This is a genomic window from Paenibacillus paeoniae (genome assembly GCF_003388735.1).
GTDB classification, from domain to species: Bacteria; Bacillota; Bacilli; order Paenibacillales; family Paenibacillaceae; genus Pristimantibacillus; species Pristimantibacillus paeoniae.
In genome coordinates, this window is sequence record NZ_QUBQ01000001.1 from 2650711 (window position 1) to 2695621 (window position 44911).

Genomic DNA, 44911 nt, shown 5'->3' on the forward strand with positions numbered 1-44911 from the left:
GATGATCCTTTCAAATGGAACGAAACGTCATACCTCGCATCCCACTGCAGATCAAAACTCGTCGAAGCAAGCTCTATCACTTGATCGTCTTTATGCTTGCAGATGCGTATGTGATCCTGCGAAAACAGAGCGGAATAGAATCGGCGATGACCCTTAGCTCTTGCTACCAGACCTGCCGACTCCTGATTCGTAAAAATCAGCTGGGAAGACACGCTATAGTTGTCCCATTCCAGACTGCCGATTGTCGCAACGCCATTGGCCGTACTATGCGAGATCGAGAACGTTTCCGCAAAGTCCGGGTTAAAATTATCGATAGAGCTCATAAACGATTTGATCCAGGTCGTGTTGGTCGTCCAGGGCGTCAGGCTGGGCGTTAAATCTATCGCTTTTTTCATAGCGAAATGTTTGGGCGCACCCTTCCAATCTATCGACTTCACGATGACGCTGCCATCCAGACGCATATCGCTGGTCAGCTCGATTCCGAAACGATAAATAGCATGACCGTTTGTATCCGGCAGCTCCCAGCTCAATGAATTCATCCCTTGCCGCAGCGTATACGCAGGACTGACATATTTCACAATCTGGTCCTCCTGCCCGTACACGTCGATGAACATGTTGCATAAAGGAGTCTGCTCCTCTGGAAGCTCTAGCTCCATATGGACGGTTTGTGTAGCATACAAACTCGGAGAGGCCAGCACCTCAAAGTAACTGGTGCCTTCCTTCCCTCTGGACTCCAGCTCGATAAACGTATCTACGCTTACTGCGGCAAAGTTACCTCTGGCTAATTGGTTGTATGCAATGACTAATCCATGATGGTTTTCCTCTACTGTGTTCAAGTTGTAGACTTGCATCTCAGCCGGCTCTTCGAGAGTATCCTTATAGGGCATAAATCCTTGCGTTGAGCCGGGATACTCGAAGGCATACCGTTGTGAAGGCAAAGCAGCTTCGACTAGTGAGCCCGACAGCACCTCCGCAGCTCTTACGATTTTCCGCGTTTCTATGACCGCGTCAGTGATGCAGCTTCCGCCATCGGCCGACACGACATACATACGGTCGCTTACGGCTTTTCTGAAGTCCGGCCCTTGGTCGATCCCTGCCAGTCCGAGGCGAACCCCATTCAGACAGCCGACATTTCCGGCATTGCAGTCCGTATCCCAACCGGCGGAGGAAGCGATCATGATCGACTTCTGGAAGTCATCTCCCGCCATGAGCAATGACATCATCACGACAAGATGGTTCGTGACCATCGGACAACTGCCGGGATATTTGTCATAGCCGTGATGCTCGGCAATCCAGTCGCGAACCGTGCGCCAATCGGCGGCTATCCGGCATTGTTCCCGCAGTTCATTCACGAACTGCGTTAGCAACGTATGGTTAACCTGAGCAAGTCCTTGATCGATTAGCACATCCAGACTTTTCTCCTCGAACGCGGCCGCTTCCATATAAGCAAGCAGGCATGCGGCATCTACCGCAATCCCGTCATGGCTGACACTTGCTGCTTTCCTGGCCAGTGCCATCGCCAGCTCAGGTTGATTTGGACAAGCCAGAGCCCACGCGTCAATAAAAATTTGCGCACCGATCTGCTCGGAAATACTTCGACCATTCAATTCGCTTGAACCGCTTCGAGGAGCGCGAATCCCCTGTTTCAATCTTAGATAGGCCGTATGCTCCGTTGAGCGAGACAATCCGCCCCACCATAGAACCGTTCTGTTCTCAATAATATAATTCAGCCAGGTATCGCCTATCTGGGCTGCCGATAGGTCTGCCTCATACTGATTGTCCTCCAAAGCGCGGAAGAATACGAAGGTTCCGGAGATATCGTCATCAGGAACGATCAGCGGAACACCGACCTTGCGGTTCACAAAGTAATTGACGTCCTGGAAGGAATCTCTTATTGCCTCGTATGTCCAGCCTTCGATTGGTCTGCCCAGGTACACTCCGATCATTTTGCCGAGAACACCGGCATAAATCTGATTCTTATAGGATGAAATGGATATTTTCATGCTTCACCTCACAGATTATCCTTTGACTGCACCGCTGACCAAGCCGTCAATAAAATATTTCTGAACGATCAGGAAGAAAATGATGAGCGGCGCGATCATGATGACCGAAGCGGCCATCATCAAGCCTTGATTTGTGTTGTACGTGTTGTTGAGCGACAGGAAACCTAATGTAGCCGTAAAGCTGTTCTGCCCCTGCAGAAACGTAGAAGTAACGAGAAACTCATTCCAGGCAGCGATACCAACAATAATGCTGACAGTTAACAGTCCCGGACGTACAAGCGGGATCATGATGCCCGTTATCAGCTGTCTAGTCGTAGCTCCGTCAATTCTGGCCGATTCCTCCAGCTCGCGGGGAATATTCATAAAAAAGGATTTCATAAGAAAGATCGCGAGCGGCAAGTTCACAGCGCCGAGGATAACCCCGACCGCGAACACATTGCCTAGCAGTCCCAGCTTCGCCATTACAAAATAGAGCGGGAACAAGAACAATTGGATAGGCACGGTCATAGCCACCATGAAATAAACCGTAACAAACTTCGTTCCCTTAATCCGATTGCCAGCGAGTACATAACCGGCAAGAGATGCGGCGAACAATACGATAAGAATTGTCGTGCCCGTCAGCAAAATGCTATTGATGAAACCTCTGCCAAAATTAGCGGCCTCCCAAGCCTCGGCATAATTGGAGAAATGCCAGGTTTCCGGCCATGACAACGGATTTCTCACAATTGATTTCTGATCTTTAAAGCTGTTCAGCAACACTAGAGACAAGGGAAGCAAGGCGCTCAATGCGAATAGGATCAGTACCGCATGCGATAGGATAGAGCCGCTTTTCTTTTTTCCTGACATACTGTTGTTCATATCATCACCGCCTAACCTTTCAAATCATTTTTGCTTAACCAAATATACAAGCAGGATGCAAGCAACCCCATAATACTCATAAACAGGGCAACGGATGCTGCCTTGCCTACCTGGAACGCCGAGAATGCAAATGTGTAGGCGTAGGTGCTGAGCATTTCCGTCGAGTGAGCCGGGCCGCCGCCTGTCAACAAATACACATAGTCAAAGGTCAAGAATGAGAAAATGATAATCATCACCAGCATGATGCTGAACGTTGGTTTGATGGACGGGAAATATACGAATTTGAACAACTGCCAGCTATTGCAGCCTTCCAACTGCGCCGCTTCGATTTGATCACCCGGCGTTTGTCTGAGTGCGGCCAAGTAAACGACCGTCAGGAACCCCCAATAGTGCCAGATGTCTACGGAAGCTACCGCGTACAGTGCTGTATGGACAGAGGATAGCGGTGAAGTTATAGACATGCCTAAGCTGTTTTTTAAATACCCCACTACCCCCGATACCGGATTAAAAATAATGTTGAGCCAGAGCATGGCATTGGTTGCCGGTGCTAATACGTAAGGGAATAGGAATATCAGCTGGTACGCGCTTCTGCTTCTCTTGCGTCTAAGCAGCAAGATCGCTGTCAACAGACCGATCACAACGGGAACGGTAATAAACATGATGGTCCACTGCGCGTTATTGAATAATGATTTCCAAAAAATTCGGTCCTCAAAGATTTCCTGAAAATTCTGCATCCCGATAAAGCTTGGCGATACGGCGACTCCATCCCAGTCCGTAAACGCTACAAGCAATGTCAGCAACCCTGGAATTAAGACGATTAACAGACTCAACAATAGAGACGGCGCTATTAATAAATAATTTGTAGCTTTTCTCATCTGCATCTCTTCTCCTCTATACGCCTGCTGTGGGTAGGGCAAGGAACGAAGCTAGTCCCTTGCCCTCGCGTTGCTACTGAGCAGGCATTGGAATTGGGGGCAGGAGTCCTTTTTCCACGTCCTTGTCAAATTCTGCTTGAGCCTTCTCCATCAGCTTCTGACTCGTTATTTGGTTCTGCCATACCGAATCGATATCCAGGAAGGCCTGCTGGGCTGCCGGCGGGAAGAATACGCCCGTGTAGTAACCGAAGTTGCCTTTATTCACACCGTCGATCATGTCATAGATGCTCTGAGCGTACAGCTTTGAAAGCGTAGACATTTTATCCGTCTCCAGCTTCAAGTCTTTGAGAGGAACGCCCCAGTATCCAGGCCAGCGAGCTGTCATTTCATTCATAAATTCATTAGTCATCATCATATCCAGTACTTGGGCAGCACCGTCCTTATGCTTGGATGATGCATTAATCGATAGCGTCGCCGTCACGCCAAGCGTATAATCCGGCGCATCCGATGATCCGCCAACCGTAGGGAATGGAATGAAACCCAGATTATCCACGATATCATCCGTGAACGATTGCGATGCAAATTGGAATACTAGCGACGGGCCGAAGAAGAACGGCGCCCTTTCGTCGGCAAGCAATTGAATGGATTCGTTAAAGGTCAGATTCGTATAATCATCGCCCGCCAAATAACCTTTTTTATACCATTCTGCTGACTTTTCGAGTGCAGCCACGATTTCTGGATCCGTCCATTTTCTCTTCCCTGTCAGTGCTTCATATACGGTGTTTTTGCCGGCAAAGTGGGTCAGGAAAATGGATGTATAATTCTCATTCACTGGCTTCCAGCCTTTGTTGCCCGTTACAGAAGCATATAATCCTTTGGCCATGGCGGCATCCATGATCTTCTCCAGATCCTCAACCGTCTTCGGAACCTCCCAGTTGTTGTCCTTCAGCACTTTTTTGTTATAGAAAATGCCTTCCGTATTCAAGGAGTTGCCAAGGCTATATAACTTGCCGTCGACCGTACCGGATTGATAGACGGATTCAATAATACGATCCTTCCAGCCGTATTTCTCCGCATAGGTGTCAAGCGGCTCAAGCTTGTTCGCCTTCGCAAAGGGAATTACGAATGACGGGCCGGAGCCATAGACGATATCAGGACCTTGACCGGCAGAGAGCGCTACCGAAATATCCTTATCGACAGAGTTTCTAAATTCAACAACCAGCTCATATTGATCCTGAGATTGATTAAATTTGTCAACGAGCACTTGCTTCATCGTCGTCTGATGCTCTGGAGGTGCTCCCCAAAACCATAATGTAATTTGCTCTTTGCCGTCTTTTCCTTTGCCATCCCCATTTGACGAGCAGGCTACAAGCATGACCACCATCATCACTGTAACCATTGTTCCAATCGCCATACGCAAGCTCTTCTTCATTCCAATCCCTCCCAGGATTAATTATGGTCAGCTTGAATCTTTACAAAATATTCGCGGTTGCGCGGTCCATCAAATTCCAAGAAATAAATGCCTTGCGAATGACCGATTAACAGCTCTCCATTCTCGATGATTAACGTCATGGTCACGCCGATCAATGATGATTTCACATGTCCGGCGGCATCCTGCGGTGTATCATGCTGATGCTTGAAATCAATTCTGGTCGGGATAAGGCGGCCTATCTCATCTTGCAGATCTTCCAACCCCCGCGGGTCCCAGAAGGATGTAATGGTGAGACCAGCGGTGGTGTGAGGACTAAATATCGTACACGTCCCGCTCCTTACGCCGCTTTCGCGGACGAACTGCACAATCTCATCATTCAGCTTGACGACATCATTCGCTGCTGTCCGTAATTTAAAGTTTTTTAACATCGTTATTCTCCCCATCAATCTATAATAATTTCACTATTTTTTACTGCATTTCCATTGTGAGCGAAAGACCAGTTGTCTTTGGTGCCCCTACCGTCTTCCTCGCCAATGATGGCAGCGATATAGCCGCTTAGCAGCGCAACAGGTACAAATTGAGTGAGCGGCATAGATATCGGGTAGCTGGTCTTCGGCGTATGAACAACGGTGCATGGCTCCGGGAAGCTTGAAGCGTCCATATCGGAGATAACCAAGGTCGGCCGACCCAAATCCCTCGCAGCGTAACCAATCGCTTCTTTTGCTCTTGAAAATGTCGGATTCGTGGAGTTGGCAAACATAATCGTGCCGATCTTGGCGTAATTCCGCATGAAAAAGTTCAAATGCAGCCATTCCTCGGTATTGATATGCATGGCATATTTCCCTGCTGCCTCCATTATTTTTGCGTGACCGTACCAAGCGGCGGCATAATCGAAGCCCGCTCCCGTGAAATCAAACGCTTCCATTTCCGACCACTGTAGAGATAAGGTTTGAATAGCTTCATCGATGGACGGCAGCATGTCCTCCAGACCATTCGCTTGGGAAAGCAGATCAGCACGGTAGCTCATCGCTTCATCCATCGTATACTTCCCACGTACTTCACCAAATCGAATTGCAAGCAACAACAGTGCTAATACGGAAACGAGATAGCTTCTAACACCAGGTGACGGTTCAAATGACGGAATATCCACCTCCAGAATTCTTTGACTGGATCGGCCGAGGTAGGATTCGCGGTTCGCAGTGACTCCTACCGTGAAAGCACCATACTTATTCGCTCTCTCGACCGATTCGCCCACCCTTGCCACCCCGCCGGAATGGCTGACCGCAATGACTAACGGATTGTTCGGAGAGAAGCCAAGCTGCCCCTTATCGCATAGTCTCGCCAGCTCAATGGAAGTGACAACCTCAGTTGGTATACCTGTCAGTAACTCGAAGATATGTTTGGTTGCCAATCCAGCAGAATAAGAGTCGCCGCAGCCCGTCAAAATAATGCGTTGTACCGAAAAAATTTCCGGCGTGGACAGAAGCTTGCGTGTCTTGGGCTCCAAATCCTCATATTGTTGCTTGATGAGACCCGGTAAACTGAATACCTGTCTTCTCATCGCATTATCGTAATTCCCCAACGCTCAGTCCCCCTTGATGTATGAAATCGTCTAACTTGTATTGAGGTTAACACAAGCATACAAGATTTCGCAATAGGGTCCATAAAAAAATATAAAGCGTTATCATTCCTTTTAAATTAGATGTTTGCTGCTACTGTTGTTTTCTGAAATATATTGTTTTACAATTCAAAAACAATCATGTATTGTATATACATAGATACAAGTCAGGACATGGATGGGGAAGATAACTTATGAAAGATAAGGTTTCGAAAATCAATATCGATAAGGATTCACCGATTCCGATATATTATCAAGTAGCCTCGAGCATGCGGGAGCGAATTGCCAACCATGAATGGAAAGTGAATGAGAAGATCCCGTCGGAAGCGCAATTGACGGAAGTATACGGCATCAGCCGCGTTACACTGAGGAAATCATTGGATGTGCTTCACTCGGAGGGAATCATTAAGAAGGAACAGGGCAAAGGCGTGTTTGTTCAGAAAAACCCTCAGCCCGTACTGCATGACTTTAGTTTGCCGACAACGCTGAGCAGCCGAATGCAGGAAAGCGGTGTAAACGTGACTCCGCTTGTCATTTCAACGCATATTTCCAAGCCGATCGCGTATATCAATCAAATGTTGGAGCTCGATGAGGATGAGCCGCTTGCCTATCTAAAAAGAATTTTCATTTACAATAATATGCCCATTGGTTTGAACCGCTCCTGGCTGTCCAGCAAGAAGGTGCCGGGCATAACGGAAAATCGGCTAATCGATAACCGCTTAAGTCTGACTCTGGCCAATGTGTACAATTTCAAACCGGTCAGCATCAAAAATTCTATTCAATCCATCATTCCGGATGCGGTGGACATGAAAACGTTGAACATTAACTATTTGTCACCGGCTACGCTAGTTAAGAGCACCTCCTATTTGGCGGACAAATCTCCTTTGGAGTACTCGGCAACCATCTGGCTCGGTGATCGTGTGAAGTTTAATTTGGATATTGCGAATGAAGAATAACGAAAAGGTGGAAGCTGCTATAAGCCTCCACCTTTATTATTGGGGTTTTGTTAAATTCTAATGTTTATTCTATCGTGTCTCGATAGCGTACTGAAGGAGAATACGCTATTTAATTATGGTTCCTTCGTTGATTAACCTTTTTTTATCCTTCAAAGAGAAATCTCCAGGCTCCCAAGTCTCTAAATGTCCGCTTCCTCCAATAATATCTTCATTAATTTGATAAATGAAAGCGTGTATTTTCTTTCCTGTTTTTTGTTTTTCTTTCAGCAAGTAGGTTGTAATATACATTTCTTTATACGGCTTCAAATCAATACCTACGTTTGTTGCAGGCAGAAAGTTTTTTGTATCTTGACATAGCTATTGAATACAACGTTAGGTTCAATCTTCCAACTTGTATCTTGAGGGAGTAGTATCCATAGGCTCTGTGTATCAATATTTCTTTTACAATCTCAAAAAGCCTTGGTTGATTAACCAAGACTTTGAACATTTTTGAGGCAGCCTGTTTACTCTATTCGTTAATCTTGAAAGTCAGCATTCACCGATACTTCTTTCCACTTTTCGAAGTTGTTAAGTGTCTTTGTATATTTGTTCACCGATAAATGGTAAGCATCCGATCCAAGCAGCAAGCGAAGCGGCGGCTCTTCCATCTCGATCACGCTAATGATGGCTTCAGCGGCTTTTTTCGGATCGCCAGGCTCATTGCCGTGGTTTTCACCACTTATGAATGGAGCGATGAGCTCCTGATATTCCTTGATTGCCGAAGTTGTTTTCCCAGCTGAACGTCCCGACCAATCTGTACGGAAATTGCTTGGCTCAATAATCGTTACATGAATATTGAATGGCTCAACCTCTTTGGACAGACTTTCGGATATACCTTCAACCGCGTATTTCGTACCGTTATAATAGCCCACTCCAGGGAACGAAACCAGACCGCCGATGGACGAGATATTGATTATATGCCCAGAGCGTTGGCTTCTCATATATGGCAAAACAGCATTAGTCATGTGCATAAGACCCCAGAAGTTGATTTCGAACATTTTTCGAACTTCTTCTTCAACAGCTTCTTCAATGGAGCTAAAATAACCAATTCCAGCGTTGTTGACCAATACATCAATCCGACCAAACTTCTCTATAGTAGCCTTAACCGTGCTTTCAATTTGCTCAGGCTTCGTCACATCAAGCTCCATGGCGAGAACATTATCTGTATTTCCGCTCACAAGATCTGCAATGGCACTCATATTCCTTGCTGTCACCACAACGTTGTAGCCTGCTTCTATAGTCGCTTTGGCCAACTCTCGGCCGAATCCAGTGGAGCATCCCGTAATGATCCAAACTTTATTTTTATTCATATCGATATCTCCTTTAGTTTAAAGTTTATGTTGCAAGTCAAACTCTAAACGTTAGAGTATAGTCTAAGTCAATTATCCTTATCCTGGGGGGTTGGCTCATCGAATACGGATTTGACTTAGAGCGTACTCTAATCTGTACAATAAGGAGAACTCTCATCTAAAAGGTGGTTTATACATTGGGATACACCATTAGTCAAATTGCCGAAATAACCGGATTGACCGCACATACATTGCGCTACTATGACAAGCAGGGCTTATTGCCCTTTGTTGATCGTGATAAGGTAGGCAACCGAGCCTTTAAAGAGAGTGACCTGCAATGGCTTGCTATAATCACTTGCTTGAAAAAGAGCGGCATGCCGGTTAAAAAGATTAGACAATACATGGATTGGTGCATGGAGGGAGACGTTACCTTGAAGGAGCGTCTTGAAGCATTCGAAGCCCATAAGAAGTTTGTTACAGATAAAATCGCGGAGCTTGAGGAGTATATGCATAAGATTGACTATAAAATATGGTATTATAAAACGGCCATTGATTTAGGGACAGAATCCGTCATTTCACAAACAAACTGTGTGTGGACATTTGATAAGAAAGATAAGACATAGAAACAATCATGGCGATGAACATCCGACTTCTTAACATCCTTCCTTGAGGCAGCCTCCGTTTATTTTAACGACCCAGATGGCAGCAGGTTGGAACTAAAGCAACAACAGCTAAAATGAAAATTTAGAATTCATGCCTAAATAAAAACACGCCGAAGTTCGGCGTGTTTTCAATCTCTATTAATGCGCCATCATTTCATGAGCAATGGTGTGGCCGTCCAGGCTTGACGGGTAATAGGTAGGCCAATTGGTCACTTCCTTCAACAATGCATCTCGGTCATCTCCCCAGTACAGATGGAAGTGAGCGGATTTCACCTGTGAAATGCGGTGGTCACTGAATTGTATGTAGCGAGGCAATCCATCAATGTCATCAACTGATTTAAAAATAAAACGTACTCCACGGTTGCCCGCTTCATAGGTCAGAATTTCGTATCCGTCGGCTTGGTACTTGCCTGAGTGTTCCATGCCATTCTTAAAAAACGTTACGGTGTCGCCATTGATTACAATACGTTCCGTATCGGTTTTATAGCCTGCATCGTAGTATTCCTTATACTCTGCTGCCGTCATTTTCCCAGTATCCTTTGCTTTATGCGCGAACACCTCATCCAGCGTTTCGTCCAGCAAATACGAATAAACGGACTGCCAATCTCCTTCCCAATCGGCTAGCGTACGATCCTGAACTTGGCTGTCTTCGAAATATCCTTTGTAAACGGCAACTTCTTCTTCATCGTGGTCATGGCTGTGGTCATGGTCATGATCGTGTTCATGACTATGGTTGTCGCTGCTCTCTTGAATTTCGATTTCTGACACTGCTTGCTTAGAAGCATTTTTGCCAGTTGAGTCTGAACTCTGGCATCCTGCAAGGAATACCCCCAGTACTACTACAAAAATTCCTGTTCTAATTATCTCTTTCATTACATCTTCCCTCCAATTAATAGTAATGTTTACTATTAAGCATTATACGGAGGTAAAGTGGTTTCGTCAATAATAATCGTAATTATTACTAATAATAGTTTCGCAATAAGCTCTCATCGCTATTCATGTATTTCATAAATGGTCAAGCGAACTCAAGTTAGGGACTTTTGAAAGAATAGCTACAATTGACCTTTTTCATCATTGGGTAGGGAAAGCGGTTTTGGCCGTGTATATCCAGCCATCATGGTGGATTGTAACACTTGTTTGTTGTGCATCCGCTTCGATATCTTTTTAACAAGAAAACTACTATTTTCCAGAAATCTATAGCTGTAATTAAAACCAACAAAAAAACACGCCGAATACGACGTGTTTTTATTGAGAAATAATCAATGAACTCTCATTCTTCGTGATAATAATACGGCCCCGAACGCCAAGACAATAGCAACTCCGGCAAACCAAGGAACTGAAGTCAGCGAGATCTGTTCGACCACCAGACCGCCTATACCGGCACCAGCCGCCATCGCCAATTGAAGCACCATACTATTCAAGCTCAACATAATCCCTGTTGATTCGGGAGCAATAGTAATGACATTCAGCTGTTGGGGAGGTCCCAATGACCATACGGCGATCGACCACAAGATCAGTATGGCGATCATTAGCACAGAAGTATGGACACCAAGCGCAATTAGAACCAAAGCAATGGCATTCAGTCCAAGCCCTATTAGAAGTACACGATGAAGCCCCCATTTGTCTGTCGCATAGCCGCCGGAACGAGACCCGATCAAGCTGGCAATGCCGATCACAAATAGCGTTGTATTGAGGGTTCCTTCACTCATACCTACTACTGCCAACAGGAATGGCGTAATGTACGAATAAAAGATGGAATAACCAATGATCCAGAAAAACGTTACGGATAATGCGACTATCGCTTTTGGCTGCTTCAGCAGAGCGAGCTGATTTCGCAGCGAAACTACCGCTTCTCCCTTTGTGCGTGGAATAATCAACGCAATCAGAAAAATTGCTGCAATACCAAGCAGAGCAATAACTCCAAATACAGCCTTCCACTCGTAAGCGCCAGCCATTATCCTTCCTAACGGCACTCCAAAGATTAAAGATGCTGTGAAGCCCATCAGCACGGCTGCCAACGCGCTTCCCTCTTTGCCCGGCTGGGCTACCTTCGTCGCGATAGTCATCGATACGACTACAACAACACCGGCACTAATCCCCATTAAAATCCGGGAGGCATTCAGCAGTGCAATTCCTGGAAGGATATAAGCAAGCGCATTGCTTAGGACAAAAAATCCGATGGCAAAGAGAAGCAGCTTCTTGCGCTCCATACGCGCGGTCATTACCATTATAAGTGGCGTGCCAAAGGCATAGGCCAGCGAAAATACCGTAATCAACTGTCCAGCCGTGACGAGCGAGACACCAGTAGACCATGCTATTTTATCCAAAATACCTGCAATAACATACTCCGAAGTACCAACAAGAAAACTGAGAATAGCCAAGATGTAAATTTTGAGCGTACTGGACATGTATCTTTTCCCTTCCGACATATGACTTAATTAAATCCGCCGTTAACACGAATCGTCTGTCCAGTTATCCAACGCGCTTTATCGCTAACAAGCAGATCGATCGCATTTGCAATATCCTCTGGCTCCCCAAGTCGTCCGAAGGCATTCATTCGGCTGAACGAATCAATTAATTCCTGAGATTTTCCTTTTAAAAACAACTCGGTCGATACTTGACCTGGGGCTATGCAGTTGATAATGATATCTCTAGGACCAAATTCCTTTGCCAGTTGGCGAGTCAACTGCTCGACTGCACCTTTGGTTGCAGCATAGACGCTATACGTTGGAAGCATCGCGCCGGACACAGAGGTCGAGAAGTTAATAATTGTGCCGTTGTTCTCCATATGCTTCATCGCTTGCTGGCAAGCGAAATAAGTTCCTTTGACATTAATGGCGAAGTGCCGATCGAACATCTCTTCCGTTACATCCGCAATAGCTGTGCATTCCATAACGCCAGCATTGTTGACCAGAATATCTACACGACTATATCGCTCGATTGCTTCTGTGAACAATACCTCAACTTCACTTACCTTGCTCACGTCAGCGCGAATAGCTGCGGCTTGTCCACCGAATTGCTCAATCGTCTTTACGACCTCATTCGCTTTCTCCTTATTCAAGGAATAATTAACGACTGCCTTTGCGCCGGATTGTGCCAATTGAATGGCTGCTTGACGTCCAATGCCTCGGGACGCACCTGTAATAATCGCAACTTTTCCAATCAAATTCATCTATCGCCCTCTCCTTTGTCTCTGTTCGCAAGGATTGATTAACAGCCGCAACCGGCTTGCATTATAGTGAGAGTGAGCATTGTGCCGTTAGACCGATCCTGTCTGATGCTTGCCTAATTCTCTTCTTACTCCATATAATAAAAGCAACATACATCCTTCCCGGATAGGAGCACCAAGCATGAATCACAGACATGAATCAGGGAGCATACCGGAATCCTCGCAGCAATTAGCACACTTGATTCGAAGCCATGCTCCAGCGAACGGCACGCATCAGACGGCGATACCTTCTTTGTCGCTATTGCATGCCACACAATTGTCCGGACCGCTTGAATCTGTATATAAACCGTCCATTTGCGTTGTGGCGCAAGGAGCCAAAACAGCTACGTTAGCTGACGAAACGTATCAATATGACCCGATGACGTACCTTGTCATATCTGTTGAATTACCGGTAATCGGCAGAATTCTTAAGGCTTCACCAGAGCAGCCGCATTTAAGCCTAAGACTGAGCTTTGATCCCGACGTCATATTGGACATCATCAAAAAAAGTAATCATCCTTCTTCAGCCTCCTCAAAAGTAAGTCGAGGCATAGCCGTAAGTCATATGTCTCCTTCTTTACTTGAGGCCATTACGCGATTGATGAGGTTATTAGACGTGCCTGAGGATATACCTATCCTGGCTCCGCTCATTATTCGAGAAATTCTATACCGTGTACTTCAAAGTGAACAAGGCGCGCAAATCCACCAATTCGCCATTATCGGCAGCCAAGCACACAATATCGCTCAAGCGATTCAACAGATTAATCAGCAATTCGAGCGTCCTCTTGTGGTCGAACAGCTTGCGAAATCCGTAAATATGAGCACATCGGCGTTTCATAAACATTTTAAGAGCGTCACGAAGATGAGTCCGTTGCAATATCAGAAAGCCGTCCGTTTACAAGAAGCTCGGCACTTAATGTTGACGGAAACCGTTCAAGCCTCTGATGCTGCCTTTCGGGTAGGTTACGAGAGCCCCTCCCAGTTCAGCCGGGAATATGCCCGTATGTACGGACGACCGCCGATGCTGGATGTTCAACAGCTCCGAAGTTCTAATTCGGGCTTGGAGCTGTTGGACTGATATTCAAGCGCAACAGCTGAAATAAATTAGGCCCAGCACGAACGAGCACCAAAAAGAACTGCATCAACAAAGTTAGACATCATCTACCTTTGTTGATGCAGTTCTTTTTTTTGAAACCGACAATTAGATCATTCCATATTTCGCCACAACTTATTGGATTTCTCCCATAAAAGCCCTGAATTTTTCTGCGATTTCTTTTGCTTCGGTACGGTACAAATAATGTCCCGCTTCAAATGTAAATATTTTACCATACACAGATTTTTTTATTTGCGCTTCATGCTCTGGAACCCATCTATCCGTCGCTGGATGATGCGCTTGTATAAAGAAAACAACGGGAAGATTTTTGGGGAATGTTAAGGCTTCAGCTGCTTTAAAATTAGAATACATATGCTCAATTTCATTGAGTTGACTTGGATTATACATGTTTTTGAGGCCAAGCATTCTCATTTGTTCTTTTGTTTCATCCTCATAGGGTAGTTCGGCATACGGGTCATCACCTAGCTTCACATACAACCTCGCGAACCCTAATTTTTTAAGCAGGCTTAGAGCATCTAATGTTGAAGACTCAACCTTCTGTTCGCTTATCGTTGGAACACTGCTATCAAGCCCAGCAAATGCGCTCACTTCATTTTCATATTTGTTCACATAATCTAATCCGTAAAGACCTGAAATGGAGTGAACCATTAGAATATAACGGTCAATTTGAAGACTCTGCAATGCTTCGTGAATTTCACTCACAATGTTTTCAGTCGTTCTTTCTTTGTCAGTTGTATCACTTAATCCATAACCAAAAGGCTCAATGACGACCACTTTGTAGAACGGCGATAGTTCTTCGATTAACGGCTTAAAATCAAGTGCTGGTGCCGCGGTTCCAAAGCCAGGCAAGAGTACGATTGTTTCTTCCCCTGTTCCTTGAATCACAGCATTCATCCTTTTCCCGTCCACAGGCACCAATTGACCATAGGATTGTATTTTTCCCTGCTCCGATTTGGTGGCAACCTTATCCACGATAAAAACAATCGCTAAAAAGACCACTACTAATATTGCTAATACAGCTATCGCTTTCAATAAAAGGATAAGCATTTTTTTCATTAATGGAGTTGGCTTCTTATCCGTCGTTGGATCCTTCCGCTTTATTACCTCACTTAGTTTCATTCATATCTACTCCTGACATCGCCTATTTATTAGCTGTAAGCTTTTAAGGAAATCATACACGACGGATATGTACTCTTTATAACGTCAATATGAATGGGATATGAACGGGCACTATGGCAAGGTAAGAGAAGCGAAAAAAAGACTCACCACGAAAGAAATCGTGGTGAGTCTTTGCTTCCCTGCTCATTCTTTTTGTCGATGCTCTGCTCGGAGACAACCAAATCCTATTCCTTAGCAAGCATCCAATCTTTCACCCGAAGAATCAAGACTACAGCTTCTGCTCGTGTAGTTGTTTCGTCCGGTGCAAACTGATTGCCTGCGCGTCCCTTTATCAAGCCTTGTTCCTCAGCTGCCGCGATCATAGGCTTTGCCCAAGTCGGAATCGCTGAATCATCCCCGTATGTTGTTGCTTTTGCAGGTTCTGCCTGCTTTAAATGCAAAGCACGACTTATAATTGCAACCATTTCGACCCTGGTCAAATGGCGTTGCGGGTGAAACATTCCGTCCGGATAGCCTTGGATAATGCCTTGCTCCAGCATTTGCCCGATCGCTTCACTGGCCCAGACCGGCCACTTCTCGCTTTCGAGCGGCTGCTGCCCTGCTTTGCCGCTTAATTTAAGCACTTTGCTGAGCATGACCACAAACTCTGCTCGAGTCACTTGTTTCTGGGGCTGGAAGGAATGGTCAGGATAACCGGACACGATTCCTTCCTTCACTGCTCTCGTAATTGCCCCTTGAGCCCAGTGTCCTGAAATATCAGTTAATTGTAACGATTGTTCAGCCTCTTCCTCGGGCTGCTCTCCCTGCTCTTCAGGAGGCTTGCTTCCCGGATCTGTCTCCGGATCTGTCTCCGTATCTGTTTCCGGTTCTGTTACTGGCCCTGATCCTGTTCCTGGATTTGGACGTCGTACAAACTCTACTTCTACTGCATTCCCCAATTGTTGTTCGTCCAGCATAGCCTTGACAGTGGCTAAGCCTGGAATCGTAGAAGACAATTCCGCGGTGTAAACCCCATGATTCACTTCTGTTACCGTTCCGATTTGCCCCAGGCTGGTCGTAAAGGTTACAGCACCTCCACTCTGGGTCAATGCATTGCCCAACTGATCATAAACCTGTAATTGAACAACGGCCTTTTGCTTGCCGTCAGCTGTTAATCGTTCCGGTGTTGCATTCAACGTTGAACGGGCCGCATCGGGCGATCCTGAGAAGAAGAAGACCTCGGTTTCGAAGCCAGACAACCGCTCGCCATCCAGCTCTACATTCGCAACGGCGCTTCCCGCCTCAGGCGAATACAACGGCGCTTCATACTTTCCAGGCTCAACCTTAATGACTGGGCCCACCGTTCCTCTTGTCGTGCTGAACGTTATACTGGACGCATCTACGTCAATGGTATTGCCCCATGCATCAACAAGCACCAATTCCAAGATGGTGCCGCTCGTCTCGTTCGCTGCAACCCGTTCAGGCACTGCTCGCAATACCGACATCTCGGCATCGGGTACACCCGGAATAATCTGCATCGTTAGTTTGGAGCCAGCCGCCACTCCATTGACGATTGCCGAAATTTCTACTGTTCCCGCCTGCTCTGGCCGGAAAGCAGCTGTGAAGACACCTCCGTCATCATACACTGGATCGCTTAACGTACCGCTGACCGCTGCGAATCTAACGTCGTCAGTACCGACTGGCAATGCTTTACCCTTGTTGTCGGCAAGCTGAAACGACACCTCCACCGTCTCGCCTGCTGCGGCAGAGCGAGGTGAATTCGCTGTCCAATTCGATAGGTTTCGAGCGCTTAGAGTAATGCGTGTGAAGCGCTGAATAGACTCCTGAGCTCCTTCAGGCCTGTTCCCGCCCAGAACCATATCTCTATTCTTGCCTACGCTCCATATCGAGCCGTCTGTACGCAATATACTCGTATGATAGCTTCCTCCAACTGCGGCAATGACATCATTCAGCGGAGTATTGTCTGCATCCATGACCTGTCCGGCCAGCCCGATTGATGTTTCCTCTGTACTGTAGCCCAATTGATGATCAACATTAGATCCCCAGCTCCATAAGGAACCGTCGCTCTTTATGGCTACTACGTGACTCCAGCCAGCATGGACACTGGATACATTGTCAATCGGCTCGCCGTTCCGGTCCATGACCACAACCGCTCTAGTGGAGAATTGATTATTTCCCGTACCCAACTGCCTGGTAGAATTATCGCCCCATGCTCGCAGTGTACCATCCGTTTTCAATGCAATAGAAGTATATCCATTGGCAGAAATTTGCTTAATTTCACTTAAGTGATCTTGTCCATTCGTATCTCTGACGGATACAGGATAGCTTCTGGAGCTCTGCGTTCCATCTCCCAATTGGCCGTTAGTGTTCATGCCCCAGCCTATCACACTTCCTGCATCAGTCAGAGCAACCGAATGATATTGCCCAGCCGCCACAGCCTGAATGCCCTGCAATTCAACGCCTGGCACCGCCATCACTTTTACCGGCCGATTAATCGTGAATTGACCGCTTCCATTGCCAACTTCCCCATACATATTCAGTCCCCAGCCCCACACTTGTCCCTCTTCATCGAGAACTAAGGAATGGGAATCGCCAGCGGAAATTTGCGTAATTTTTTTCTGATCAAATCCATCGATTGCCACGGCAAGATTAGCTCTGCCGCTGCGCCCAAGCTGTCCCATATTGTTTGTTCCCCAGGAATAGACAATGCCATCGTTACTTAAAGCAAGTCCATGCTGCGATCCTAATGAAATGGCTACAATCCCTTCCAGCGGCTGTCCCCTATCATTCTCGACGATCGAAGCATAATTCCGATTGCCCGTTGAACCGACGCCCAGTTGGCCCGCCGTATTCCTTCCCCAGGATCTGACTGTTCCATCACTCATTAAAACCAGCATTGCACTGCCGCCTGCAGCTATCGCTTGCACCTCTAGCGGGGGCTGCAAGGCATTTCCGTGAGCTGCGGCTAAAGGCACAAGTTGCGGAACCGAGCTGCTCCACACGAGGAACAATAACAATAGACAGCTAACATATTTTTTCACAAGATTTCCTCCGTTTTCTTACTCATCCGTCCAACAAAGCTTGTATCCAAATCCGCGGACGGTTTGTATGTATCTGGGTGATGAAGGATTACTTTCAATTTTTTTGCGCAAATAACGAATATGAACACTGACTGTATTCTCTTCGCTTGTCCCATCCAAACCCCAAATGCGGTCATACAATAGACTCGCGCTGAACACCTGATTTGGATGCTCTGCCAAGAACAGCAACAACTGGCGTTCTTTAGCCGAAAGGACGATCTCCTTCCCTCCCACCATCACACTGCAACTCTGCAAATCAATCTGCAAATCACCGCTATTCAATTTGTACGGTTGATACGTCTTCTTCCAGTAAGCGTAGCCGCGAAGCTGCGCCCGGATCCGGGCCATGACCACTTCCACATCAAAGGGCTTCACAATGTAATCATTTGCTCCGCCTTCAAGACCAGCTACAATATCTTCACCGCCCTTGCGGGCTGTCACCAGTATGATCGGAATATTGGATCGTTCACGAATTTCCGCACATAATTCCATGCCGTCACCATCTGGAAGATTCACATCAAGCAACGCCAAATCAGGCGTCTCTACTTGCAGTAAAGCCCGTGCTTCCTTTGCTCCTCCTGCTGTCGATGTGCGATATCCGCCACCTTCCACACACAGACGGAGCAATTCTCGGATATCCCCCTCATCCTCTACGATCAAAATATGCCCAGTGGTCATAAACTGTATCTCCTTTCTGCCAGCCTGTATTCTAGCAAAGGACACGAGGTTATCGTAATAAACCAAGTTTAAGAGTAGTTTAAAAGTACATTTATTTTGCATTTCACTCCATTAATTATCTTTTATTTCATCGTTAGCCCAACATAGCGGGAATCGGAGTTGAAATGTACTCCCTGCTGCAGAAGAATGCTCAAGCCAGATTTCCCCCTGCTGGGCTGCCATAATTTCACGACAAATAGACAGCCCCAGTCCAATGCCTGAGATTGCGTTCGCCTTAGCCGTCTTTCCCCGGTAGTACCGTTCAAAGACATGCGGCTGATCCTCCTCCGCAATGCCGGAACCCTGATCACTTACTCGAACCAATAACGACGGCGACCTCTTGCTGTCCGTGTTCTCCAGCGATAATTTGACCTGGACCACGCTGCCAGCCTTGCTGAATTTACGCGCATTAGAGAGTACATTGACAAGTACCTGCTCCACACGAAGCGGGTCAGCATAGATAGCAGGTATGCGTTCAGTAGTTGCATCAACCGGCAACAAAGACCATTTGAGCTCAATCCCGCTCTCCAACATCACCATTTCAAACTTGCTCAAAACTTGGCTGATTAACTCGTTAATAGGAAGCATTTCGGGCTCAAACAGCATATGTTTATTTTCAAGTCGAGCCATTTCCATCATATCTTCGACGGTTCTTTCCATAGTCAATGTTTTGTCCAGGATCACTTGAAGATACCGGGGGTCTCCTGCTTGAATCGTTCCATTCATCATGAGCTGAACATACCCTTTGATAGACGTAATCGGGGTATTCAATTCATGGCTCACTTCGGAATACATATTGCCGCGAATGTCATCCAGCCGCTCCAGCTTGTCATTTGCCTTACTAAGTTCACGGTTTGCTTCCTGTAGTACACGGTTGGTTGAATGGAGTTGAAGCATTCGCAGCAACCTCATTGCCATAATGATGCTCAGACAGCCGATCGCTACAGCAGATCCGGCAAACGTCCAGCTCATATGGACCAGCTTTTCCATTGCATTCATTATCGTCTCTACCCGGGGCACGCCTCCCGGTTGACCGCCAATCACTCGATCCATTACCAGTCCGATAACAAATGCGACATTGCCGACTGCAAACAACCGAATTTCCGTATCCCGTCGCCGTCTGAGTGCGCGGAAAAGCACGAATAGGATGATAATCAAAATAGCCGTAGAAATATAACCGTAAAACAGCTTGTACAAAATAAGCTGAGCGCGTTCGCCTAGCATGAATGAGGCTGCAGCAGCCACTGCAGCGTAGAGACCCACCCCATATCCCAGCTTGCGGACCCATGCCTCCTTGGAAGTTGCAACTATGTCATAGGTAATTAGAATGCCGACGGCATGCCCTACATACCAATTAAAATGGATAGCCGTTCCCCATGCCATCAACGATTGCTCCGGCACTACGTATTGCCAGCCTCCCCACAGAATCGCCAGATCAATAGCTAAACTTATGAAGAAAACAGAAAAGTAAATAAACAGCGGTTGTGAGCGCTGGAGCCCAAAACCGATAAGTGAAATCAGGCTCAGTATCATTAGTATCGCGGCTCCTACCCACGCTGGCACTTCTCTTTGCAGTTGCTTCAGTGTCAAGGAAGCCGCGGGCCCGGACCATACTTCAAACCCTTTCTCCACATCTTGATGCGGTGACAATCGGACCAGCAGCGTTGAATCGTTGTCGTCGGACGCATAGGAAACGATTCGCCACGTAACAAACCCGGCAGGCAATAACGGTTCGGACACCAAAACAGGCTTGTCCCCTACGAACAAAGCGAGTTCAAAATCATCTACCATATAGTAATAAATAAGCAGCTCACCTGATGAGCTTGCTCCAGGCGGCAATTCACCCTTCAGCCACAAATCTTGTCCGAAACCCGCACCCTCATCGCGATAATCCTCAGTTGCTAAAGAGTGCCACCGAACCGGAATCTGCTCTTCTGGCAAATTCCCATAATAATAGGCGTCCCATACGATTTTTGCAGGCGCTGCAGGCTGGGCAGGGGAGGCCTCTCCAGTTGGAATATACGGTAGGAGCAATCCAGCCGCTATTAATGCAATAAACGTTACCCATCTTAACCATGCTTTCGTGAGATTCATGCGGCCCACTCGCTCCTTTTTACTTTTGCAGCCTGATTTCCTACAGTCTATCGTTGTTCAAGGAATTCGTATAGATGTGCTTAATGAACGGAGTCATCCAAGGTCTTATATGTTGTCGTTAAGTATTACACCACTTATTTCCTTAAATACAAGAAGAGTATAGATAATATCCGTAACCACACCTACCGATATCAATCGGATAGATTTGATTATCCTTGTAAACCATATTACCGGTATGTAAGTCAGCATGAATGGGCCCTATTTCTGCATCAATTCCCCATACAAAATGCCATCGCAACTTGATACTGTAAAAATAGTTAATAAAAAAACGCCTCTGAGATTGTCTCAGAAACGTGATTACTTGCAGAACATATTTATGTCATCTAAAGCTGAATAAGCATGTCCTCTAACAAACTTACTCTCATCATTCAATGCATCATTTATAAATGGAATAATTAGTTCCTTATTAACGGTTCTGTGTATTCTCGCAATATGACCAAAACATAGAATGGCTATTCCTCTTATATTTTCGTTATTATGCTGACTATATTGGACCATCAGGTCTTGTAAAAACTCTACATCATCCGCATTTATCGCTATCGAAAGCAAGCCTCTTACTATTGTATCGGGATTTTCAGAATGAATTAGGTTTATGATTTCTTGATTTTTCTCTAAGTTGTTGCAGTAGCGTTCTACTCTTTCGTGAAGATTATCATCTAGTCTCTTTTCAAAGGAGTTAATTTCCTGCCATATTTGTTGAGCAGATTCACTCTTTGCGGTTCTAAGTTTTTGAAATGCATGAATTAAACTTTTCTTTATTTGAATTTCTTTATCCGTTTGTTTTAGGATTCTTCGTCTGTCTCTATACATGATATAGTGCTTTTTGAAGTTTTCACGAGCCTCTGTAAGTGAATAGTCACTATTGGGACCGCCCCAAACTTTATCTGCGTGGGGATCATCTTGTCCATCATCTTCCCAGTTACATAAACAACAAATTTCCCAACCTCTTCTTTCCTCTAATGTGGGATAACCACAACAGGGACAATTATGCCGATTCATTTGACACTTACCTTCCTTTTTCAGTCATTAACTATTATTTAGGCTTACCACAGCCAGCACACAACTTTGCGTTTAGCGTTCTTAATGGCTTGCCACAATATTGGCAAGGGTCGCCAAATAAAGCTATTCGATGGTGCATAATTGCATTATGATGAAAGCCTGAAACACCAGTTATTTTTTCGTATTCGTTTACGACTGGCTTGAATCTCTCATCCATAGATATCTGTTCTAATGTTAGTCCATGCTCTTGTCTAAACTCTTTTGTCGCTTTCATAGAATCACCATATAACGTCTGAATCCTAGCATATTCTTCTTCATTTAACATAGGCACTTCACTTTTACAACGCCAACACCACATCATTTTCATAGTTTGTTACTAAATATTCTCATAATATTTATCTGCAAAAGTGTTAGTTTCTAAAGGCTTAGTAGGTCGATCCTTACAATAAATACAAGATGTATCTACACACGGAGCAGTCAGCCACTGGTTACAGGAGGGACAAAACTCGTTATCATATTTATCGTAATAGATAATTATACCCCCACAGATTTTTCACAATGACTAGTTGGGACAACCGCCCCACCGATTCGAAAATAATCATTAATTATGACTTGTCTCTCTTCATCATCAACTCTAATTTTCACTAAATCACCTTTTAATTAAATCGTGTATTGTATCTAATTTCTATATTATCAGAACGATATTTATGAATCTATTATTCGCTTATAAGATATTTTATTGAAATGAGAAAGAAAGATAAAAAGTGGAAGAATCTCTATAAAAAACTAAGATAGTATAAGAGATAGTCCAAGTGAGGTGCAATAGGAGAAACATCGATAATTAGAGGTTTTCATTCTTTGGCAAGAAGGTACTGCATAAAGCCCACCTATGGATTTAATGGGGATAGTTTTTGGTATAGCAAGGAAATGAATTGGGTTATCTACGCGGAGAATGGCTTATCAACAAGATAAAAGTTACATGGTCAAACTGGGAAGGTAGGCTATGGCTTGACTGGAGAGAACGATTAGAAAGAGGATTATAATTTTCATCAATAGACCCCCTCCAAATAAAGAGGGGGCTGACAACGACGCATCTTTATTAATCTTTCCTGACAAATAGTGAGCAACACATAGCACTTACATGACTAGTGTTCAGAAGCATAATCTTATCCTCTATATGACAGCAAGATAAAGCGCCTTCGAATAATCATACCGACGAAACAGAGAATTCCACTCCACGATTTCTCATTGCCGATGGAGAAACCCCGTACTTCTTCTTCCAAACTTTCGAGAAATGCGAGACGTTTTCGAAGCCTGTGGCGTAACAGATTTCCGTTATGGATATTGCGGAATGGGTTAATAGTTCCTTTGCCTTCTCCAACCGACGGTTACGGATCCATTGAATTGCAGGCTCATTATAGATTTTCCGAAATTCCCTTTTGAAGGTCGATAAGCTTCTTCCGGACAAATAGGCCAGATCCTGGAGCGAAACGGGATTCAGCAGGTTCTCCTCTACCACCTCTACAATGCTTGTGGGACGCTGCTGTCTCAGCTGCAGAATTTGGTTCAATAATCCTTGGTCTGCATCTAGTAGATCAAATAGAAGTTCCAACATTTTCAATTTAATAAGCTCGTCTTTAATGCCTTCGGGCTCTTTAAAATAGGGCTTAAGTGAAGCAACATAGCTTAACAGGCGCTCACTCACCGAATGAACTGCCACTGTAGCAGACGACACAAAATCGGATGAAGAAAGACTGGAAATCTTCATAAACTCATGAAGCAGTTCATCCTTCAAAAAGAACATCATGTAATCCAATATATGCTTCGAATCCTCTTCCCCATACTTTTCATAATCAACAACGATGCCTTTATGCAAAAGCACCATTTCGTTTTTTCTTACCTCATATTTCTGCTCACCGTATCTGACACGGTAGACTCCTTCTATAACAACTAGTAGAACGTGATCCTGCAGATACATCCTCCCAGTCTTGATATCCGAATAGCCGCATGCCCCCATGACTGACAATCCCTTCATCTCAAGCATGCCAACACTGGCTAGACCTTGAGGCATTTTTACGGCCTTTCTAATCTCTGAGCCCATTGGTCTCACTCCTTATCCCTATAAAAGATAACATGAAGTCATCATGGCAATCCAATAGAGATATATGAACCAAATTGACAAATAAAATGAGCTGCACAACAAAGCTTAGATAGTTGGGTTCGGTTATTATGAGTATAAATTTGATACAACGTATATGCCGAAGCAACAAGTTCAAACAAAATGTAGAAAAGGCGAGGATAACATGGAAAACGTCAAGAAACTAACCCTTGAAGAAATTGCGGATCGTTATGCGATACGTGATCTCATTGATGCATATGCATTTTGTGCAGATACGAGAGATGCTGAAGGTCAAATGGCATTATTTGCAGAAGATGCTCTCTTCCGAGTGTTTATGGATGAACGTCTGACAGAACCAACCCAAGTTGTTAATAGCAGAAATGAATTAGCGCCAATTTTTGAAAACTTAAATACGTATACCTCCACCATGCATGTTAATGGCCAAAGTAAAATAACCTTATCTGGCGATACCGCAATTGGAACAACCTATTGTTTTGCTCATCATTTAACGATCGATGGCGAGGACAAAAAGTTAATGGTAGCCGCTATAAGATATTACGACGAGTTCATAAGAACGAATAATGAGTGGTTTTTCAAAAAAAGAGATCTTAAGGTTGCATGGGTTGAAACTAAACCACAACATAGCTAAACACGCCAGTTTCTCCATTTTGCCCTGAGGTTCAGTTAATTATCATAACTACCCCTGTATGAAGCAAAAGAGGATGGAAAGATTACGCAACGGTAATCTTCCATCCCCCTTATCTTGATCCGATATCGCAAATCATTATTCCAACCGATGTGCTGAGATTGAGCTGACTTCAATCTCGGCTTTACACCTTAGTCATTTAAACACATTGAGTTAAAGTTTCAATCCAACAATCGCAAGGTAGAGTCAACGATGCTATACAGCTTTTCCAGGTCATCCGTCGTCTTGACCGTAACGCGAAGTCCGCTCCAGGCATTATGAAGATAATGTGCAAGTACCGCGCTGTCCATTTGGGAACTAATTTCTCCCGTAGATTGACCGCGTTTAACAAGCGCCTCCAGTAATTTTTCGTTCTTTTCAAACTGGTTCCGAACCAACTGTCCAATATTCTCTTCATGAATGGCAATCTCGATGGCCGTATTAATAAGCAGGCAGCCCTTTGGTTCATCTTCCTCCCGAATAATCGCCAGTTCAAACAATCTGCGAATGATTGGCTTGACGGGAGTACTTGAATCAGTCATATCAGGAACTCGCGTTTTCAACCTCTCCAGGTAGCGTTCCAATGCTTTAAGAAACAAAGTCTGCTTGTTGCCATAAGTGTCGTATAGACTTCGGCGGTGTATACCCATCGACTCGATCAGATCTTGCATGGAAGTTTTCTCGTACCCCTGGCTCCAAAACAACATCATCGCTTTTGTCAATACGGTTTCGACGTCAAATTCTTTGCTTCTTGCCATTAAGACGGACCTAAATTCCGACCCAAGTTGAGTTCAAAGTCGCCAGGTCGACCAAGTCCGCGTGCAAAGAGATCAGGCAGCTTGGCCAGCGTAGATGGTGAGGAAGCTCTAGCTACGAATACTTTGGAGGAAGCTAGCAGATCAGACAGTTGCGGCAATCCGGTATTATTCACCAGCGCCTTCGCCTCAGTCAGCGCCTCCTTGTCAAAAGAAGCAATCCGGAGGGCCAAATTGCGAACAAAGCCGTCCAGCTCTGCGTCAGGGAGTGCGCGGTTAATCCAGCCGTAACGCTCAGCTGTCTCGGCATCAAAATCATCGCTGCCCAAAATAATTTCGAGAGCACGGCCTCGGCCTACCAGCAACGGCAACCGTTCGTTTCCTCCGCCACCAGGGATAACGCCGGCCCCCACTTCAGGTTGCCCTAGCACAGCCTTCTCCAGGCTTGCAAATCGCATATCGCAACTCAGTGCGAACTCGCTGCCAACCCCACGAGCCCGACCACGAATGAGTGCAATGCTGGCAACTGGCAACTTCTCAAGACGTGTCGTGAAATCAATCAATGCAGGCACAACGCTGTAACCAGGGTGTCTAAGTTTCTCAGCAGCTCGTGCCATGTCGTAATGGGCCATGAAATAATTTGGATCAGCGCTGTCGAAGACCACGACTTTAAGCTCGGGGTCAGACTCCATTTGATCCATTAGCAGCAGCAGTTCGTATACAGTATCAGGGTCAACCAAGTTCATCGGCGAATTGTTAAACATAACATGCCAATAACCCTTAGCCGGGTGTACTACTGAAAATTGTTTTAACTCGCTCATATTGAAAACTCCTTTAATGTCATTTTATTTTATTTAGAACGATCATTCTCATATTCTCAAAAAAAGAGTGCCACGCCCTTGAATATATTGTACCGATCATTCTCAAAAGAGTCAATCTCCTTCCTTTAAGAATTTATGGGTAGACCATTCCGAATCTTTATATATGTTGACTAAACCGACTCGATGAGGACTTTTAGAGGTTACTTAGGAGGCTGTGTTCTCATATTCTTTATTATCCAAATAACGGAAACAAGCCAAAATAAAGTTTTAATATTCGAATTCGACTGCTCAAGAATTTCAAAAATAAGAGATTCCATGACGGTCACAAACAACCAAAACAAATACTTGGTCATTACTTATCCTAAAATTAAACTAGAATGTGTTGACCATTTTTTCATAAACATGGTACCCTTTTATTATAGAATTACAATTTCCGGAAGGTGAGGACACTATGAGAAAAGACATTGAGCAAGCTCTTGAAAAATTTAAAGTAAACACATTCGGTAATAAGAAAATTATCGAGAAAGTCGAGGCATTATTAAGAGCTGACGAACAGGTATTGTATATCTCGCCGACAAATGTAGTGGTCACGGCTGTAAACACGAATAAGAAAAATAAGCTTCCTGGTGTATTTGTATTGACTGATAATCGCATACTATTTCATTACAAAATTGCATTCGATGAATCAACTGATACATCCGATCTTAGTAAAATTGACTCAATCAATTGCTTTGGTAATGGTTTAACCGGAGGACATGTAGAGGTACATACTCGAACTAAAACGTACGATATCCTCGTTTCGTATAAGAAAGCATTGATGAATGAAATAAAAAATACTTTTGAAGAAGCCATAAACAACTATACTCAAAATAAAGTATCTGGAAATAAAGAATCTGATACTGATATTTTGCAACAAATAGAAAAGCTGGCTGAACTTCGAAATAAAGATATACTAACGGAAGAAGAGTTTCAAGAAAAGAAGCAAGTCCTTATGGCCAGACTATAATAAAGAAATTTGTTAACTGCTCATAAATAGAATAGACATTGGAAAAAACCTAGGTAATCTGATTTAATTCTGGGACTGATCCCATAACGTGAGACAAATCAAAACACCTTCAAAGAACATAGATCCATATCGTAAGATATGGGGATAAACTTGGAGGTGTTTTTGCGTTGGCAACTAGAGTGAGCTATCCCGTGGAAACGAAGATAAAGGCCATTGAAATGAGATTAGCAGTCGTGCCCGTAAAAGAGGTCATGTAGCGTCTCGGATATTACGTACTTGCCGTTTGGCGGGAAAATGTTGTACCTTTCAAGTATTCTCGATTTGTTCAACGGATAGATTGTAGCGTGAAGTATATCGGACAAGCAGGACACGACTTTTGTACTCGACACTTCACCAATTGCATGCTCTGTCAGGAACGATGCTCCACAGTGATCAGGGCAGTGTCTACACGTCACAAGCGTACCAAGAAGCTGTCAAAGGAAAAGGCATTACCATGAGCATGTCCCACAAGGGTATGCCCGCTGATAACGCCCCCATCGATTCGTTTCATTCCACACTAAAGTCTGAAACGTTCTACCTCGAAGGTTTAACCCCTACAAGGACGGCAATCGTTGGACAGACCATTCCAGACTACTTCGCTTACTATAACTCAATACGGTTTCAAACGAAACTAAATAACCAGTCGCCTGTTGAATACAGACGACTGGTCGCATAAATGGAAAGGTGTTTGATCCCTGTCTCACAAACGGGGGCAGTCCCATGCAGGACTGATGAGACAACCCCTTCTTTTTTATAAGCCTCACATTTATTTGATTAAAATAAGACCTGATGCCCCTAACTCTTGATTTTACCGATTAAATAAAATCTCTTCTACTTTATTGTTTACTTGTTGCCAAGCACTTTCAGAAACGGACACAGCCTCTACTCTTGTCGTCATGACGTTAGGATCGAATTTGTTAGATCCTTTCCCTCCCATAAAGCCGAACTGCTTCATAGCTGCGACTGAAGCCTTTGCCCATACCGGTATGTCCCTGTCATCTGCAAAATCAGTCGAGACATTCCCTTGCAGCGAAAGACCCAGCGCTCTTGCAACCATCACAGCCATCTCTGCACGCGTAATCTGTGCATCCGGACGGAATGTTCCGTCCTCATAACCTGTAATATAACCTGCCTGCAGTGCTTGCGCTATTGCGTCCTTCGCCCACGTACCGATCTTCGTAGCATCGGCAAAAGCAAGAACACTCGCTTCGCCAGTTGCTTCTTGCGACTTTAACGCCTTCATCAGCATGACCGTAAACTCCGCGCGAGTCACGGTATGATTCGGTTTAAACGTCCCATCCGGATAACCCGTGACAATGCCATTTCTCAATGCTTGGAAGATAGCTGACTCTGACCAGTGTCCTGCAATGTCGATCAATTTAATCGTCGGATAGGTAGGCACATTTGTCGATTGGCTTACTGCAAATACTGCAAACTTCGTAAAACGATTGACCGTAACCAAAATATGGTTCCCGCTGATCTGACTGCCAGTTGTTTCAAGCCAGCTTTTCTTCGTTTCATCATAATAGAAGATTGCAGCCCTTTGATTGCTCTTCAAACTAGCAGGGTCAAAGGTAAATGTAATTGTGGCCGCCTTTTGGAGATCACCAGGGATATTTTTCAAAACTTCATAGATCGCGGTAACGAGAACTTCATTATTCGCGAGAAGCTTCACCGTGTCCGTTACTTTCTCAATTGTTATGATCAATTCTTTATCGGCAGCATCTGCTGGGACAGTTACGATAATCGCATTGTCCAAACTAACTTCGCCCGTGTAGCCTGTCGGAATCGTTAATCTCCCATCCGTCGAACTCACTTTGGCATCAGTCGGTACTGTTACGCCTCCACCACCGCTAGGCGGTGCACTATTCACTGTAACGGTATATGTGACCTTCGACGTTCCATCCTCCGCAGTTACGATAACTTTAACGCCTGTTACCAGAGTTGTTGCTGCAGTTACTCCATTTGATTCGTAAACTTCGAACGTTGCTTTCGCCGCTGGCGTGATTGCTGCCTTAAATACGGCTAAAGTTGTGCCATTCGGAATGTTTTTAATGGTTTCATTTACTGTTCCACCTATACTAACAGTCCCTATTGTTGAAGTTAACGTTGCTGCACTGCTCAAGATTGTCTTCACACTCACTGTGACCGTCCAGTTCTGCGTGCTTCCGTCAGCTGCTTTCACTATATAGGTCACTGGATTCGTGAAATCATTTACGGTCGTACCGCTCACCTGATTGACCGAACCAACCGCTGCCGATGCTCCCGTCGATAGCGCGAACGTTGACACCAGTCCGTTCAGATTCGTGCCATGCGCCACTTCAATCGCAATCGTGTGTGTTGTCGCATTAATCGTCGCTGCTACCGTTTGCTCTGCTAGGCTAAATGCTGTGATCGCTTTCGCACTTCTCGCTGCGACACTCACCGTAACCGTCCAGTTCTGCGTGCTTCCGTCAGCTGCTTTCACTATATAGGTCACTGGATTCGTGAAATCATTTACAGTCGTACCGCTCACCTGATTCACCGATCCAACCGCAGCCGATGCCCCTGGCGATAAAGCGAAACACATGCTTTCTAGATAACCTAATAACTGCAATATTAGCAAGGAAATAAAAAATAGATCCCAAAACAGGTACGTATACATCGGAATTACCTGTTCAAGCATTGCTCGTACATTTCAGCTAGATGACAAGCATCGGCAAAATCGGTTTTTTCCTTTCGCAATTACTTTCCTCTTGCTCGCTTCGACAGTAACGAATTGATTATTTTAGTGGACCTTAGCGGGACCGAACCTTGACCGTACCGTTGCCAGCGAAGCGCTCTCCCAGTTGAGCTAAGGCCCCGTACTAATTCTAACTTCAGGTATCCATTTTTTCTTGGAGTGTAACCAACCCGCTCTTTCATGGTTAGTTATACAGCCCCAACGATTATCTCAAGTCCTCTTTGATCTTATATCTGACAGCAATAAATGAAAATAGAAGGATGAAGACAATCGCGACGCCAGCTACGTGAATAAGATCATTTATATGATGGAAATCTCTTGGGCTGACGATCGTATTGACTAATAAGAACGAAGACAAATTAACTTGACCAACTAGGGACTCCAAAGCACTTATAACCATTCCCAAAACATTCAATGATAAAACAAATCCAACGACAATGCTGGCTATCAAGCTTTTACTAATGATGGAGATGCATAAAATTACAATTGAAAATGCCCAATGAAGTAAAAATTGTCCGATCAATAACTTCGCTAAATAACCCCCATCTCCAAGAGCTGCATGGTCAAAGAAAATCGATCTTCCGATCATATCAGCAATGAACATGACGATGAACATAAATAGCGTGAATAGACCTGTAATCAAAATTTTTGATAGTACGGAGTACATTCGCGCATTCTTCATAGCTATATAATTTTTATAGAAACCAGAACTATATTCGCTCATATAAAAGTAAACGCTGAATACCGCAATATAAACCAGCATCCACGATGGGGTTTGAGCCATTATGACTTGGATGAATTGACTTTCATTCATCGTGCTGATCAGCATCCCCCCATTTTCTCCGGGCTGCTCGTATGTTTTTAACATATAAATGCCGAATATTTGAAAAGCAAAAAAGATCAGCAGTAATATATAAATCATTTTATTTGTTTTAAAGCGGTGAAAGTCCATTTTGAATATATTAATCATGGCTATCACCTTCGCTTCCTGTCCGTGCCAAAAAATAATATTGTTCTAAGCTTTGCTTATGCTTGGTAATGGAGTGAACGGTTACTCCGTTTTCCACTAAGCTCTTAATGATATGTTGGTTTTCAATATGGGAATCATATATATAGACAACATGCTCACTGATGACTTTGTAATGATTAATATTCAAATGTTGTTCTAGGATGGGAACAGCCGAGCTTGCTTTTTCCACTTCTATCTCAATACGGTCTTCGCATTGAAGCAGCAATTGCTCCCTGGAATGGTGTTCAATCACCTCTCCTTGATGAAGGATGGCATATTGGGTCGCTACTTTCGACAACTCTTCTAAAATGTGGCTTGAAATAATAATGGTCATCCCTGCTTTATTCAATTCCAAAATCATTCGTCTGATCTCGGAGATTCCTTGCGGGTCCAACCCGTTAATCGGTTCATCCAATATTAAAACATCCGGGCTTCCAATTAATGCAGCAGCAATCCCTAGCCTTTGCTTCATGCCCATTGAATAATTTTTCACCTTGGACTTGTTTGATGCATCCAATCCGACAAGCTTCAGCAGCTTGTTAATATGTTCTTCCCTACTAGTCAGTCCGTAGGAGATAGCTATTAAATCCAGGTTTTCATACGCATTATAATGAGGAAATAACCCTGCATGTTCAATGAGTATGCCTATTCGTTCAAAATAAGGATGACTATCCTTCACTGTACGATTAAATAATTTTATTTCCCCTGATGTCGGGTACATCAAACCTCCAATCATCTTTAGCAAGGTAGATTTCCCCGCTCCATTCTGGCCAATCAAGCCAAAAATTTCACCCCTGCATATTTTGAAATTCGCCTTATGCACGGCTGTTTTTGATTTGAATTGTTTGGTTAATTGACTGACTTCAATAATGGCTTCAGACATATTCACACCCCCTTGCAATAAAATAACAAAAAGAAGCTAACATATCGTCAATAAATGATTAAGAATGTTCAAAGAGAAATTATTTTTTCAATCTGAAACCAATTCCCCAAACCGTGTCGATATAAGTTTGCTCGTCATGCTGTTTTATTTTATTGCGAATATTGCTAATGTGAACTGTAATGGTTTTATCTTCACCTATGTATATATCTTCCCATGCAAGCTCATATAGGTCTTGCTTTGAAAACACCCGCTGCGGATTTTTTACCAGCAACTCAAGGATCTTGTATTCCTGTCTTGTAAGCTTCAAATCTGTATGATTGACTTTCACACTCATCGTTTCGCTATTTAAAACTAAATTTTTATGACGATAAGGAGTGACGGATTCTGTTCGAGATGTTCGATTTAAATGTACATGGATTCGGGCAAGCAATTCCTCCACTTCGAACGGTTTCGTGACATAATCAACGGCTCCGAGCTTAAACAAGTTTAACTTATGGTCCAATTTGTCCTTGGCCGAAAGTATGATAACTGGCGTGTCGACGCTTAAGTTTACTCTTAATTGATGCATGAAATCTTCTCCCGATAAACCGGGCAGCATGAGATCCAAAATAATAAGCTGATATTCCTGGCGGGTAACGTTCATAATTCCCTCACTGCCGGAATACGCTTGCGTACAAATGAAATTTTCTCTCTGGAGCACATCAAAAATAATATTGTTGATATGCTCATCATCCTCGACTATTAAAATGTTGGGCTGGTTCGTGTCATTGTTCACGTCGATTCTCCTTTGCGCTTTTCTCAAAAGCCAGGCTAATGCAAAATTGGTCCCCCTTCAGCTCAGCTTGCACGTAACCATTCATTTTCTCCATCAGCGATTTTACGATAAAGAGTCCCAGTCCAGAGGATTGATTAGTACGCGACGGATCTTCTTTGTAAAAGCGAGTGAAAATTTTATCAAAATTGAGCAATTGATTCCGCTTCAGCATATTGGAAAAATGAAACAACACCTCGTTCTGTTTCTCTTCATAACGAATGCTTAGGGCGCCCTCACCGTGCATAAAGTAATTTTTTACAATATTTTCGCATACCCTCTCCAGTGCACTTTCATTTCCTTCTATAAAAAGCGGTGCTTCCGCCATGCAAATGTTTGGTTCATAACCAATTCGCGAAAAATCGTCAAAAAACGTAAACAGACGTTTATTTAATACTTCAATCACATCAACCGGTTCGAGCTCCAAATGATAGTCTGGGTTTTTCAACTTCGTGTATAGGAACAGTTCGTCCATAAGAGTAATAATCCCTTTCATTCTGCTTTGAGCCTTCAAAACATACTCTGTTTTTTCATCGGAATTCTGGGATCGTTCTGCCAATTGAAGATAACCGTCAAGTGAGGTCAGCGGGGTTCGTATGTCGTGGGACAAGCTCATCATTGTCGCGTTGATTTCTTCTTTTTTCTCAATAAAATGTTGGTTCAGCTTTCGTTGATTACGAAGCATTGCGTTGCATAAATCGATTAACCGATAAATTTCCTTTGGTTTAATTTGCGTTTGAATCATTTTGAATGAATGATGCTCCGATATAAAAGATAATTGATTACCGATATCTTTAATTTGGTTCCTGTAATACAGGAGGTAAATCGATTGAATGATTAAAGCAACCGTTATGACAATTAGAACAATATACAACATAGGATCACTGCCCTTCTGACCTTGTCGCGAATCAAAAAATAAGTCCTCATCAGGTTCGTCGAAGCTAACTCGATGAGGACTTTAGTGGTGAATAAACGCCGTTTTTGCACACTCGCAAAGTGACGTTAACCTTCAGAGCTTAAAGCAATTACTTTGATTGCTGTGCAGGTTCTTCATTTATATTCGCTTCAATTACAGCATCAGCATTCTTCTCAAAGGTATGAAGAAGTTCACGTACTTCATCCGTTGACTTCGTGCTCATCAATTGATTCCGCAGTTCACTTGCCCCTCGAAATCCTTTGACATATATCTTGAAAAATCGTAAAAGCGTTTTAAATGGACGCAGCGTTAGTTCTGTTGCATATTTATCATGAAGATCAAGATGCAATCGTAACAGATCAAGCAATTCGTCACTGCTATGTTCCCTCGGCTCTTGCTCAAAGGCAAACGGATTATGGAAAATACCTCTCCCAATCATGATTCCGTCAATACCATATTGTTCTGCAAGCTTTAAGCCTGTTTGTCGGTCAGGGATATCTCCATTGATTGTCAAAAGGGTATCTGGCGCAATATCATCACGAAGTTGCTTAATTTCCGGAATCAGTTCCCAATGCGCATCTACCAGGCTCATTTCTTTTCTTGTACGGAGATGGATAGACAGATTGGCAATATTTTGTTTCAAAATATGGGTTAGCCACCCCCGCCATTCCTCTACATCGTTGTAGCCAAGCCTTGTTTTCACACTGACAGGCAATCCTCCCGCCTTTGCCGCTTGAATAATATCTGCTGCAAGATCTGGATGCAGGATGAGGCCGCTTCCCTTGCCTTTCGTGGCCACATTATGCACGGGGCAACCCATATTGAGATCCACACCTTTGAAACCAAGCTTAGCCATACCAATGCTCATTTCCTCAAAATATTGGGGCTTATCTCCCCAAATATGTGCAACCATTGGTTGTTCATCTTCAGTGAACATTAAGCGTCCCCGTATACCATAAGTCCCTTCAGGATGACAATAGCTCTCCGTGTTCGTAAACTCTGTAAAAAACACATCGGGCCTGCCGGCCTTACTTACTACATGTCGAAAAACAACATCCGTCACATCTTCCATCGGTGCTAGTATGAAAAATGGTCGCGGTAAATCACGCCAAAAATTATTTAACACTACCTGCTCAAATCCTCTCACTATAGATACAGCATTTATATAATTTGTTCCGTAGGACATAGTATAACATCTCATCTACTTTTTACGAACCATCCAAACCAGACTTTAGAAAGATATCGTATGTGTCCTTAGTTCGATTCGCGCATCCGTATGGCGGAAGAGGTTCATTTAAATCCTTTGGTAAGTCAAGTTGATCCATGGTCTATTGAATGTATAAAGAAACCGTTCCTTCGCAAATGGTAGCTCGCACTTCCATTTTACCAAGAAACGATTTCTTTTTGCTTGACAATATGGTGAAAGGGGCGACCCTCCGTCATGATGACTTTTGGGCCAGCCCCTTGCATAAACTTTACATTTATTTGATTGAAATAAGACCTGATGCCCCTAACTCTTGATTTTACCGATCAAATAAAATCTCTTCTACTTGATTGTTTACTTGTTGTTAAGCACTTTCAGAAGAACGGACACAGCCTCTGCTCTTGTCGTCATGGCGCTAGGATCGAAATGATTAGATCCTTTTCCTCCCATATAGCCGAACTTCTTCATAGCTGCGACAGAAGCCTTTGCCCATACCGGTATACCTTTGTCATCTGCAAAATCAGTCGAGACATTCGCTTGCAGCGAAAGACCCAGCGCTCTTGCGACAATCACAGCCATCTCTGCACGCGTAATCGGTGCATCCGGACGGAATGTTCCGTCCTCATAACCTGTAATATAACCTGCCTGCAGCGCTTGCGCTATTGCGTTCTTCGCCCACGTGCCGATCTTCGCCGCATCGGTGAAAGCACGGACACCCGCTTCCCCAGTTGCTTCCGACTTTAACGCCTTCATCAGCATGACCGTAAACTCCGCGCGAGTCACCGTATGATTCGGTTTAAACGTCCCCTCCGGATAACCCGTGACAATGCCATTTCTCAATGCTTGCAAGATAGCTGATTCTGCCCAGTGGCCTTCAATATCACTCAATTTAACCGTTGAATCGGTAGGCACATCTGTCGATTGGCTTACAGCAAGTACTGCAAACTTCGTAAAATGGCTGACCTTAGCCGTAATATGGTTCCCGCTAATCTGACCGCCGGTTATTTCAACCCAAGCCTTCTTCGTTTCATCATAAGAGAAGATTGCCGCCCTTTGATTGCTCTTCAAACCAGCTGGATCAAAGGTAAACGTAACTGTGGCCGGTTTATGAAGATCTCCTGGGATATTTTTCAGAACTTCATAGATCGCGGTAACGAGAACTTCATTATTCGCGAGAAGCTTCACCGTATCCGTTACCTTCTCAATTGTAATGATGAGTTCTTTATCAGCAGCATTTGCAGGGACGGTGACGATAAGCGCATTGTCCAAACTAACCTCGCCTGTGTAGCCTGTCGGAATCGTTATTTTTCCATCCGACGAAGTCACCTTGGCATCAGTCGGTACTGTTGGACCGCCGCCGCTAGGTGGTGCATTATTCACGGTCACGGTATATGTCACCTTCGACGTTCCATCCTCTGCAGTTACGATAACTTTAGCGCCTGTCACCAGAGTTGTTGCTACAGTTGCTCCATTTGATTCGTATACTTCAAACGTAGCTTTCGCCGCTGGCGTAATTGCTGCTTTAAATACGGCTAACGTTGTGCCATTCGGAACATTCTTAATGGTTTCATCTACCGTTCCGCCTAAACTAACCGTTCCTATTGTCGAAGTTAACGTTGCTGTACTACTCAAGACTATCTTCACACTCACTGTGATTATCCAGTTTTGCGTGCTTCCGTCTGCCGCTTTCACGACATAAGTCACTGGATTCATGAAATTATTAGCAGTCGTACCGCTCACCTGGTTCACCGAACCAACCGCTGCCGATGCACCCGAAGATAGCGTGAACGTTGCCGCTAGGCCATTCAAATTCGTACCATGCGCCACTTCAATCGCAATCGTGTGCGCGGCAGCGTTGATCGTAGCGGCTGCCGTTTGCTCTGCTAGGCTAAATGCTGTGATCGCCTTCGCACTGCTTGCTGCGACAGTCACCGTAACTGTCCAGTTTTGCGTGCTTCCGTCTGCCGCTTTCACTACATAGGTCACTGGATTCGTGAAATTATTCGCTGTCGTTCCACTCACCTGGTTCACCGAACCAACCGCTGCCGATGCACCCGAAGATAGCGCGAACGTTGCCACTAGGCCGTTCACATTCGTTCCATTCTCCACTTCAATCGCAACAGTGTGCGCGGCAGCGTTAATCGTTGCCGCTCCCGTTTGCTCCGCCAAACTGAATGCTGTGATCGCCTTCGCACTGCTCGCCGCGATGCTCACCGTGACTGTCCAGTTCTGCGTGCTGCCATCAGCTGCTTTCACGACATAGGTCACTGGATTCGTGAAATTATTCGCGGTCGTCCCACTCACCTGATTCACCGAACCAACAGCTGCCGATGCACCCGAAGATAGCGCGAACGTTGCCGCTAGGCCGTTCACATTCGTTCCGTTCGCCACTTCAATCGCAACAGTGTGTGCGGCAGCGTTGATCGTAGCTGCTACCGTTTGCTCCGCCAAGCTAAACGCTGTGATCGCCTTCGCACTGCTTGCTGCGACAGTTACCGTGACTGTCCAGTTTTGCGTGCTTCCGTCTGCCGCTTTGACGACATAGGTCACTGGATTCGTGAAATTATTAGCAGTCGTACCGCTCACTTGGTTCACCGAACCAACCGCTGCCGATGCACCCGAAGATAGCGTGAACGTTGCCGCTAGGCCATTCAAATTCGTACCATGCGCCACTTCAATCGCAACCGTGTGCGCGGCCGCATTAATTGTTGCCGTTCCCGTTTGCTCCGCCAAGCTGAACGCTGTCATATCCTTTTCACTGCTCGGCGGCGCAACGGTCACTGTAACGACCCAATTTTGCGCAGTTCCATTCTCCGCTCTCACTACATAAGTAACGGGATTGGTGAAATTGTTAGACGTTATGCCGCTTCTTTGAGATACGCCATTAACCCTGGCTGTGGATGATAAGGTTAACGTGTAAGTAGCGACCAAATTAGTCACATTCGTACCGTTCCTCACTTCAATATCTACCGTGCGGGCAGTCGCATTGATCGTTGCCGGCTTGGTTTGTGAAGCAAAGCTGAACGCCGTAATGTCTTTTGCATTGCTTGCTTCAATGTAGACAGAGACGATCCACTCCTGAGAACTGCCATCTGCCGCTGTTACAATGTATGTGACAGGAGTTCTCATATCGTTGACAGTAGTACCGCTCACTTGAACGATGCTGCCTATTTTCGCTGTCGCTCCCGGAGACAAGGAGAACGTTGCCTTCAAATTAGACAAGCTGGACAAGCTGGTTCCGTAGGCGATTTCAACATCTACGGTTTGGTCAGCCGTATTAATAACTGCCGCTTTCGTTTGTGTAACTCCAATTACTGCAAATGCCGTAATATCTTTCTCGCTGCTCTTCTTCACGATGACGGTCCAATTTTGCGTGCTGCCATCCGCCGCCTTCACTACATAGGTGACCGCATTGGTAAAATCATTGGCCGTCGCCCCGCTTACCTGAACAACCGATCCAACCGAAACCGTGGCTTCAGCAGATAACGTGAATTCAGCTTTCAAACTAGTCACATCTGTGTCACCCGCCACCTCAACCACTACTGTATGGGCAGCCTTATTAATCGTTGCTGCTCCGGTTTGTTCAGCGAAGCTGAAGGATGTTATATCCTTTTCATTGCTAGCGATGACGGTCACGATATAGGTAACCTTCGTCACGCCATCCGCCGCAGTTACAATGACCTTCTTGCCAGAAGTCAAGGTCGTCGCCACTGTCGTTCCATCTTCATCGTAAATTTCAAACGCAGCATTCGTTGCTGGCGTGATTTGTTCCTTAAACACAGCTAATGTAGTTCCATATGGAATGTTTGTTATCGTTTCGTTCGCGGTTCCGCCCTGGCTGACGATTCCGATACCGGAAGTCAATGTGGCCGCAGAGCTTTGTGCATCCCATTGTGCATATAAGGTTGTTTCCGGCATGATTTGGAAAGAGCCGCTGTAGCTATTCCCGTGCCCGTTCGGCTGTGTGTTCCAGCCGCTGAACGTATATCCCGTCCTTTTCAGGTCAATTGATCCCGCATAAACACTGGCTGTTTCACCCGGAAAATACGCCTTGGCGTCGCTAGGAACAGTCCCGCCAGTGTTCCCGTTCCCGTCATACTGAAGTTGAAACAGAAAATCCTTCAAATACGGATAGCCGTTATTACGTAGCGGATCTACCTCCCATAGGTCTACAAAATCCCACCCGCCAACAGGTCCTTTCATACTTGCGTCCAGGTAGAAACTGCCGACATTATTCCCCATGTTACTGCCGCTCAAATCCCCAAAATAAGCAATTCCGCTCACATTCCCGCTGGCGTAACTGTTGCTATAAGATCCTGTACTATTGGCGTAATCATACCCTATCAATCCGCCCACAAAAGATGATCCGCTTACATTCCCTGTGGCGAAGCTGTCACTGATGGACCCGGCTACTTCAAGGTTACTGACTAAGCCTCCTACATGCTGTTCTCCGTATACATCCCCAGTGGAATAGCTCTTGCTGATCGCTCCATAATTGTAGCCTGTTAAGCCGCCCGTATAGTACGTTCCGTTCACCCGTCCTGTGGCAAAGCTGCTGTTAATTGTTCCAATATTGCTGCCAACTAAGCCGCCTATGCTTTCTCCATCCAACAGTTCCCCGGTGGCGTAGCTGTAACTAATCGTTCCATCACTCTCACCCACCAAGCCCCCTACTGCATAATCGCCTTCCACATCTCCCGTCGCATAGCTATATGTGATTGTTCCCGTACTACTGCCTGTAAGGCCGCCTGTTCCATACGCGCCCTTTACATCCACAACAGCGAAGCTGCGGTCAATAATGGCATTTGCATTGAAAACTGTGACACCGTTATGACCAACCAAGCCGCCTGTATGATCGGTTCCTTTCACTTGACCCGTTACATAGCTGTTTGTGATCTTACCTCTATTAGCGCCAACCAGACCGCCAACCGATTTCAGACCGGTCACATTCACGTTTTCCAGCTTCATATTATGAATAACACTCTCTGCGCTGGTATTACCGAACAATCCCAGGTTATTACTTTGCATGTCGATAGTCAGCCCGGAAATCACAAATCCGTTGCCGTCAAAATTCCCCCGAAAAGGCGCATTCGATTTATCCCCGATCGGCGTCCAGTTATCCTTATAGCTGCTGGTATTCAAATCAATATTTTTTGTCAGCTTGAAATAAAGATTCCTATTCAAATAAGAACCCCTGATCTGATTAAGCTGATCGGCGGTTCCGATAAGATAAGGGCTGCTCGATGTGCCACTACCAGAAAATTCACTCGCCGCGAAGGCTTTGCCGCTTTCGGAGTTCCCTCCAATCATGGCATTCCATAACATGAGCGCCGTCAATAGTACGACCATAAATTTCTTTCCTGATCTATGCATTGCTTTTTCTCCTCTCTATCATCCTTCTTAGCAAGCTTATTACAGCCTAATAAAAGAATAATGATAGAATTAGACAAAAAAACACAAAAAACGCATAGTATCAAGGCTTTTTCGGCCTTTAATAATAGCTTAAAAAATTTTATTGCCCTCCAAAAATCCTTCTTGATTCAAAGGTCTTCCTTACAACTCTCACCATAATCGAGCAGGAGAGAGAGTCATTAACTCCCGCCGAAATACCGGAATTAAAGCTCTTAATTAGGTGCTAGCATGAATAAGTATCGTATCAGGGCAAGGAATTCTATGAAGCCGTAGCTTGAATATTTCCCTGTGCTACCTTCTTAAAGACGAAAAGAAACCCACCTCGATGGGTGGGTGGGTCTTACCATTGAAATACAAAATATTCGCATCCACTTATTAAAGCTCGACCGATTCAGCGACCTTCATGGCTTCGTCGCCAGTGATTGGTCCAGCCACGCTATACTGAATTCCGTCAACCACCCAGAACAGTTCCGTGAACTCGGCTTGCTCGAAAATAAAACCTTCCGCTCCGCCCACTTTTGTTGGTGTGAACAGATCCGTCGGGAATGCCGCCGGCATGCGGCTTGCACTGAACGTCACCGTCTTATCACCCGAGCCGTATGTGAAGTTCAAATCTCTGAGCGGTTGGTCCTTCATCCCCACACCGACGATTTCAGCCAGCTTGAAGCCTTCCGGGGCGATACCAGGTACAAGCACTCCAGAACCGAAAGCCGTTTTCGCTGCCTCCGCCGTTCCGAACGGAGTCGTGATCAATTGAGACAGCTCCGAACCTGTCGTTCCTCCGTTTCCGGGCAGCACGGTTCCCGTCGAATGATCCGTTGGCGTCGGTACTGCGGTCGGTCCTTGCAGCATCGGCAATCCCGCCACGATGATGACGGCCGCTGCGACTAGTCCAGCCGCTCCCGCAACCCAAGCTTTCGGAAGCACAAATCGGCGGTTTTTCTGCTCCGAAGCGGCTTGCTTCCTTATTTTTTGCTTAACGCTATCGCTCAATTCCATTCCTGAAAACAACATATCATCCGACTCCTTTCGCAACTGTTGACGCAGTTTACTTTCCATATCCTTCATCGGCTGTCTCCTCCTTGCGCATTTCCCGAGCGAGTGCCTCGCGTGCCCGGTGCAGTCTGTTTCTCACGGTACCCTCGGGTGACGACGTCGCTTCCGCAATTTCCCGTGTACCCAGGTCCAGATAATAATATAGATACAAAGCTTCCTGATAGGGCAGAGGCAAACGCAGCAAATGCCGCAAAATCTCGCTTTTCTGCAATCTTCTAAGCACTTCATCTTCCACGTTGATTGTCCGTCCCCGATCCATCCCGCTGGGATCGGTCGGCTGTTCCGCAAAACTCCGTACACCCATTTTGTCTCTGCAAATGTTGATGGCGATCGTAGTCAACCAGGTTTTGACTGTGCTATCTCCCCGGAATGAGTTCCAGTTACGATAAGCGCGCAGGAACACCTCCTGGCTGATATCCTCGGCAAGATGCCGATCACCGGTATAAAAATAAGCGGTGTACATGACCGTCGATCCAAAGCTTTCCATCAGCTGCTCTAGCGCTTGAGAGGGATCTTTCGGGAATTCTTTCTTGTTATTCGAGCCGGCCGGCTTCACTGAATTATCACCTCCTCCTTATTAGACGGCCTATGCGCATTTTTCGCTGCATGGATAAAAAGCCACATGAACAGTATGCCTGTTTCATGCGGCTTTTTAACTTCAGGTTAAAGACGCCGTGATCGTACGAAACACTTCATCGAAGATCTTTTTCACTCCCTGCGAGCGAGCGAAAAGCCTGGTTCTTCAGCTGCAGCGATTATAGGTTTCGCCTAAGGCGAGTTTTGCTTCTTATAGGCCAAGCGAAAATCTAAACGATTTCCATTTTATCTTCTTCGATTGTAATAAAAAATAAATAATAGTAGTTACTCGCTTATGGCTTTTTCAACCGCATAGTCTTCTAGGTGAATATCTACCTGTTGATTCATCGCTAACTTGGCTAGCTGCTCTCCCAGAAAGGGTCCCATCGTTAATCCAGATGAACCCAACCCATTAGCAACAATAAGTTTATTCCATCCGGGAACCCTCCCTAGCACTGGAAGAAAATCCGCAGTAAATGGACGGAATCCTACTCTTATCTCATTTAGGCTGCAATCCGCAAGACCGGCAGCTGTTTGTAGACCTTTATTTAATAATTCTTGCATTCCACCTGCGGTTATAGAAGTATCGTATCCTACGACATCATTTTCATGAGTAGCGCCTATCACAATATTTTGATCAGCAAATGCAAGTAAATATTGATCTGTTGGCGGCATGACAACAGGCCATTGCTCAGTATCATCTTGCCCGGTAAAATGCAAGTGCATAATTTGCGCCTTTTGATAACGTACATTGACCATTATCCCTAGCGGATGAAGCAGTTCATTGGACCAGGCACCTGCGCACACGATCACCTCATCAGCCCAGAATGTCTGTTGTCCTACTCTAACACAACTGATTTCATGATGATCATGCTCCAGAATAGCATTTCCCTCCATCATTTGTGCTCCATTAAGCTGTGCAGCTCTTAATAACGCTTCCCGCAATTGGCGTCCATCCACTCTTGCCGCACCCGATACATGCAGAGCATGATAACCTTCCGACAATAATGGAAACTTCTCTTTCGCTTCACGATCCGTCAGCAGCGTAAGCTCGCCTATTTCAGGGGCGTCCTCTCTGCGAAGTTCCGCTCTTTCTTTGATCGCGAGCAGTTTATTCAAATCATCATGAATACATATCGCTCCAACTTTTGCATAGCCAGTCCCTACATTGCCCGCATCTTCCAACTCCTGAATAAGTGATGGATAGAAGCTTGCTCCCGCTTTCGCAAGACGATACCATGCCTTATTTCGGCGTTGTGACAACCACGGACAAATAATCCCTGCTGCAGCATCTGTTGCTTGTCCTGCATCTTTACGATCTATAATGATGACATCAGCACCCAACTTACTTAGCTGATATGCCGCTGAAGCCCCTAAAATTCCTGCACCAATTACAATAACCTTTTTCATTTCTGAAATCCTTTCTGCCGTGTATAGATTAAGTTTAATATACGTATTTCACACTTTTTTGAACTTTTCCAATTTCATTATATCAAATAACAAATCATAACCTCAGTTTAATGGGTGTACGAATTCTAATTACATGGCTGACGAAAGCCAACTCGACGAGGACTTTTAGCGGTAAATTCGGAGGCCGTGCTCGTTCGTTTGATTTAATTCTTCAAAGAATCCTTCACTTCCTGAGCGCTGGCGAACCCCAGACCTCCTCGCTGCCAGCGAAGCACTCTACCGCCATTACCACTCTCACTACCCCAATCTGAATTGCTTAAAGGACTTAAAAAAATAATTGCCAAATCCGAACTCATGAAATATACTAATGTAAAATTATGTAATGGCGTGAAGTACATGCCGCTTTGATTATGAGGAATCCCTTACGATTCCTAATCAAGGCGGCATTTTTATTTTCTAGATCGAAAGGTGGGAATAGTCATTAGGAGTTTTGAGACGAAAATGAACCATTGGCTTCACGATCAACTTGCTGTAGAAAAAAATCCGAGAAGACGCGAAATACTTCAGAAGGAAATTGGACACGGTACGAAAGAGTTTTTGAGAACGATATGGTATCCTGCTGTAGGGAACTTTAATCATCTGTATGCGGAATGGGAAGTTCGAGATTATGGCAACCGATGCCGTTATCTAGATCTTACCTATATGCCCGGCGGAGCCAAAGGCTGCATCGAAATCCACGGTTACCGATCTCACGCCAGAGATATCGAATCTTGGCGGTTCAGGGATTTGTGCAAAAAACAATCATACCTAGTGTTAGACGATTGGCTGTTCCTGCCTGTTGCATATTTATCGATTGAGGAAGAACCGGAGATTATCAAGCAGATGGTTTTGTCTTTTATCGGTAAGTTTGTGTCCATGTCAACAAATCATTCGCTCAGTTGGATTGAAACAGAGACTTTACGGTTTGCGCGTAGTGTCATTCGACCTTTTCGCTCCGATGAACTTGCCTTGCACCTGAATCGATCCACTAGACATACGAGACGTATTTTAGACAGGCTTGTGGAAATGAGTGTTTTAATGGTTCACAATGAACAGCAGCGTTATCGCACCTATCAAGTGGTCAATCATGACCGTTAGAACGAAAATAAAGTAATTTCAATTTGTATATTGGACACTAATGACCATTAGAAGAATAATTCACGCTTTTTCTTGACAAATTCCTGGCTTATGGACATTTTGGACCTCTTTCAAGAAAGTGGACAACACATAACGTTACTCATGCGATGGTTTTGTAGTACGCCTCTTCGAATCGAACGGGGGATAAATACCCCAGCGACCCATGGATTCGCTTCCGGTTGTAAAAG

At 44.9% G+C, this 44911-nt stretch carries 36 protein-coding genes and 1 pseudogene (1 of these 37 cut by a window edge); 7 read left to right on the plus strand and 30 right to left on the minus strand.

Annotated elements, in window-relative coordinates; all coding sequences use genetic code 11:
* The 6 genes from DX130_RS12265 to DX130_RS12290 all read right to left on the minus strand — a co-directional run.
* Window positions 1-2003, minus strand: the 5' portion of a protein-coding gene (locus DX130_RS12265) for an ADP-ribosylglycohydrolase family protein (protein WP_116045545.1). Its footprint begins 133 nt before the window's first position; the window shows 2003 of its 2136 coding nt (coding positions 1-2003); it begins with the start codon at window positions 2001-2003; its stop codon lies beyond the left edge, outside the window.
* 15 nt (window positions 2004-2018) lie between these two features.
* A complete protein-coding gene (locus DX130_RS12270) occupies window positions 2019-2861 on the minus strand; it encodes a carbohydrate ABC transporter permease (protein WP_206098796.1) in 843 nt (280 codons plus the stop codon).
* A gap of 11 nt (window positions 2862-2872) precedes the next feature.
* Complete coding sequence (locus DX130_RS12275) at window positions 2873-3736, minus strand: carbohydrate ABC transporter permease (RefSeq protein ID WP_206098797.1); 864 nt, start codon at window positions 3734-3736, stop codon at window positions 2873-2875.
* 73 nt (window positions 3737-3809) lie between these two features.
* Window positions 3810-5168, minus strand: coding sequence for an ABC transporter substrate-binding protein (locus DX130_RS12280; RefSeq protein WP_116045548.1), 1359 nt, complete (start codon window positions 5166-5168; stop codon window positions 3810-3812).
* Window positions 5169-5185: 17 nt separating this feature from the next.
* The gene (locus DX130_RS12285; protein WP_116045550.1) at window positions 5186-5596 is read right to left on the minus strand and encodes a secondary thiamine-phosphate synthase enzyme YjbQ; all 411 of its coding nucleotides are present in this window, start codon (window positions 5594-5596) and stop codon (window positions 5186-5188) included.
* Window positions 5597-5610: 14 nt separating this feature from the next.
* Window positions 5611-6750, minus strand: coding sequence for an SIS domain-containing protein (locus DX130_RS12290; protein WP_206098798.1), 1140 nt, complete (start codon window positions 6748-6750; stop codon window positions 5611-5613).
* Between the two features lie 230 nt (window positions 6751-6980).
* Between DX130_RS12290 and DX130_RS12295 the strand changes: the two genes are divergently transcribed.
* Window positions 6981-7742 (plus strand): GntR family transcriptional regulator, encoded by a 762-nt coding sequence (locus DX130_RS12295; protein ID WP_116045551.1) that lies wholly within the window; start codon window positions 6981-6983, stop codon window positions 7740-7742.
* 105 nt (window positions 7743-7847) lie between these two features.
* On the opposite strand, the gene DX130_RS12300 is transcribed toward DX130_RS12295, so the two are convergent.
* A complete protein-coding gene (locus DX130_RS12300; protein ID WP_133297921.1) occupies window positions 7848-8048 on the minus strand; it encodes a hypothetical protein in 201 nt (66 codons plus the stop codon).
* 209 nt (window positions 8049-8257) lie between these two features.
* Entirely contained in the window at window positions 8258-9091 is an 834-nt protein-coding gene (locus DX130_RS12305) for an oxidoreductase (protein WP_116045554.1), read from the minus strand.
* Between the two features lie 176 nt (window positions 9092-9267).
* Between DX130_RS12305 and DX130_RS12310 the strand changes: the two genes are divergently transcribed.
* Entirely contained in the window at window positions 9268-9693 is a 426-nt protein-coding gene (locus DX130_RS12310) for a MerR family transcriptional regulator (protein WP_116045556.1), read from the plus strand.
* Between the two features lie 177 nt (window positions 9694-9870).
* Here the strand turns inward: DX130_RS12310 and DX130_RS12315 are convergent, their stop codons facing one another.
* From DX130_RS12315 to DX130_RS12325, 3 genes are all read right to left on the minus strand, one after another.
* The gene (locus DX130_RS12315) at window positions 9871-10605 is read right to left on the minus strand and encodes a metal-binding protein ZinT (RefSeq protein ID WP_116045557.1); all 735 of its coding nucleotides are present in this window, start codon (window positions 10603-10605) and stop codon (window positions 9871-9873) included.
* 386 nt (window positions 10606-10991) lie between these two features.
* Complete coding sequence (locus DX130_RS12320) at window positions 10992-12140, minus strand: MFS transporter (protein ID WP_116045559.1); 1149 nt, start codon at window positions 12138-12140, stop codon at window positions 10992-10994.
* Window positions 12141-12166: 26 nt separating this feature from the next.
* Window positions 12167-12904: an SDR family oxidoreductase gene (locus DX130_RS12325; RefSeq protein WP_116045560.1), complete on the minus strand. Its 738-nt coding sequence runs from the start codon at window positions 12902-12904 to the stop codon at window positions 12167-12169.
* A 178-nt stretch (window positions 12905-13082) separates the two neighbouring features.
* Here DX130_RS12325 and DX130_RS12330 point away from each other — a divergent pair, with 178 nt between their 5' ends.
* On the plus strand, window positions 13083-14018 hold the full coding sequence (locus DX130_RS12330; protein ID WP_116045562.1) for an AraC family transcriptional regulator: 936 nt from the start codon (window positions 13083-13085) through the stop codon (window positions 14016-14018).
* A gap of 150 nt (window positions 14019-14168) precedes the next feature.
* Here DX130_RS12330 and DX130_RS12335 read toward each other — a convergent pair whose 3' ends face one another.
* From DX130_RS12335 to DX130_RS12370, 7 genes are all read right to left on the minus strand, one after another.
* On the minus strand, window positions 14169-15173 hold the full coding sequence (locus tag DX130_RS12335) for an alpha/beta hydrolase (protein WP_116045563.1): 1005 nt from the start codon (window positions 15171-15173) through the stop codon (window positions 14169-14171).
* 224 nt (window positions 15174-15397) lie between these two features.
* Window positions 15398-18214 (minus strand): RCC1 domain-containing protein, encoded by a 2817-nt coding sequence (locus tag DX130_RS12340; protein WP_116045565.1) that lies wholly within the window; start codon window positions 18212-18214, stop codon window positions 15398-15400.
* Between the two features lie 18 nt (window positions 18215-18232).
* Window positions 18233-18931, minus strand: coding sequence for a response regulator transcription factor (locus tag DX130_RS12345; RefSeq protein ID WP_165861241.1), 699 nt, complete (start codon window positions 18929-18931; stop codon window positions 18233-18235).
* Window positions 18932-19042: 111 nt separating this feature from the next.
* Entirely contained in the window at window positions 19043-21064 is a 2022-nt protein-coding gene (locus DX130_RS12350) for a sensor histidine kinase (protein ID WP_116045568.1), read from the minus strand.
* Between the two features lie 357 nt (window positions 21065-21421).
* Window positions 21422-22123 (minus strand): CPCC family cysteine-rich protein, encoded by a 702-nt coding sequence (locus DX130_RS12360; protein ID WP_116045569.1) that lies wholly within the window; start codon window positions 22121-22123, stop codon window positions 21422-21424.
* Between the two features lie 34 nt (window positions 22124-22157).
* A complete protein-coding gene (locus DX130_RS12365; protein ID WP_240644449.1) occupies window positions 22158-22448 on the minus strand; it encodes a hypothetical protein in 291 nt (96 codons plus the stop codon).
* An 882-nt stretch (window positions 22449-23330) separates the two neighbouring features.
* The gene (locus DX130_RS12370; RefSeq protein WP_116045571.1) at window positions 23331-24224 is read right to left on the minus strand and encodes a helix-turn-helix domain-containing protein; all 894 of its coding nucleotides are present in this window, start codon (window positions 24222-24224) and stop codon (window positions 23331-23333) included.
* Between the two features lie 202 nt (window positions 24225-24426).
* On the opposite strand from DX130_RS12370, the gene DX130_RS12375 reads away from it, so the two are divergent.
* Window positions 24427-24891 (plus strand): nuclear transport factor 2 family protein, encoded by a 465-nt coding sequence (locus DX130_RS12375; RefSeq protein ID WP_116045572.1) that lies wholly within the window; start codon window positions 24427-24429, stop codon window positions 24889-24891.
* Window positions 24892-25109: 218 nt separating this feature from the next.
* Here the strand turns inward: DX130_RS12375 and DX130_RS12380 are convergent, their stop codons facing one another.
* Both DX130_RS12380 and DX130_RS12385 read right to left on the minus strand, forming a co-directional pair.
* Complete coding sequence (locus DX130_RS12380) at window positions 25110-25685, minus strand: TetR/AcrR family transcriptional regulator (RefSeq protein WP_116045574.1); 576 nt, start codon at window positions 25683-25685, stop codon at window positions 25110-25112.
* Window positions 25685-26503, minus strand: coding sequence for an enoyl-CoA hydratase/isomerase family protein (locus tag DX130_RS12385; protein WP_116045575.1), 819 nt, complete (start codon window positions 26501-26503; stop codon window positions 25685-25687). The genes DX130_RS12380 and DX130_RS12385 overlap by 1 nt, the downstream gene beginning before the upstream one ends.
* Window positions 26504-26954: 451 nt before the next feature.
* On the opposite strand from DX130_RS12385, the gene DX130_RS12390 reads away from it, so the two are divergent.
* Window positions 26955-27509 carry an SHOCT domain-containing protein gene (locus DX130_RS12390; RefSeq protein WP_116045577.1) on the plus strand — a complete coding sequence of 185 codons (555 nt, stop codon included), beginning with the start codon at window positions 26955-26957 and terminating at the stop codon, window positions 27507-27509.
* A 258-nt stretch (window positions 27510-27767) separates the two neighbouring features.
* Window positions 27768-28224, plus strand: a pseudogene (locus DX130_RS12395) (transposase); the annotation flags it as partial.
* Between the two features lie 132 nt (window positions 28225-28356).
* On the opposite strand, the gene DX130_RS12400 reads toward DX130_RS12395, so the two are convergent.
* From DX130_RS12400 to DX130_RS12445, 10 genes are all read right to left on the minus strand, one after another.
* A complete protein-coding gene (locus DX130_RS12400) occupies window positions 28357-30117 on the minus strand; it encodes an S-layer homology domain-containing protein (RefSeq protein WP_165861243.1) in 1761 nt (586 codons plus the stop codon).
* A 358-nt stretch (window positions 30118-30475) separates the two neighbouring features.
* Window positions 30476-31240: an ABC transporter permease gene (locus tag DX130_RS12405; protein WP_116045582.1), complete on the minus strand. Its 765-nt coding sequence runs from the start codon at window positions 31238-31240 to the stop codon at window positions 30476-30478.
* Window positions 31233-32162 carry an ABC transporter ATP-binding protein gene (locus DX130_RS12410; RefSeq protein WP_116045584.1) on the minus strand — a complete coding sequence of 310 codons (930 nt, stop codon included), beginning with the start codon at window positions 32160-32162 and terminating at the stop codon, window positions 31233-31235. The genes DX130_RS12405 and DX130_RS12410 overlap by 8 nt, the downstream gene beginning before the upstream one ends.
* Window positions 32163-32241: 79 nt before the next feature.
* Window positions 32242-32937: a response regulator transcription factor gene (locus DX130_RS12415; RefSeq protein WP_206098799.1), complete on the minus strand. Its 696-nt coding sequence runs from the start codon at window positions 32935-32937 to the stop codon at window positions 32242-32244.
* Window positions 32927-33718 carry a sensor histidine kinase gene (locus tag DX130_RS12420; protein WP_165861244.1) on the minus strand — a complete coding sequence of 264 codons (792 nt, stop codon included), beginning with the start codon at window positions 33716-33718 and terminating at the stop codon, window positions 32927-32929. Before DX130_RS12420 ends, DX130_RS12415 begins: the two co-directional genes overlap by 11 nt.
* Window positions 33719-33998: 280 nt before the next feature.
* Window positions 33999-35075 carry a tRNA dihydrouridine synthase gene (locus DX130_RS12425; RefSeq protein ID WP_116045588.1) on the minus strand — a complete coding sequence of 359 codons (1077 nt, stop codon included), beginning with the start codon at window positions 35073-35075 and terminating at the stop codon, window positions 33999-34001.
* Between the two features lie 372 nt (window positions 35076-35447).
* Window positions 35448-40466: an S-layer homology domain-containing protein gene (locus DX130_RS12430; protein WP_116045589.1), complete on the minus strand. Its 5019-nt coding sequence runs from the start codon at window positions 40464-40466 to the stop codon at window positions 35448-35450.
* A 414-nt stretch (window positions 40467-40880) separates the two neighbouring features.
* The gene (locus DX130_RS12435) at window positions 40881-41573 is read right to left on the minus strand and encodes a DUF4367 domain-containing protein (protein WP_116045591.1); all 693 of its coding nucleotides are present in this window, start codon (window positions 41571-41573) and stop codon (window positions 40881-40883) included.
* A complete protein-coding gene (locus DX130_RS12440; protein ID WP_165861245.1) occupies window positions 41554-42117 on the minus strand; it encodes an RNA polymerase sigma factor in 564 nt (187 codons plus the stop codon). Before DX130_RS12440 ends, DX130_RS12435 begins: the two co-directional genes overlap by 20 nt.
* Before the next feature lie 305 nt (window positions 42118-42422).
* Window positions 42423-43547 (minus strand): NAD(P)/FAD-dependent oxidoreductase, encoded by a 1125-nt coding sequence (locus tag DX130_RS12445; protein WP_116045593.1) that lies wholly within the window; start codon window positions 43545-43547, stop codon window positions 42423-42425.
* A gap of 501 nt (window positions 43548-44048) precedes the next feature.
* Here DX130_RS12445 and DX130_RS12450 point away from each other — a divergent pair.
* Window positions 44049-44684: a transcriptional regulator gene (locus tag DX130_RS12450; protein ID WP_116045594.1), complete on the plus strand. Its 636-nt coding sequence runs from the start codon at window positions 44049-44051 to the stop codon at window positions 44682-44684.
* Window positions 44685-44911: the final 227 nt, after the last annotated feature.

Bases quoted from the DNA above. Each gene is read 5' to 3' on its own strand.
- DX130_RS12425 (WP_116045588.1), bottom strand. From the start codon at position 35,075: ATGTCCTACGGAACAAATTATATAAATGCTGTATCTATAGTGAGAGGA.
- DX130_RS12390 (WP_116045577.1), top strand. From the start codon at position 26,955: ATGAGAAAAGACATTGAGCAAGCTCTTGAAAAATTTAAAGTAAACACA.
- DX130_RS12385 (WP_116045575.1), bottom strand. From the start codon at position 26,503: ATGAGCGAGTTAAAACAATTTTCAGTAGTACACCCGGCTAAGGGTTAT.
- DX130_RS12270 (WP_206098796.1), bottom strand. From the start codon at position 2,861: ATGAACAACAGTATGTCAGGAAAAAAGAAAAGCGGCTCTATCCTATCG.
- DX130_RS12375 (WP_116045572.1), top strand. From the start codon at position 24,427: ATGGAAAACGTCAAGAAACTAACCCTTGAAGAAATTGCGGATCGTTAT.
- DX130_RS12275 (WP_206098797.1), bottom strand. From the start codon at position 3,736: ATGAGAAAAGCTACAAATTATTTATTAATAGCGCCGTCTCTATTGTTG.
- DX130_RS12430 (WP_116045589.1), bottom strand. From the start codon at position 40,466: ATGCATAGATCAGGAAAGAAATTTATGGTCGTACTATTGACGGCGCTC.
- DX130_RS12305 (WP_116045554.1), bottom strand. From the start codon at position 9,091: ATGAATAAAAATAAAGTTTGGATCATTACGGGATGCTCCACTGGATTC.
- DX130_RS12330 (WP_116045562.1), top strand. From the start codon at position 13,083: ATGAATCACAGACATGAATCAGGGAGCATACCGGAATCCTCGCAGCAA.
- DX130_RS12335 (WP_116045563.1), bottom strand. From the start codon at position 15,173: ATGAAACTAAGTGAGGTAATAAAGCGGAAGGATCCAACGACGGATAAG.
- DX130_RS12445 (WP_116045593.1), bottom strand. From the start codon at position 43,547: ATGAAAAAGGTTATTGTAATTGGTGCAGGAATTTTAGGGGCTTCAGCG.
- DX130_RS12350 (WP_116045568.1), bottom strand. From the start codon at position 21,064: ATGAATCTCACGAAAGCATGGTTAAGATGGGTAACGTTTATTGCATTA.
- DX130_RS12315 (WP_116045557.1), bottom strand. From the start codon at position 10,605: ATGAAAGAGATAATTAGAACAGGAATTTTTGTAGTAGTACTGGGGGTA.
- DX130_RS12360 (WP_116045569.1), bottom strand. From the start codon at position 22,123: ATGAATCGGCATAATTGTCCCTGTTGTGGTTATCCCACATTAGAGGAA.
- DX130_RS12380 (WP_116045574.1), bottom strand. From the start codon at position 25,685: ATGGCAAGAAGCAAAGAATTTGACGTCGAAACCGTATTGACAAAAGCG.
- DX130_RS12405 (WP_116045582.1), bottom strand. From the start codon at position 31,240: ATGATTAATATATTCAAAATGGACTTTCACCGCTTTAAAACAAATAAA.
- DX130_RS12285 (WP_116045550.1), bottom strand. From the start codon at position 5,596: ATGTTAAAAAACTTTAAATTACGGACAGCAGCGAATGATGTCGTCAAG.
- DX130_RS12435 (WP_116045591.1), bottom strand. From the start codon at position 41,573: ATGAAGGATATGGAAAGTAAACTGCGTCAACAGTTGCGAAAGGAGTCG.
- DX130_RS12280 (WP_116045548.1), bottom strand. From the start codon at position 5,168: ATGAAGAAGAGCTTGCGTATGGCGATTGGAACAATGGTTACAGTGATG.
- DX130_RS12400 (WP_165861243.1), bottom strand. From the start codon at position 30,117: ATGTGTTTCGCTTTATCGCCAGGGGCATCGGCTGCGGTTGGATCGGTG.
- DX130_RS12410 (WP_116045584.1), bottom strand. From the start codon at position 32,162: ATGTCTGAAGCCATTATTGAAGTCAGTCAATTAACCAAACAATTCAAA.
- DX130_RS12365 (WP_240644449.1), bottom strand. From the start codon at position 22,448: ATGTTAAATGAAGAAGAATATGCTAGGATTCAGACGTTATATGGTGAT.
- DX130_RS12420 (WP_165861244.1), bottom strand. From the start codon at position 33,718: ATGATTCAAACGCAAATTAAACCAAAGGAAATTTATCGGTTAATCGAT.
- DX130_RS12450 (WP_116045594.1), top strand. From the start codon at position 44,049: ATGAACCATTGGCTTCACGATCAACTTGCTGTAGAAAAAAATCCGAGA.
- DX130_RS12320 (WP_116045559.1), bottom strand. From the start codon at position 12,140: ATGTCCAGTACGCTCAAAATTTACATCTTGGCTATTCTCAGTTTTCTT.
- DX130_RS12295 (WP_116045551.1), top strand. From the start codon at position 6,981: ATGAAAGATAAGGTTTCGAAAATCAATATCGATAAGGATTCACCGATT.
- DX130_RS12345 (WP_165861241.1), bottom strand. From the start codon at position 18,931: ATGACCACTGGGCATATTTTGATCGTAGAGGATGAGGGGGATATCCGA.
- DX130_RS12325 (WP_116045560.1), bottom strand. From the start codon at position 12,904: ATGAATTTGATTGGAAAAGTTGCGATTATTACAGGTGCGTCCCGAGGC.
- DX130_RS12370 (WP_116045571.1), bottom strand. From the start codon at position 24,224: ATGGGCTCAGAGATTAGAAAGGCCGTAAAAATGCCTCAAGGTCTAGCC.